This window comes from Mycobacterium sp. (assembly GCF_004298145.1).
Taxonomy (GTDB): domain Bacteria; phylum Actinomycetota; class Actinomycetes; order Mycobacteriales; family Mycobacteriaceae; genus Mycobacterium.
Map to the genome: position 1 here is coordinate 1 of NZ_SCRH01000052.1, position 57,113 is coordinate 57,113.

Consider the following 57,113-nt stretch of genomic DNA (forward strand, 5'->3'; position numbering starts at 1 on the left):
CAGGGCTCGATGGTGGTGACCCGCTGCGCCCCGGCTCTGCCGGAGCTGGCGATCACCACAGGGCTCGATGGTGGTGACCCGCTGCGCCCCGGCTCTGCCGGAGCTGGCGATCACCACAGGCGGTAGCCTTGACTTTTCCAGCTGCGTGTATATCGGGGAAGGACCTGGCCAGTAAGGCCGATGATTGATGAACCGGAAAAACGTTATTCGCACCATCACGGTGATTGCTGTCGTGGTGCTGCTCGGCTGGTCGTTCTTCTACTTCAGCGACGACACTCGCGGCTATAAGCCCGTCGACACGTCCGTGGCGATGTCCCAAATCACCGGCGACAACGTCAAGAGCGCACAAATCGACGATCGCGAACAGCAGCTGCGCCTGACCCTGAAGAAGGGCAATGGTGACACGGACAATTCCGACAAGGTCATCACCAAATATCCCAGCGGGTATGCGGTCGACCTGTTCAACGCCCTGAGCGCCAAGAACGCGAAGGTCAGCACCGTCGTCAACCAGGGCAGCATCTTGGGCGAGCTGCTGGTCTACGTTCTGCCGCTACTGCTGCTGGTGGGGCTGTTCGTGATGTTCTCCCGCATGCAGGGCGGCGCCCGGATGGGCTTCGGATTCGGCAAATCGCGCGCCAAGCAGCTCTCCAAGGACATGCCCAAGACCACGTTCGCCGACGTCGCCGGCGTCGACGAGGCGGTCGAGGAGCTTTACGAGATCAAGGACTTCCTGCAGAACCCCGGTCGCTATCAAGCGCTGGGCGCCAAGATCCCCAAAGGCGTGCTGCTCTACGGGCCGCCCGGGACCGGTAAGACCCTGCTTGCCCGCGCGGTGGCCGGCGAGGCCGGTGTCCCGTTCTTCACCATCTCCGGCTCCGACTTCGTCGAGATGTTCGTCGGCGTCGGCGCGTCCCGGGTACGCGACCTGTTCGAACAGGCCAAACAGAACAACCCGTGCATCATCTTCGTCGACGAGATCGACGCGGTGGGCCGCCAGCGCGGCGCGGGCCTGGGCGGCGGGCACGACGAGCGTGAGCAAACGCTGAACCAGTTGCTGGTCGAAATGGACGGGTTCGACCCGCGGGCCGGTGTCATCCTGATCGCGGCCACCAACCGGCCGGACATTCTGGACCCGGCGCTGCTGCGACCCGGCCGCTTCGACCGGCAGATCCCGGTGTCGAACCCGGACCTGGCAGGCCGACGCGCGGTGCTGGAGGTGCACTCCAAGGGCAAGCCGATCGGCCCGGACGCCGACCTCGCCGGGCTGGCCAAACGCACCGTCGGCATGACCGGCGCCGACCTGGCCAACGTCATCAACGAGGCGGCGCTGCTCACCGCCCGCGAGAACGGCACCGTCATCACCAGCGCCGCGTTGGAAGAGGCGGTGGACCGGGTGATCGGCGGGCCGCGCCGCAAGGGCCGCATCATCAGCGAGCAGGAAAAGAAGATCACCGCCTATCACGAAGGCGGGCACACCCTGGCGGCCTGGGCGATGCCCGATATCGAACCGATTTACAAGGTGACGATCTTGGCGCGCGGCCGCACCGGCGGGCACGCGGTGGCGGTGCCGGAGGAAGACAAGGGACTGCGGACCCGCTCGGAGATGATCGCGCAGTTGGTGTTTGCGATGGGTGGGCGCGCCGCCGAGGAACTGGTCTTCCGGGAGCCGACGACCGGGGCGGTGTCAGACATCGAGCAGGCCACCAAGGTCGCGCGCGCGATGGTCACAGAATTCGGGATGAGCTCCAAACTCGGTGCGGTCAAATACGGTTCGGAACACGGCGACCCCTTCCTGGGCCGCACCATGGGAACGCAGGCGGATTATTCGCACGAGGTCGCCCGCGACATCGACGACGAGATCCGCAAGCTGATCGAGGCCGCGCACACCGAGGCGTGGGAAATCCTCACCGAATACCGCGACATCCTCGACACCCTCGCGGGCGAGCTGCTGGAAAAGGAAACCCTGCACCGAGCCGAATTGGAAGGCATCTTCTCCGGCGTCGAAAAGCGGCCGCGACTGACAATGTTCGACGATTTTGGTGGCCGCATCCCATCGGACAAGCCGCCGATCAAGACGCCCGGCGAGCTGGCCATCGAGCGCGGCGAGCCCTGGCCGCCGCCCACGCCCGAGCCGGCCTTCAAGGCGGCGATCGCACGGGCCAGCGAAGCGGCCGCGGCCGCACGGCTGGGGGCCGACAGAAACGCCAACGGCGGCAACGGTTCTCATGGAAGCCGGGGCACCCCGCGCGGACAGGGCGAGCAGCACGGCCCCACCCAGCCCGACTACGGCGCGCCGGCCGGTTGGCGTGCGCCGGGATGGCCGCCGCAGCAATCGCAGCAACCGCAGCAGCAACCGCAGCAGCAACCGAACTATTGGCATCCGCCGGCGCAGCCTGGACAGCAGCCCTACTGGCAGCAACCGGCGCGCAGCTATCCCGGCCCGCAGGGGCACCCCGGACAGCAGGGCCACGCGGGGCACCAGCAGGGGTATCCGGGCCAGCCGGGCGGACCGGGTGGTTCTGGTCAGCCGGGTCAGGTGCAGCCGCCGTACCCGCCGTATCCGCCTTACCCCCCGCCCGGCCAGCCCGCCCCGGAGGGTGGCTCGCCGGACCGGCAGGATGACGACGTAAGCCGGTCCAATCCGCCGGCCCACGGCTGAGCAAACGGAGAATTCAATGGCACTGCCGGACACCGCGATGCGCCAGATACGGGTATTCGACCAGGAGCGTGCCGAGGCCGCGGTCCGCGAGTTGCTGTACGCGATCGGCGAAGACCCGGACCGGAACGGCCTGCGGGAAACACCGGCCCGCGTCGCCCGCGCCTACCAGGAGATGTTCGCCGGGCTCTACACCGATCCTGACAGCGTGTTGAACACCATGTTCGATGAGGAGCACGACGAGCTGGTGCTGGTCAAGGAAATCCCGCTGTACTCCACGTGTGAACACCACCTGGTGTCGTTCCACGGGGTGGCCCACGTCGGCTACATCCCGGGCGACGACGGCAGGGTCACCGGCCTGTCGAAGATCGCGCGGCTGGTCGACCTGTACGCGAAGCGACCCCAGGTGCAGGAGCGGCTCACCAGCCAGATCGCCGACGCCCTGATGAAAAAGCTGAATCCGCGCGGGGTGATCGTCGTGGTCGAGGCCGAGCACCTGTGTATGGCGATGCGCGGTGTCCGTAAGCCCGGAGCCACCACGACGACCTCGGCGGTGCGTGGTCTGTTCAAAACCAGCGCCGCTTCTCGAGCCGAAGCGCTCGACCTCATCCTGCGTAAGTGAGTCTGGCGTCTGTGCAGGTAATGGGAGTTCTGAACGTCACTGACGATTCGTTCTCCGACGGCGGCCGCTATCTCGACCCCGACAAGGCCGTGGCGCAGGGACTGGCTTTGGTCGCCGACGGTGCCGGCATCGTCGACGTCGGAGGAGAGTCGACCCGGCCCGGCGCCACCCGCATCGACTCCCGCGTCGAGACCTCCCGGGTTGTCCCCGTCGTCAAAGAGCTTTCATCACAAGGTATTACGGTGAGTATCGACACCATGCACGCCGATGTCGCCCGGGCGGCGCTGTGCAGCGGCGCGCGGATCGTCAACGACGTGTCCGGCGGCCGGGCCGACCCCGCCATGGCGCCGCTGCTGGCCGAGGCGAAAGTGCCCTGGGTGCTGATGCATTGGCGATCGGTCTCGGTCGAGCGTCCACACGCGGCCCCGAACTACCGCGACGTGGTCGCCGAAGTGCGCGCCGAACTGCTTGCCAGCGTCGACGCCGCAGTGTCCGCAGGCGTCGACCCCGCCCAGCTGATGATCGATCCCGGGCTAGGATTCGCCAAGACGGGACAACACAATTGGGCCCTGCTGCATGCCTTGCCGCACTTGGTCGCCACCGGGATCCCGGTACTGCTCGGCGCATCGCGCAAACGGTTTCTCGGTACGTTGTTAGCCGGGCCCGACGGTTCTCCGCGACCGCCCGATGGGCGGGAGACGGCGACCGCGGTGATTTCCGCGCTGGCCGCGCTGCACGGGGCCTGGGGGGTGCGGGTGCACGATGTGCGCGCCACGGTCGATGCGCTCAAGGTCGTGGCGGCATGGAACGACGAGACGCACACTGAGCTGGCTGGAGACGATGGCTGATCGAATCGAGTTGCGCGGGTTGAAGGTTCGCGGACAACACGGAGTTTTCGACCACGAACGCGCGAACGGGCAGGACTTCGTGGTCGACATCACGGTGTGGATCGACCTGGCCTCCGCCGGCGCCACCGATGACCTCGCCGACACCTACGACTACGCCGTGCTGGCTCAGCTGGCGGCCGACGTTGTGGCGGGTCCCGCGCGCAACCTGATCGAAACCGTCGGGGCCCAGATCGCCGACCAGGTGATGGACGACGAACGCGTGCACGCCGTCGAGGTGGTGGTGCATAAACCGCAGGCCCCGATCCCGCAGCAGTTCGCGGACGTCGCGGTGGTGGTGCGGCGGTCGCGACGGGGCGGGCGCGGTTCGGTGGTGCCGCTATGACGCGCGTCGACGACGATCACGCCGGGGCGACCGGGATCCAGGAGGGACGCCGATGACCCGCGTGGTGCTGTCCGTCGGCTCCAATCTGGGTGACCGGCTGGCGCGACTGCAGTCGGTCGTCGACGGGCTGGGCGAGGCGGTTCTCGCCGTCTCACCGGTTTACGAGACCGACCCCTGGGGCCGGGTGGATCAGGCCCCGTTTCTGAACGCGGTGCTGATCGCCGACGACCCGGTCTGCGACGGGCAGGGCTGGCTGGCCCGGGCGCAGGAGTTCGAGCGTGCGGCGGGCCGGGTCCGCGGCGAGCGCTGGGGCCCGCGCACCCTCGACGTCGATCTCATCGCCTGTTACGAAGCCTGCTACGGGCACACCGAGGTGACCTCGCGGGAGAACAACCTGACGCTGCCGCATCCGCTCGCCCATCTGCGGGCCTTCGTGCTGATCCCGTGGCTGGCCATCGACCCGGACGCGCAGCTGACCGTGGCCGACGGGCCGCAACCGGTCGCCGGCCTGCTCGCCCAGCTGGAAGAGGCCGACCGCGAGGGCGTCCGGCCGACCAGCCAGACGCTGCGACTGAACGAATCGAACGGAGAACCCCTCACCGACGGAGGGCCCGAGGCCTGATGGGACCCACCCGCAAGCGTGACCTGACGGCCGCGGTGGTCGGCGCAGCCGTCGTGGGTTACCTGCTGGTCAACGGTCTGTACCGGTGGTTTCCACCGATCACGGTGTGGACCGGGCTGTCGCTGCTGGCGGTGGCCATCGCCGAGGCGCTGTGGGCGCGCCACGTGCGCGCCAAGATCAGCGACGGCGAGATCGGGCCCGGTCCCGGCTGGTTGCATCCGCTCGCGGTGGCCCGCAGCCTGGTGGTCGCCAAGGCGTCGGCCTGGGTGGGGGCGTTGATGCTGGGCTGGTGGGTCGGAGTGCTGGTGTACTTCTTGCCGCGGCGGTCCTGGCTGCGGGCCGCCGCCGAGGACACCTCCGGAGCGGTGGTGGCGGCCATCAGCGCGCTGGCGTTGGTGGTTGCTGGGCTGTGGCTGCAACATTGCTGCAAGTCCCCGCACGATCCGACCGAGCATGGCGAGGGCGCGGAAACCTAGCCGGGGATCGAGTCGTGCATCAACCCACGTGAGAATCGCCGGAGTCGGGCGACACGCGGATTGACCTCGCGCAGGTACAGTCAGGCCATGACCGTTCTGTCCCGCGGCGCCCGGGTCCGGCGCGGCGGTCGCAGGCCGGGGTGGGTGCTCTTGACCGCGTTGCTGGTCCTCGCGATAGGTGCCAGTTCCGCATTGGTTTTCACCGATCGGGTGGAACTCCTCAAGCTCGCTGTGATCCTGGCGCTGTGGGCCGCAGTCGCCGGCGCCTTCGTTTCCGTGCTCTATCGCCGCCAAAGCGACGCCGACCAGGCCCGCGTCCGCGACCTCAAGCTGGTGTACGACCTCCAGCTCGACCGGGAGATTTCGGCCCGGCGGGAATACGAACTGACCGTGGAGTCCCAGCTGCGGCGCGAGCTGGCCTCCGAGCTGCGCGCCCAGGCCGCCGACGATCTGGCCGAGCTGCGCGCGGAACTGAGCGCGTTGCGCACCAGCCTGGAAATTCTGTTCGACACCGACCTCGCGCACCGCCCGGCCCTCGGAACGGTCGAGACCGAGCCGCAACCGGAGCGCGCCTACAGCGAGTGGGGTCGCAACGGCGAGAGCCCCCGCGACAACCCCGTCGACTGGGTGTCCAGCGATCGGGTCACATCGGTGCCCCAGGGCAACCCGCACGGCCGCGCCGACGAGACGGCCATCATCGATGTGCCCGAAGAACCCCTGCTGCCGCCCCGGCAGCCGCCGCCGCCCCGGCCGGAACGGCCCCGCTACCAGTACGGACCGGCCCAGGAACCCGCCTACCCGGCCGCGCCGGAGCCCGCGTACACCGCACCGCCGGAGCCGCGGTTCGAGCCTCGTCACCAACCGCCGCCACCGCCACCGCCGCCGGAACCCGAACCGCAGCCCATGCCGCCGCCGGAGCCGGAACCGCGGGCGGAACGGCAACGCCAGGATTGGCAGCCGGTGGCCGCCGACGGGCTGTGGTCACCGCCCGGGGCACCGGGCAGCAACTGGGCCGGCGCCGACTCCCCCGGGGAATCGGCGGGCGGACGGCGGCGCTCGCGGCATTCCGGCCTCGACGAATCCCGGGACGAAGCCTGGGGCGGCTTGCCCGTCGAGCCGCCACCCGCACCGCCGGCGCCACCGCCGCCGCCCGCACCGCCGGCGCCCTACACCGAGTCCGGTCGCCGCGCACGGTCGCGCCACTCGGCGGAGTACCGCGACTACGGTGTGCGCAATTTCGCTCCCGGCAGCGAACCGCCGGCCGCGGCGCCGTCCCCGCCGCCTTCGCCCCCGGTGCACCAGGGTCCGCCCCCCGGTGCGCCCCCGCCACCGCGCCTGGCGCCACCGCCGCCACCGGAGCACGCGCCCCGGCACGGCGGGGAGCCGCTGCCAGAGGACGCCGAAGGCGCGGGCGAAACGACCTCAACGGGCGGCCAGTCGGTCGCCGATCTGCTGGCCCGCCTGCAGGTGCAGCCCGCCGAAGGCGGTCGGCGCCGCCGCCGCGAAGGCTGAGCTGGGAGCTTCCTCACATTGGGAAACACCTGGTGATCGACTAGAGTCTTGGTGACCGAACGGTACCCACCCGGTGGGACCGGAACGAAACAAGAAATCTGTGAGGTCGTCTGCGATGGTGCAGTTCGACGGTCTGCGCCCGGCCAGGCTCAAGGTGGGAATCATCTCGGCCGGCCGGGTGGGCACCGCGCTCGGTGTCGCGCTGGAGCGCACGGACCACGTCGTGGTGGCGTGCAGCGCCATCTCCCATGCGTCGCGGCAGCGGGCGGGGCGCCGGCTGCCCGACACCCCGGTGGCGACGCCCCCGGAAGTGGCCGCCGGTGCCGAACTGTTGCTGCTCGCGGTTCCCGACAGCGAACTCGCCGGCCTGGTGTCCGGGCTGGCCGCGACGTCGGCGGTGCGGCCCGGAACCATCGTGGTCCACACGTCCGGTGCCAACGGCGTGGGTGTGCTCGCGCCGCTGGCCGAGGATGGCTGCATCCCGCTGGCGATTCACCCGGCGATGACGTTCACCGGCTCCGACGAAGACATCAGCAGGCTGCCGGACACCTGCTTCGGCATCACCGCGGCCGACGAGGTCGGATACGCGATCGGTCAATCGCTCGTCTTGGAGATGGGCGGAGAACCGTTCTGCGTCGCCGAGGACGCCCGCGTCCTCTACCACGCGGCCTTGGCCCACGCGGGCAACCACATCGTGACCGTGCTCGCCGACGCGCTGGACGCGCTGCGCGCCGCCCTGCGCGGCAGCGAACTGCTCGGCCAACAGTCCGTCGACGACCAGCCGGGCGGCATCGCCGAACGCATCATCGGGCCGCTGGCCCGAGCGGCACTGGAGAACACCCTGCAACGCGGGCAGGCCGCGCTCACCGGTCCGGTCGCGCGCGGCGACGCCGCCGCGGTCGCCGGGCATCTGGCGGCGCTGGGCCAGGTCGGACCCGAACTGGCGCAGGCGTATCGGGTCAACGCCCTGCGAACCGCCCAGCGTGCACACGCTCCCAAGGACGTCGTCGAGGTGCTGGCGCCATGAGACCCGGCAAGTCGCCGGCCTTCAAGGCGGGCGAACTCAACCTGTACCCCAACCCGCGCGACGTCACCGACGTCAGCCGCGCCCTGCGCCACACCGGCCGACGGGTGATGTTGGTGCCCACCATGGGCGCGCTGCACGACGGTCACCTGGCGCTGGTGCGTGCCGCCAAGCGGGTGCCCGGTTCGGTGGTCGTGGTCTCGATCTTCGTGAACCCGTTGCAATTCGGTGCCGGCGAGGATCTCGACGCCTACCCCCGGACCATGGATGACGACCTTGCGCTGCTGCGCTCCGAAGGTGTCGAAATCGTCTTCGCGCCAACGGCCACGGCGATGTACCCCGACGGTTTACGCACCACGGTCCAGCCCGGACCGCTGGCCGCCGAGCTCGAGGGCCGCCACCGGCCAACCCATTTCACCGGCGTGCTCACCGTCGTGTGCAAGCTGCTGCAGATCGTACGTCCGGACCGGATCTTCTTCGGCGAGAAGGACTATCAGCAGCTGGTAATGATCCGGCAGATGGTCGCCGACCTCAACGTCGACGTGGAGGTCGTCGGAGTTCCGACCGTCCGGGAAGGCGACGGCCTCGCGATGTCGTCGCGCAACCGCTACCTGGACCCCACGCAACGTGAACTGGCCGTGACGCTTTCGGCCGCGCTGACCGCCGCCGCGCATGCCGCGCACCACGGCGGTGCGGCCGCGCTGGACGCGGCGCGCGCGGTGCTCGACGCCGTGCCCGCGCTCACGGTCGACTACCTCGAGCTGCGCGACGGCGGGCTCGGCCCGGCGCCCGCCCACGGCTGCGCCCGGCTGCTGGTTGCGGCCCGGCTGGGCGCCACCAGGCTGCTGGACAACATCGAAATGCAGATCGAAACACCCGCCGGCACCGATGGGCCGGACGGTAACCACGAATACGCCCGATCACCTTGGAGGAATTGATGCTACGGACGATGCTCAGGTCGAAGATCCACCGGGCCACCGTCACGCAGGCCGACCTGCACTACGTGGGCTCGGTGACCATCGACGCCGATCTGATGGACGCCGCGGACCTGCTCGAAGGCGAGCAGGTGACGATCGTCGACATCGACAACGGTGCCCGGCTCGTCACCTACGCGATCACCGGCGAACGCGGCAGCGGAGTGATCGGGATCAACGGTGCTGCAGCGCATCTCGTCCATCCGGGCGATCTGGTGATCCTGATCGCGTACGGGACCATGCAGGAGGCGGAGGCCCGGACCTATGAGCCGCGGATCGTCTTCGTCGACGCCGGCAACAAGCCGGTCGACCTCGGCCACGACCCGGCATTCGTGCCCTCGGACGCGGCCGAGCTGCTGGATCCCCGGATAGTTGCGCGGTAGCCGTGCTGCTGGCGATCGACGTCCGTAACACCCACACCGTCGTCGGGCTGATATCGGGATCCAAAGAGCACGCAAACGTCGTGCAGCAGTGGCGGATTCGCACCGAACCGGAAATCACCGCGGACGAGTTGGCGCTGACCATCGACGGTTTGATCGGCGACGATTCCGAGCGGCTCACCGGCGCCGCCGCGCTGTCGACCGTCCCGTCGGTGCTGCACGAGGTGCGGCTCATGCTCGACCAGTACTGGCCGTCGGTGCCCCACGTGCTGATCGAGCCCGGTGTGCGCACCGGTATCCCGCTGCTTGTGGACAACCCCAAAGAAGTGGGTGCCGACCGAATCGTCAACTGCCTGGCCGCGTTTCACCGTTTCCAAAGCCCCGCCATCGTCATCGACTTCGGGTCCTCGATCTGCGTGGACGTCGTGTCGGCCAAGGGCGAGTTCCTCGGCGGCGCGATCGCGCCCGGACTCCAGGTTTCCTCCGATGCCGCCGCGGCCCGCTCGGCCGCGCTGCGCCGCGTGGAATTGACTCGGCCCCGTTCGGTGATCGGCAAGAACACCGTCGAGTGCATGCAGGCCGGGGCGGTGTTCGGCTTCGCCGGGCTGGTCGACGGCCTGGTGGGTCGCATCCGTGAGGATGTGGACGGCTTTGCCGGCGACGACGTGGCGATCGTGGCCACCGGACACACCGCGCCGCTGCTGCTGCCCGAGCTGCAAACCGTCAGCCACCACGAACAGCACCTGACCCTGCACGGCCTGCGGCTGGTCTTCGAACGCAACCGCGACGGCCAGCGAGGCCGGCTGAAGACGGCCCGCTAGGGCGCCCGCCGGTCGAACCGGCCGCGACAGTTCATTTAAGCTGGCAGGTCGTGAGTGACGCCCCAGACGCCGAAGCAGATATTCCCGAGCAGTACCGGATCCGCCGGGACAAGCGCGCTCGGCTGCTCGCCGAGGGGCGTGACCCCTACCCGGTCGCGGTCGAACGCACCCACACGCTGGCGCAGGTCCGCGCCGCTCACCCCGCCCTGCCGGTCGACACCGCGACCGATGACGTCGTCGGCGTCGCCGGCCGGGTGATCTTCGCGCGCAACTCCGGAAAACTCTGCTTCGCCACCCTGCAGGAGGGCGACGGGACCACCCTGCAGGTGATGATCAGCCTCGACAAGGTCGGCCGCGAATCTCTCGACGCGTGGAAGACCGATGTGGATCTCGGCGACATCGTCTCCGTGCACGGCAACGTGATCAGCTCCCGGCGCGGCGAGCTATCCGTCCTCGCCGACTCGTGGCGGATGGCAGCCAAGTCGTTGCGTCCGCTGCCCGTCGCGCACCGGGAGATGAGCGAAGAGGCGCGGGTGCGGCAGCGCTACGTCGACCTGATCGTCCGCCCGCAAGCCCGCGCGGTGGCACGGCAGCGAATCGCGGTCGTCCGGGCCATACGCAACGCATTGGAACGGCGCGGTTTTCTCGAAGTCGAAACCCCAATGTTGCAGACGCTGGCCGGCGGCGCGGCCGCGCGGCCCTTCATCACACATTCCAATGCGCTGGACATCGATCTCTACCTGAGGATCGCACCGGAACTGTTCCTCAAGCGCTGCGTGGTCGGTGGTCTCGACAGGGTCTTCGAACTAAATCGAGTGTTTCGAAACGAAGGTGCGGATTCCACCCATTCTCCCGAATTTTCCATGCTGGAGACCTACCAGGCCTACGGAACCTATGACGATTCGGCGGTAGTGACACGCGAGCTTATTCAAGAGGTCGCCGATGAGGCGATCGGAACCAGACAACTGCCGCTGCCCGACGGCAGCGTCTACGACATAGACGGAGAATGGGCTTCTATAGAAATGTACCCGTCGTTGTCGTCGGCGCTCGGTGAAGAGATCACGCCGGAGGCGACGGTCGAAAAGCTGCTCGGTATCGCCGAACGGCTCGGTGTCGAGATTCCCGGCGACCGGGGCTACGGGCACGGAAAGATCGTCGAGGAACTGTGGGAGCACACGGTGGGCAACTCGCTCGTCGCTCCCACGTTCGTGCGGGATTTCCCGGTTGAGACAACACCTTTGACGCGCCAGCACCGCAGCATCGCGGGCGTCACGGAGAAGTGGGACCTTTATGTGCGCGGAGTCGAACTGGCCACCGGGTACTCGGAGTTGAACGATCCGGTCGTGCAGCGGGAAAGGTTCGCCGCCCAAGCGTGCGCGGCGGCCGCCGGCGACGACGAGGCCATGGTGCTTGACGAAGATTTTCTCGCCGCACTCGAGTATGCGATGCCGCCATGCACCGGGACGGGAATGGGTATCGACCGGTTGTTGATGACTTTGACCGGACTGTCAATTCGAGAGACAGTTTTGTTCCCGATTGTTCGGCCACACTCGTAGTTGAAAGTTCAAACCCGTCTGTGAAAAAGTTCAAACCCGTCTGTGAAAAGTTCAAACACCTCGTGAAAGTTCAACACTGCAGCCTCCGTACAGATTGAGTATGCTGTGTCGTTATGGCACATTGGTGACCGGGGAGGTCGATCCAATCTGCTCAGCAACTGCTCAGGACGAAATGCGAGGGTAAGCCAATGGCAAAAAAAGTGACCGTCACCCTGGTCGATGATTTCGACGGTGCCGGCGCAGCCGACGAAACGGTCGAATTCGGGCTTGACGGGGTGACCTATGAGATTGATCTTTCGTCCAAGAATGCCGCGAAACTGCGCGGGGATCTGAAGCAATGGGTGGAAGCCGGTCGCCGTGTCGGCGGTCGCCGGCGCGGGCGTTCGGGCTCGGGACGCGGCCGCGGCGCCATCGACCGTGAGCAGAGCGCGGCGATCCGCGAATGGGCTCGCCGGAACGGGCACAACGTGTCGACGCGCGGCCGCATCCCGGCCGACGTCATCGACGCATTCCACGCGGCAACCTGACAGTCTTCAAACCGGCGCCCGGGTTCGATGCCCGGGCGCCGGTTTGTCATTTCGCTGGGCGCGAAATGATCGTCGGGCGCCCCGGGAAACGAATTGGTAGGTTTCGGCGTTTCTTCGGATACGGGCCGCAACGCCGCAGGCAGTCGCAGGTGAGATTGGTTCGCGGCGAGCAAGTTGCGTCTGTAGCGAACGAGGCGCCGCAAGGTTAGGTCCGCTGGCGAGCCGACCATTACAGTGGATGTCAGGTACGCGATTCCGGCCGCAGGGGACCGGCAGGGTTCCCGGAAGGGCCGCTAACAGATATGTACCGATGTTGAGGGAGAGCAGGTAACCCGATGTTTGAACGATTTACCGACCGAGCACGGCGGGTCGTCGTCCTGGCACAAGAAGAGGCCCGGATGCTCAACCACAACTACATCGGCACCGAGCACATCCTGCTGGGTTTGATTCACGAGGGTGAGGGCGTCGCGGCGAAGTCGCTGGAGTCGCTGGGCATCTCGCTCGAGGGCGTCCGCAGCCAGGTCGAGGAGATCATCGGCCAGGGCCAGCAGGCGCCGTCGGGCCACATTCCGTTCACGCCGCGCGCCAAGAAGGTGCTCGAGCTGAGCCTGCGTGAGGCGCTGCAGCTCGGCCACAACTACATCGGCACCGAGCACATCCTGCTGGGCCTGATCCGTGAGGGTGAGGGCGTGGCGGCGCAGGTGCTGGTGAAGCTGGGCGCCGAGCTGACCCGGGTGCGCCAGCAGGTCATCCAGCTGTTGAGCGGCTACCAGGGTAAGGAGGCCGCCGAGGCGGGCACCGGTGGCCGGGGTGGCGAGTCGGGCTCCCCTTCCACATCGCTGGTGCTCGACCAGTTCGGCCGCAACCTGACGGCCGCCGCGATGGAAGGCAAGCTGGACCCGGTCATCGGCCGCGAGAAGGAAATCGAGCGGGTGATGCAGGTGCTGAGCCGGCGCACCAAGAACAACCCGGTGCTGATCGGCGAGCCCGGCGTCGGCAAGACCGCCGTCGTCGAGGGGCTGGCGCAGGCCATCGTGCACGGCGAAGTGCCGGAGACGCTGAAGGACAAGCAGCTCTACACGCTGGACCTGGGATCGCTGGTGGCGGGCTCGCGCTACCGCGGTGATTTCGAGGAACGCCTGAAGAAGGTGCTCAAGGAGATCAACACCCGCGGCGACATCATCCTGTTCATCGACGAGCTGCACACCCTGGTGGGTGCCGGTGCCGCCGAGGGCGCGATCGACGCCGCGTCGATCCTGAAGCCCAAGCTGGCCCGCGGCGAGCTGCAGACCATCGGCGCCACCACGCTCGACGAGTACCGCAAGTACATCGAGAAGGACGCCGCCCTGGAGCGCCGCTTCCAGCCGGTGCAGGTGGGGGAGCCGACGGTGGAGCACACCATCGAAATCCTCAAGGGTCTGCGCGACCGCTACGAGGCGCACCACAGGGTCTCCATCACCGACCCGGCACTGGTCGCGGCGGCCACCCTGGCCGACCGCTACATCAACGACCGGTTCCTGCCGGACAAGGCGATCGACCTGATCGACGAGGCGGGCGCCCGGATGCGGATCCGCCGGATGACCGCGCCACCGGACCTGCGCGAGTTCGACGAGAAGATCGCGGACGCGCGCCGGGAGAAGGAATCGGCGATCGACGCCCAGGACTTCGAGAAGGCCGCCAGTCTCCGCGACCGGGAGAAGACACTTGTCGCCCAGCGCGCCGAACGCGAAAAGCAATGGCGTTCCGGCGACCTCGACGTGGTCGCCGAGGTGGACGACGAGCAGATCGCCGAGGTGCTGGGCAACTGGACCGGCATCCCGGTGTTCAAGCTCACCGAGGCCGAGACCACCCGGTTGTTGCGCATGGAGGACGAGCTGCACAAGCGGATCATCGGCCAGGAGGACGCCGTCAAGGCCGTCTCCAAGGCGATCCGCCGCACCCGCGCCGGGCTGAAAGACCCCAAGCGCCCGTCGGGTTCGTTCATCTTCGCCGGCCCGTCCGGTGTCGGTAAGACCGAGCTGTCCAAGGCGCTGGCCAACTTCCTGTTCGGCGACGACGATGCGCTCATCCAGATCGACATGGGCGAGTTCCACGACCGGTTCACCGCGTCGCGGTTGTTCGGTGCCCCGCCGGGATACGTCGGCTACGAGGAGGGCGGCCAGCTCACCGAGAAGGTGCGCCGCAAGCCGTTCTCCGTGGTGCTGTTCGACGAGATCGAGAAGGCGCATCAGGAGATCTACAACAGCCTGTTGCAGGTCCTCGAGGACGGTCGGCTCACCGACGGTCAGGGCCGCACCGTGGACTTCAAGAACACGGTGCTGATCTTCACCTCGAACCTCGGCACGTCCGACATCTCCAAGCCGGTCGGCCTGGGCTTCACCCAGGGTGGCGGTGAGAACGACTACGAGCGGATGAAGCAGAAGGTCAACGACGAGCTGAAGAAGCACTTCCGCCCGGAGTTCCTCAACCGCATCGACGAGGTCATCGTCTTCCACCAGCTGACCCGCGACGAGATCATCCGGATGGTCGACCTCATGATCGCCCGGGTCGCGGGCCAGCTCAAGAGCAAGGACATGGCCCTCGAGCTGACCGACAAGGCCAAGGCATTGCTAGCCAAGCGGGGCTTCGACCCCGTGCTGGGTGCCCGTCCACTGCGACGCACCATTCAGCGCGAGATCGAGGACCAGCTCTCCGAGAAGATCCTCTTCGACGAGATCGGGCCTGGGCAGGTCGTCACGGTCGACGTGGACAACTGGGACGGCGAAAGCGCCGGCGAGGACGCGGCGTTCACCTTCGTCGGCACCCGCAAGCCGCCGGCCGAGCCGGACCTGGCCAAGGCGGGAGCGCACAGCGCGCCGCCGGGGCCGGACGCGCAGTAGCAACCGGCGGAAACGGGCAGGTCTCGGACTGGACTACCGCCCGTTTTCGCCGCGTCCTACACTGGCTGCTGTCCTGATGTGCCACGGAATCTGGTGAAAGTCCAGAACGGTCGCGCCACTGTCCAAAGTCAGACCCGAGGCTCGTCATCCCCAGCGGGGGCGCGTTATCCCCAGAAGGAGTCGATTGTGTCTCACCCGCAGCTCACTGGCGGCCGCACCCGGTCGGTTGATCTGTCGGCGGCCAGCACCGCGCTTTGGTTGACGGCGACCGTCTTCCTCGCGTTGTTGGCGCTGTACTTCGTCGGCGTCGACCAGGGCGCTGTTTCGCTCCTCGGCAGCGATTCGCATGTGCACGAGTTCGTGCACGACGCACGCCATCTTCTCGGCTTCCCCTGCCACTGACCCGGGAAAGACCCGGCCTCGTGGAGAAACGCCTGATCGCGGGCGGCCTTCTGGCGGGTGCTGTCGGCGCGGTGCTGGCGTTCGTATTCGCCCGCCTGTGCGCCGAGCCCGTCATCGCCCGCGCGATCGCTTTTGAGGACGGCCGCACGGACGCGGAGAACGCGCACGGCGTGCACGAGCACGGCGCCGAGTTGTTCACCCGGGCGGTGCAGGCCAACGCCGGGCTGGGATTCGGTGTGCTGATCTTCGGCCTCGCCATGGGCGCGTTGTTCGCGGTGTTGTTCAGCGTCGTCTACACGCGCACGAATGAGGCGCAGCCGCAGGCGCTTTCGTTGCTTCTGGCGGCCGGTGCGTTCGGAGCGGTGTATGTGGTGCCATTTCTGAAGTATCCGCCGAATCCGCCGGCGGTCGGTCAGTCCGACACGATCGGCGCGCGCACCGGCTGGTATTTGGTGATGGTGGCATCCTCGGTCGTGTTGGCGATCGGCGCGGTATGGCTGGCGCGGCGGCTCGCCGCCCGGTTCGGCGCGTGGAACGCGAGGCTGCTGGCGGCCAGTTCCTATCTGGTGGCGATCGTCGTGGTGGCGGCGCTGCTGCCGAGCGTGGACGAGACGCCGGAACCGCTGCGCGACGCCGCGGGCACCATCGTCTATCCGGGATTCCCCGCCGACGTCCTCTACGAATTCAGGCTGGTGTCGTTGGCTACCCAGCTGGTGCTGTGGGCGGGCATCGGCCTGGTTTTCTCCGTGGTGTCGTCCCGGCTGCTGACTGAGCGCGCCTCGAGCACCGCGGCGTGACGGAGGTCGTCCGGCTGACCCTCATATCGCACGCGATGACCGAGGCGATGGCGGCCGGGCGTTTTCCCGCCGACGAGCCGCTCAACGATGTCGGGCGTCGGCAGGCTGCCGCCGCTGCGGGTCCTGGTGTTCCGACCGCTGGACGCGAATTCGCCGGACCCGAGCGGCGTGCCCGCCAAACCGCGGAACTGCTGGGGCTGAGTGCCGCCGCCGAGCCGCGGTTGGCCGACCTCGACTGCGGACGGTGGCGCGGCGAGGCGCTCGCGGCCCTGCCTCCGGCGGATCTCGAGGCGTGGCTGACCGAGCCCGCCCGGGCGCCCCACGGCGGCGAGTCGATAGTCGACCTCGTCGATCGGGTGGCCGGATGGCTGAAGTCGTTGACCGACAAGGCATTACCCACGGTAGCGGTGACGCACCCTGCGGTGGTCCGGGCGGCGATCCTGGCGGCGCTGGACATCCCGCCGGCCTCGTTCTGGCGCGTCGACGTCGCACCGGCCGGTCGCGTCGTCATGCATTTCCGCGCCGGACACTGGACGCTGCGGCTGTGACCGTCAGCGCGGCGCGATCAGCGCGAAGGCCTGTTTGGCGACCTGCAGCATCCAGCCGGTCACGGTCGGCCCATGATCGCGCGGCCAGTTCAGCTGAAAGCTGACCACCCACGGCTGCCGCGTCTTGTCGACGGCATACCAGCTAAACGTCAAATCGCCCGGCAGGCCACCGGCTTTCGCGCCGATGTAGGGCCACACCTTGTGGTCCAGCTGGATACCGGAGACCGCGGAGAGGATCTCTCGCACCGGCGCGGCCGCGCCGACGGCGTCGTCCTGCAGCGCCGCATGGACTCGGCAGATGTCCTCGGCGTTGCCGTACCACTCCGCGCCGTAAGAGGATGCCGGCGAGTGAGCGCGCGTCGGATCCGGGTCATACGGCGTGGAGTTCGCCTGCTCGAGCAGCTGGGCTCGGACTTGCGGGGATCCGTGCTCCCATTGGCCGCGCAGGTCCGGTCTGCCCCAGCCGACCGAGAACAGCTCGTACATGGTGGGGAAGGGAGTCATGCTGGCCGGGTCGTGATGGCCGGCCGTGGCGAGCGCCTCGGAGATGGCGTTCGTGCCCATTTTTCCGATCAGCAGGTCGGTTGCCATGTTGTCGCTGGTGGCGATCATCTTCTCGGCGGCCGTGCGAACCGAGACGTGGGCACCGGTGGGCAGCGCCAAGCCCGACGACCCGACGGCGCGGCTCTTGTCCGTGACGGTCAGCTGGTCGTCCCAGGACACCGTTCCGTTCTTGATGGCACCGGCCAGAGCGTGCAACACGTACAGCTTGAAAATCGATGCCAGGGGCAGAGATTCGCGAGTGTTGGTGCCCGCCACCGGGTTGCAGTGGCGTTGAACGGACGGGTTGACCTTGGCGACCTGGTAGGAGTAGCGGGCGCCGGTCTTGCTCAACACCGCGTCGATATCGTGCCACGACCTGACCGGCGGCGCCTGGGTGTCCAGGTCGAACCGGTCCACCCACCCGCCGTCGTCGGTGTGGATCCGGATGTCTTGCCGGGCACCGTAGGAAGACGTCAGGTGCAGGGTGGCGACGCTCGCGCCGATGTCGACACCGTCAAGGGTGAACGGGCGATCCCACCACAGCGCCTCCATGGTGGTTTCCACCGACTCGACCTTGTCGGGCACCGCCAGCGTGCGGACTCCGACCGGTCCGATGGGCCAGTCCGAATTGAGCATGTCCAACGTCTGCTGGGCCCGAATGCCGGGCGGGGTGCGGGTGTCGATCTGTCGCCCCGGGTTCGCCGCATTCGCCTGCGGCGACGGGGAGGGGGCGCAACCGGGCGCCAGTGTCACTACCAATGCGGTGGCGGCGCTCAGCGCCAGTGCGCGGCGCCAGGCCGACCGCCCGCTAGCCAGCCTGCTTGTTTGCGGCAACGTCCAGCACAACCTCGAATTCCAGCAGCGACGCCCCGGTCGCCACCGGGTTGGCCCGATGGCCGGCGTGAGCTTCGATGGCGGGACCCTTGGCCCACGCCTGGAACGCCTCGTCGGACTCCCAGTGCGTCACCACGAAGTAGCGGTCCTCGCCCTGGATCGGGCGCAGCAACTGGAAGCCGAGGAAGCCGGGCTGATTCTCCACCGCATGCGCGCGGTGGGCGAACCGCTTCTCCAGTTCGGGGCCGGCGTCGGCGGGAACTTCGATTGCGTTGATCTTCACCACTGGCGGCATGCCGCTAGGCTACCCCGCCCCCCGCACCTTTCAACGAGGGCGGTCCACGCAAGATGGTGACATGCCCAGCGAACTGTTGACCCGTCACGGGGGACGCGGCGAGCCATTGGTGCTGGCGCATGGGCTGATGGGGCGGGGAACCACGTGGACGCGTCAGCTGCCGTGGCTGACCCGCCTGGGCACCGTCTACAGCTACGACGCGCTATGGCACCGGGGTCGCGGCGTCGACGATCCGCACCCGATCAGCACCGAACGGTTCGTGGCAGACCTGGGCGACGCGGTCAGTGCGTTGGGCGCGCGGGTCAGGATCGTCGGGCATTCGATGGGCGCCCTGCACGCGTGGTGCCTGGCCGCCGAGCGCCCCGAGCTGGTTTCCGCCCTGGTGCTCGAGGACATGGCGCCGGATTTCCGCGGCCGCACCACCGGACCGTGGGAGCCCTGGCTGCATGCACTTCCGGTCGAATTCGATTCCGCCGAGCAGGTATTCGCCGAATTCGGGCCCGTCGCCGGGCGGTATTTCCTGGAGGCGTTCGACCGCACCGAAACCGGTTGGCGGCTGCACGGACACACCTCGCGATGGCTCGAGATCGCCGCGGAATGGGGCACCCGGGACTACTGGGCGCAGTGGCGGGCGGTGCGCGTCCCGGCGCTGCTCATCGAGGCCGGTAACTCGGTCACACCCCCGGGACAGATGCAAGAAATGTTCGAAACCGGCACCGCGGCAATGTATTTGCGGGTTTCGCAAGCCGGCCACCTGATCCACGACGAAGCGCCCGGGGAATACCGCGAAGCGGTGGAGGCTTTCCTGGCCGCGCCGGATCGGCGGCGCTGATCACAGCTGGGACGTCGGTGCCCGAGATGAAGACCGCAACAACATCTGATAACTTCTTCAATTGTTCGAATCAAGAAATTATGTAGTTGTCAGGAGATTGGCGCCGTGTCGGAGCCGTTGTACAAGCTCAAGGCCGAGTTCTTCAAGACGTTGGGGCATCCGGCGCGGATCAGGATTCTCGAGCTGTTGGTGGCGGCCGACAAGTCGGTCGGCGAGCTGTTGCCCGAGGTTGGCCTGGAATCGTCGAATCTGTCGCAGCAGCTGGGTGTGCTGCGCCGGGCCGGCGTGGTCGACGCGCTGCGGGACGGCAACACCATGATCTACTCGATCGCCTCGCCGGACATTGCCGAGCTGCTGCTGGTGGCGCGCAAGGTTCTCAGCGGGGTGCTCAGCGATCGCGTCGCGGTGTTGGAGGACCTGCGCGCCGGTGGCGCGGAGTAGGGCGGAGCAGGTCAGTGGGCTGGATCGGCAAGGTCCTGCGGGTGGGCCGGATCACCGAACCCGCCGCACCCGCACCGGACGAGTCGATGAAACCGATTGCCGAAGTGCGGGGTTCGGTTCAGGTCCGGCATGTCGACGCGGGTTCGTGCAATGGATGCGAAGTGGAGATCTCCGGCGCGTTCGGACCGGTGTACGACGTCGAGCGGTTCGGGGCGCGCCTGGTGGCGTCGCCCCGCCACGCGGATGCGCTGCTGGTGACCGGCGTCGTGACACGCAACATGGCCGGACCACTACAGACCACGGTCGCCGCCACGCCGCGCCCCCGTCGGGTGATTGCCTGTGGCGACTGTGCCCTGAACCGGGGCGTCTTCAAAGACGCCTATGGCGTCGTCGGGGCGGTTGCCGATGTGGTGCCCGTCGACGTGGAGATCCCGGGATGTCCACCGACCCCGAGCCAGATCGTCGCCGCGCTGAGGTCGGTGACCGGCAAGTGACCGCAGAACTGCCGACCAGCGAGGCGACCGGGCCGGAGCTGGTGCGCCGCAGCGACTTCGGGCCCGCGCTGGCGGGTACCCTGACATCGCTGCTTGGTGCCGGCGGCGTATGGACGGGCCTGCTGGGAATGTTCGGCACGGTTCGTGCGGTTCACATCGGCTGGTTGCTTCCGCTGTCCGGGGTCCAGCTGGATCTGGATCCGCTGGGCGGGTTCTTCATGTCGATCGCGGGGGCGGTCGCGGTCGCGGTCGGTGTTTACGTGATCGGGTATGCCCGGCACGGGCAGCTGAGCCGGGTCACGCTGACCGCATTGCCGGTGTTCGTCGCGGCGATGCTGCTGGTGCCCGCCGCGGGGGCGGCGACGACGTTTTTGTTCGCGTGGGAATTGATGGCGGTCGCGTCATTGGTGCTGGTGCTGGCTGAGCACACCCGTCCGGAGGTTCGCTCCGCCGCGCTGGTGTACGCCGTGATGACCCAGTTGGGTTTCGTGTCGATCCTGGTTGGGTTGGTGGTGCTGGCAGCCGCCGGCGGCGCGGACCGATTCGCCGATTTGCACCGGATCTCGCCGGGCACCGCCACCGCGGTCTTTGTTTTGACAGTGGCCGGGTTCGGGTCGAAGGCCGGTCTGGTGCCGTTGCACGCGTGGTTGCCGCGCGCTCACCCGGAAGCGCCCAGCCCGGTGTCGGCGCTGATGAGCGCGGCGATGGTCAACCTCGGGGTGTACGGCATCTGCCGGATCGATCTGCAGCTGCTCGGACCGGGGCCACGCTGGTGGGGACTCACCCTGATGGCGGTCGGTGCGGTCTCCGCGCTCTACGGCGTGGTGCAAGCGTCGGTGGCCACGGATCTCAAACGGCTACTGGCGTATTCGACAACCGAGAATCTCGGCTTGATCACACTCGCGTTGGGGGCCGCGACCCTGTTCGCGGCGTCCGGCGCCACCGGGCCCGCCGCGATCGCCGCGGCCGCGGCCATGCTGCACCTGATAGCGCACGCGGCGTTCAAGAGTCTCGGATTTCTGGCGGCCGGGTCGGTACTGGAAGCGACGGGGCTGCGTGACCTCGATCGGTTGGGTGGTCTGGCCCGCCGAATGCCGGCGACCACCATCCTGTTCGGGGTGGCCGCGCTCGGGGCATGTGGGCTGCCGCTCGGGGCGGGGTTCCTCAGCGAGTGGTTGCTGGTGCAGTCGCTGATCCACACGGCTTCCGGCCACGCCACCCTCCTGGCTTTGACCACGCCGCTGGCCGTGGGTGCCGTCGCACTCACCACCGGTCTGGGCGTGGCGGCGATGGTCAAGGCGTTCGGGATCGGGTTTCTGGCACGGCCGCGCAGCGACGGGGCCGCCCGCGCGCGTGAGGCGGCGCCCAGCATGGTGGCCGGTATGGTCTTCGCGGCGGCCGCCTGTGTGGTTCTCGCGCTGGTGCCCTCGGTTGTCGCGCCCGCACTGCGCCGGGCGCTCGCCGCGCTACCCGCGGCGCGGGCGGCGCAGTTCACCGATTTCGGCACCCTGGTGCGGCTGCCCGGTTTGCAGGGGTCGGTAGCGCCCGGGATCATCGCCGCCGCGTTGGGCGTGGCCGCGCTGACCGTGGCCGCGCTCGCGCAATGGCGTAGGCGGATTCGGCCCGAACCCGCTGATTTACCGCTATGGGCGTGTGGCGCAGACGGTCTCACCGCCCGCATGCAATACACCGCAACCTCTTTCGCCGAACCGTTGCAGCGAGTCTTCGACGACGTGTTGCGGCCCGACACCGATATCGAGATCACGCACGCCGCCGAGTCGAGGTATTTCGCCGAGAAGATCGTCTATCGCACCCGCATCGCCGATGCGATAGAGGAACGCTTCTATTCGCCGGTGCTGCAGATGGTGGCGACCGCCGCGGCTATGGTGCGGCGCGCCCACACCGGCAGCGTCCACCTGTATTTGGCTTACGGTGCGCTCGGCGTCCTGACAGTGCTGGTGGTCGCTCGATGAACGGGTTGTCCTACGCCGCGGGTTCGGTGCAGCTCGGCGCGGTGGTCGCCGGTTCCCCGCTCGTGGTGGGCCTGACCCGGCAGGTGCGGGCCCGCTGGGAGGGACGCGTCGGTGCGGGCATCCTGCAGCCGTGGCGTGACATCGTGAAACAGCTTGGCAAGCAACAGATCAAACCGCTCGGCACGACGGTGGTGTTCGCGGCCGCCCCCGTCCTGGTCGCCGCGTCGACGCTGCTGGTCGCCGCGATCGCACCGCTCGTCGCGACCGGATCGCCGCTGGACACCAGCGCCGACTTGGTTGCCGTCGTCGGCCTGCTGTTCTTGGGCACCGTGGCGTTGACCCTGGCCGGAATCGACACCGGCACCTCGTTCGGCGGCATGGGGGCCAGTCGCGAGATCACCATCGCCGCGTTGGTCGAGCCCACCATCTTGCTCGCGGTCTTCGCGCTCTCCATCCCGGCGGGGTCAGCCAATCTCGGTGCGCTGGTTGCACATACCATCGCCCATCCCGGTGAGGCGGTGTCACTGGCCGCAGTGCTGGCCTTCGTCGCCCTGGTGATCGTGATCGTCGCCGAGACCGGGCGCCTTCCGGTGGATAACCCGGCAACTCACCTCGAGCTGACAATGGTCCACGAGGCGATGGTCCTGGAATACGCCGGTCCCCGCCTGGCTTTGGTCGAGTGGGCGGCCGGCATGCGTCTGACCGTGCTGCTGGCGCTGTTGGCCAACCTGTTCGCGCCGTGGGGTATCGCGGGCAGCGGGTCCGGCGCGGTCGACCTTGTCATCGGCTTTGCGGCGGTGGCCGCGAAGGTCGCCGTCCTGGCAGGTGTCCTGGCCACCGTCGAGCTATTCATGGCCAAGCTTCGGCTCTTCCGGGTGCCCGAATTGCTGGCCGGGTCATTCGTGTTGGCGTTGCTCGCGGTGATCGCCGCCAACTTCTTCGGGGCGCCGGCATGACGTCCAACACGTTTGCCGTACTCGTCGACTTCGCGGCCGGAGGGGTGATCTTGGTCGCCGTGTTGGTCGTGTGGCGCCGCGATCTGGGCGCCATCGTGCACCTGCTGGCGTGGCAGGGAGTCGCCCTATCGGCAATCCCCATCCTGCGCGGTGTGTACACCCGCGATGCCGCACTTATCGCCGTCGGCCTGGCGGTCTTCGCGTTACGGGCGGTGATACTGCCGCGGCTGCTGGCTCGCGCGGCCGGCGCCACGCCGGATCGTCACCGCGAGGCCACGCCGTTGGTCAACACCGCGACATCGCTGCTGATCACCGCCGCCTTGACGCTGGTGGCGTTCGCCGCCACGCGTTCCCTGGTGAACCTGCAGCCGGGGGCCACCACCACCGCGGTCCCGGCCGCTTCCGCGGCGGTCCTCATCGCGCTGCTCGTCATGGTCACGCGGCGGCATGCGGTGTCGCAGGCCGCTGGATTCCTCATGCTGGACAACGGGATTGCCGCCACCGCCTTCTTGCTCACTGCGGGCGTGCCCCTCATCGTCGAACTCGGCGCCTCCCTGGACATCCTTTTCGCGCTTCTCGTGATCGGCGTGTTGACCGGGCGCCTGACCGGTGCCTTCGGCGGCGCCGACCTCGACGCACTGCAGGAGTTGCACGACTGATGACCGGTTTACTTCTCGCCGCGATCCTCACCCCGATTGCCGCGTCGATCGCGACCTTGATCGGCGGGTGGCGTCGGGCAACCGCGGCCCTGACCGTGCTCTCGGCGGCAACGGTTTTGGCGTGTGGGGTGGCGCTGGGTTGCGGTGTCGGGTCCGGGACCCGGCTCGTCCTGGGTGGCCTGCTGCGGGTGGACGCGCTGAGCGTCACCATGCTGATCGTCATCGGAACCGTTGCCACACTGGCGACGTGGGCCAGCATCGGTTACATCGACACCGAACTCGCTCACGGCCACACCGACGCGCGCGGCGCGCGAACGTACGGCGTGTTGACCGCGGCATTTCTGGCGGCGATGGTTGTCGCGGTGGGCGCCAACAACATTGGAGTCATCTGGGTCGCAATTGAAGCCACCACGGTGATCACCGCCTTTCTGGTCGGGCATCGCCGCACCCGTACGGCGCTCGAAGCGACCTGGAAATACGTCGTCATCTGCTCGGTCGGTATCGCGATCGCTTTTCTGGGGACCGTGCTGCTGTATTACGCCGCCGAGCACGCCGGCGCCCCTGCCGCCGCGGCACTGAACCTGGACGCGTTGGCTGCGCACGCGGCGAACCTTGATTCCGGTGTCGCGCGACTGGCCAGCGGGTTGCTACTGATCGGATACGGCGCCAAGGCCGGGCTTTTCCCGTTCCACACCTGGCTGGCCGACGCTCACAGCCAGGCCCCGGCGCCCGTTTCGGCGCTGATGAGCGGGGTGCTGCTGTCGGTCGCCATCTCGGTGCTGGTACGCATCAAACCGATCATCGACACGGCGACCGGGGCTGCCTTCATGCGGTCGGGCCTACTGGTGATCGGACTGGCGACGCTGGTCATCGCTGCCCTGATGCTGACCGTGACACCCGACATCAAACGCATGCTCGCCTACTCCTCGATGGAGAACATGGGCCTGATCGCGATCGCCGCGGCCGCCGGTACCACGCTGGCGATCGCCGCACTGCTGCTGCACGTGCTCGCGCACGGGATCGGGAAGACGGTGTTGTTCCTGGCCAGCGGCCAGTTGCAGGCGGCGCACAATTCCACCGCCATCGCCGACATCACCGCCGTGCTGCGGCGCTCCCGCGTAATAGGTTTGTCCATCGCCGTCGGTGTCATCGTGTTGCTCGGGTTGCCGCCGTTCGCGATGTTCGCCAGCGAACTGGCTATCGCCCGATCCCTCGCCGATGCGCGGCTGACCTGGGTTCTGGGTGCGGGCATGCTCGCGATCGCGATCGGCTTTGCCGCGCTGGTGCGCAACTCGGGCCGTATCCTGCTCGGCAGCGTGACCGACGCATCGGGGATGGCACCGAAAATCGTTGTGCCGGAAACGATCGCCGCGGCATTACTTCTCGGTGTCGCGGCATCGATAGCCCTCGGGGTAACCGCCGGTCCGCTCGCCGGCCTGTTCACCTCCGCAGCGAGGATCGTCGGGGCATCGCCGTGAACCATGACTTCACCCGGCACAGGCTGTCGCAGGACGAGCTGGCCAACGTGTCGGAGCAGCTGTTGGACGACGGATTTCGACTGGGCCTGGTGGCCGCACATGACGACGACAGCGTTCTCCGCATCATCTACCTGTTTCTCGCCGGCGCGCCGGACCGTCGTATCGAACTGGAATGCGTTGTGCCAAGTCATGACCCGGCGGTGCGCTCGCTGGCGTACCTGTCGTTTCCGGCCGGCCGGTTCGAGCGCGAGATGGCGGATTTGTACGGGATTCGACCCGTCGGACATCCCAAGTTGCGGCGGCTGGTGCGCCATGCGCACTGGCCGCAGCATTGGCACCCCATGCGCGGGGCCGCCGCACCGCCTCCGGAATTCGCAGGTGCCGGCCACTTTCCGTTCGTCACCGTCGAGGGGCCGGGGGTCTATGAAATCCCGGTGGGGCCGGTGCACGCGGGACTGATCGAGCCGGGCCATTTCCGCTTCTCGGTCGCCGGCGAAACCATCGTGCGCCTCAAGGCCCGGCTTTGGTTCGTCCACCGGGGCCTGGAAAAGCTGTTCGAACACCGCCCGGCCGACGGTGCGGTCGAGCTGGCCGAACGGGTCAGCGGTGACACCTCCGCTGCCCACGCACTCGCCCACAGCCTTGCCGTCGAAGACGCGCTCGGCGTGGAGGTTCCCGACGAGGCGCACCGGCTGCGGGCTCTGCTCGTCGAGCTGGAACGCCTCTACAACCACGTCACCGACCTGGGCGCACTCGCCAACGACGTCGGATTCGGGCTGGCCAACGTGCACGCTCAACGCATTCGCGAACAACTGCTGCGGCTCAACGCGTCGGTCACCGGGCATCGGCTGCTGCGCGGCGCTGTCCGCCCTGGTGGGGTCGCGGTGAAGGCGCTGCCCGACGCCGGCCTGTTGCGCGCTATTGCAGCCGACGTCGCCGAGGTGGCCGAACTGACCCTGCGTAACTCCCTCGTATACGACAGGTTCGCTGGCACCGCCGTGCTGCCCCGCGAGGACGCTGAGGCCCTCGGCTGTCTGGGCTACGTTGCGCGGGCGAGCGGAGTGCATACCGACGCCCGGCTCGAGCACCCCACCACTGCGCTACCCGTCGTTGCGGCGCGATCCGACGCGGGTGACGTGCTGGCGCGCTACACGGTGCGGCATGAGGAATTCGCCGCGTCCACCGATATTGCGTGTCACCTGATCGAATCACATTCCGGCCCAAGCGAATACGCGGTGACCATGCCGACGCCGCGCCAGGGCCGCAGCGGGGTCGGCATCGTCGAGGGCTGGCGTGGCACCATCGTTCACCGGGTGGAAACCGACGCCGCCAACCGCATCACCCGCGCGAAAATCGTCGACCCGTCGTGGTTCAACTGGCCCGCGTTGCCGGTCGCGATGGCCGACACCATCGTTCCCGACTTCCCGTTGGCCAACAAAAGCTTCAACCAGTCCTACGCCGGCAATGACCTTTGAGAGCCGCCGCTACTCCTCGCCGGCCAACGCGAACCGGCCGTCGCGCGTCTGTGTCACCAGGCCGTCGGCGAGCAGCGAATACAGCGCACGGTCCCGCTGCGCGGTATCGGTCAGCCACGCCACATCCAGCTCCGCCCTGGTGGCCGGGGAATCCTTGGCGCGCAACACATCCAGCAAGCGGCCACGAACCTGCCGGTCCGTGCCGGCGTAGGTCTGCACGCGCCGCGGCGGCCCTTGCGGGGCGGGAAAGCCGGCGTGCCGCCACGCGCACCGGCCGAGCGGGCACAGTCCACATCGCGGTGTGCGCGCGGTGCACACCGTCGCCCCCAACTCCATCAGCGCGGCGGAGAATTCCGGTGCCGTTCCGTCATCCGGCAGCAGCGCGGACACGTCGGCGTGGTCGCGGGTCACCGACGGCGCGCCGGCGTCGGGCAGCCCGTGCACCACGCGCGCGACGACCCGGCGCACGTTGGTGTCCACCACCGGCACCGGCCGGCGATAGGCGAAGCAGGCGATGGCGCGCGCGGTGTAGCTGCCGACTCCGGGCAGTGTCAGCAGGGTGTCGACGTCGTCGGGAACGACGTCGTCGTGATCGCGCGCGATGACGGTGGCGCACTCATGCAAGCGCTTGGCCCGGCGCGGATAGCCCAGCTTGCCCCAGGCGCGCAACACATCCGCGGCACTGGCCGCGGCCGTCGCCGACGGGGTCGGCCAGCGCCGCACCCAATCCGGCCAGATCGGCAGCACCCGGGCCACCGGCGTTTGCTGCAGCATGAACTCGCTGACCAGGATCTGCCAGGCGCTGACCCCGGGATCCCGCCAGGGCAGATCGCGGCGCGACCGGGCGTACCAGTCGAGAACATTGGTGACTGATATGAATTCCGGGCCCGCCGCGGCGGGTTGCGGCACAATCTCTGGCATGCCTAACACCAGTCCGATAACCGCTTGGAAGTCACTCAAAGAGGGTAACGAGCGATTCGTCGCCGGTAAGCCGCAACATCCCAGCCAGAGCGTCGAGCACCGGGCCAGCCTGGCCACGGGGCAGAAGCCCACCGCGGTCGTGTTCGGCTGCGCCGACAGCCGGGTGGCCGCCGAGCTCATCTTCGACCAGGGCCTGGGCGACATGTTCGTGGTGCGCACCGCCGGGCAGGCCATCGATTCGGCGGTCCTCGGCTCCATCGAGTTCGGCGTGGCGGTGCTCGACGTGCCGCTCATCGTCGTGCTGGGTCACGACAGCTGCGGCGCCGTCAAGGCGGCCCTGGCCGCGATCGACGAGGGCACCATACCGGGCGGATTCCTGCGCGATGTGGTGGAGCGTGTGACGCCGTCGATCCTGATGGGCCGCAGTGAGGGTCTGAGCCGCGTGGACGAGTTCGAGGCACGACACGTACGCGAAACCGTGACGCAGCTCGTGTCGCGATCGACCACGATCGCCGAGCGGGTGGCCGCGGGCACGGTGGCGGTGGCCGGGGCCACCTACCACCTTGCCGATGGGCGGGCGGCGCTATGCCACCACGTTGGCGACATCGGTGAATAGCGGCGAATAGCGGCGAATAGGGGCCGAGTGCGGCCGCACTCGGCCCGCCACTAACACAGCGATTGACCGGCAAACCTGGCGACACGCCGGGGCGGGTCAACCAAATCGGTGTGACCTGGGCCTACGCTGCAAATGTGCTCGATCTGGAACCGCGGGGCCCGCTCCCTACCGAGATCTATTGGCGGCGCAGAGGCCTGGCCGTGGGCATCGCGGTCGTCGTGGTCGGGATCGTGGCCGCCGTCGTGATCGCGTTCATGGGGCATAGCACGGGAGCCAAGCCCGCCAGCGCCGACAAGCCGAACTCGGCTCAAAGCAAGCCGGGGGCGCCCGCGCCCCAGGCGCCTCCACCGGCGGGACCCGAGCGGCCCGCCCCGGGGGTGCCGCCGGCGCAGGGCCAGAACCCCGAGACGCCCACCCCCACCGCAGCGGTGCAGCCGCCGCCGGTGCTGAAGGAGGGCGATGACTGCCCCGATTCGACGCTGGCGGTCAAGGGCCTGACCAACGCGCCCCAATACTTCATCGGTGACCAGCCGAAGTTCACCATGGTCGTCACCAACATCGGGCTGGTCGCGTGCAAGCGCGACGTCGGGGCCGCGGTGCTGGCGGCCTACGTCTACTCGCTGGACAACAAGCGGTTGTGGTCGAACCTGGACTGCGCGCCGTCCAACGAGACGCTGATCAAGACCTTCACGCCGGGCGAGCAGGTGACCACCGCGGTGACGTGGACGGGCATGGGCTCGGCGCCGCACTGCCCGCTACCGCGACCGGCGATCGGGCCGGGCACCTACAACCTGGTCGTACAGCTGGGCAATCTGCGCTCGATGCCGGTTCCGTTCATCATGAACCAGCCCCCACCGCCGCCGGGTCCGGTGCCCGGGCCGGGTCAGCCCGGGGCCGTGCCGCAGCCGGAGGCGCCGCCGATGCCCCCGCCGGCCGGCTGAGCTTTTCCGGTTCCGCTCAGCTCAGGGAGTCGGTGATCGTCGACTCCGCCAGCTGCGACAACCCTTCCCGCACGTGGCGGGCCCACATCGCGCCGATGCCGTCGACCGATTGCAGGTCGCTGGCGCTGGCCGCCAGCACGTTCTGCAGCGTCCCGAAGGAGCGGACCAGTAGGTCGGCGTGGGCGAACTGCAGCCGGGGAATGCCGGCCAGCGCGCGGTAGCCGCGCGGGCTGACCGCCGAATCCTGTGCCTCCGTCGTCGTCGGATATCCGAAAACCTTTGCCAGAGCGGTGAAATCGAGCAGCTCGGTATCCGACAGCGCATCCAGCTCGTCGAGCGTCGCGGTCATCTGCGCTTCGGACAGCGGCTCCGGACTGGCGTGGTAATCCCGCACCATCAACCCCCGGGCGTTGTCGTTGCCGCCCAGCAGTTCGTCGAGCTGCAGCCGCAGCTGGCGCCCGTCGGTGCCCAGTTCGACCACGTCGTTGTCGATCACCTGGCCGATCCGCCGGACCAACTCGAGTCGCTGCACCACCGTCAGCACATCGCGCAGCGTGACGAAATCCTCGATCTCGCCCCGCGATAGTTGCCTGCTGACCTCGTCGAGCCTGATCTTGTACCGCTCCAGAGTGGCGATCGCCTGATTGGCCCGCGACAGGATGGTCGCCGAATCGGCCACCACGTGGCGCTCCCCGGCCACGTAGACGGTCACGATGTTCATCGAGTGGCTCACCGAGATCACCGGGTATCCGGTCTGGATCGCCGCCCGCTCCGCGGAACGGTGCCTGGTTCCCGACTCGTCGGTGGCGATCGACGGGTCCGGAACCAACTGCACGTTGGCCCGCACGATGCGGCTGCCGTCGGTGGACAGCACGACGGCGCCGTCCATCTTTGCCAGCTCGCGCAGCCGGGTCGGCGCGTAACGCACGTCCAGTGCGAAGCCGCCGTCGCAGATCGCTTCGACATTTTCGTCGTTGCCGAGCACGATCAGCGCGCCGGTACGGCCACGCAGGATGCGTTCCAGGCCGTCACGCAGCCCGGTACCCGGTGCCAGGCGGGCGACGGTCTCGCGCAGGGTCGGACGACTCACAGCGTGCATTCTGCGGCCCATCGCGTCACGCGTCCAGCCGGTGCGGCATTGCGAGCTTGCCGCCGCGGTGGTCGGCGATGTCGACCATGTGTTCCAGCGCCGCGACGATGGTGGGCGCGGTGAGCGCGCGCATGCCGCGCGGCACTCCCCGGCAGCCCGGCGGGATGAGCGCGATGGCGAACCCCTGGCGCGCGGCCTCGCTCAGCCGCCGCTCCATGCCGCTGACCCGCCGTAGGTCCCCGGCGAGTCCCACCTCGCCGATCATCACCGCCGTGGTGGGCAGCGGCAGATCGGCCAGCGCGGAAGCCAACGCGACCGCGACGGCCAGATCCGACGACGGGTCGGTCAGCCGCATGCCGCCGACGGTGGACAGGTAGATGTCGTTGGCCGCGATGGGTATTTTCGCGTGCTTTTCCAGAACCGCGGTGATCATCGCGGCCCGGGAATGGTCGATGCCGCTGACGGCGCGGCGCGGCGAGCCGGCCGACGGCGTGGCCAGCAGCGCCTGCACTTCGCCGATGAGCGGACGTTTCCCGTCGAGCGTCACCGTGATCGCGGTGCCGGGGACCGGCGCCGGGCGCTGATCCAGGAACAGGTTCGACGGGTCGGCGACCCCTTCGATCCCGTTGTCGTGCAACAGGAAACACCCGACCTCGTCGGCGGCGCCGAACCGGTTCTTGATCCCCCGGACCATCCGCAGCGAGCCGTTTCGGTCGCCCTCGAAGTGCAGGACCACGTCGACGAGGTGCTCGAGGGAACGCGGCCCGGCGATGGCCCCGTCCTTGGTGACGTGCCCGACGAGGATCAGCGCAACCCCATTGGCCTTGGCCGCGGCGGTCAGCGCCGAGGTCACCGCGCGTACCTGCGTGACGCCGCCGGCGACGCCGTCGGCCTCGGTGGTGGACATGGTTTGCACCGAGTCCACGATCACCAGCGCGGGCTTGACCGTGGCGATGTGCTCGAGCACCGTGTGCAGGTCGGATTCGGCGGCCAGGTACACCTCGTCACCGCCGCACCCGATGCGGTCGGCGCGCAGCCGGATCTGGCCGGCCGACTCCTCCCCGGAGATGTACAGGGCGCGGCGGCCGGATTCCGCCCACCGGTGCGCGACCTCGAGCAACAGCGTCGACTTGCCCACGCCCGGATCGCCCGCCAGCAGCGTGACCGAACCGGGCACCACGCCCCCGCCGAGCACCCGGTCGAGTTCGTCTACGCCCGTCGAGCGGTGCTGGCTGGTATTGGGCTCGATGGAAGTGATCGGCACGGCCCGCGACGCCGCCCGGCCGGCGCGGCGCCCGGCGACGGCACTGAGCACCGGGACCTCGTCAACGGTGCCCCAGGTGCCGCACTCGAGGCAGCGGCCGACCCACTTCGCGGTGACATGCCGGCATTCCGAGCAGCGGTATTGAGAGCGCGCGGTTGCCACGTGATGACGGTATCGAGCCGCTACGACAAGCCCCCGTCACGACAGGCGGTTACCCCGCGTGATTTTGCTCCGGCGCGATCAGACCGGCCGAAATCGGCACCGCCACGGTGGCCTGCCCGGCCTTCTCGAAATTGAACGTGAAGTGGTAGGTCAGGCCGTTCGAGATGGGCTTGGCCAGGGTCACGGTCGCCTTCGCCGCGGTGCTGGAATCGATCGGGCCCGGCGCCACCTTCTGGCCCTCGGGCGTGCCGATGAACAGCATCCCGCCGGCGGGCAACCGGGTGTCGCCGCTGACCGCCACTGTGCCGATGTCGCTGGTGATGCCGATCAGTCGATCGGAGGCACTCGGCGACTGGTTGACGGCCACCAGCACCAGGTCCACCGTTCGGCCCGGCTGGAGAAAGTCGCCCGTCTGCGTGGCCTGGATGCGGATGTCGCGCAACGCCACGTGGTTGAACGTGACCTTGTTGCCGTTGATCGCGGGTTCCTGCACCGCCATCTGCGAGACCTGACCGGCCCCGCAACCGCTGAGCAGGGCGGCCGCGACGGCCACCACGCCGGCGCCGGCGACCCGGGTCGCGAACGCGGGAAGGCCGAGGCGGATCTTGAAGCGGTTCACTCTCTCAAGCCTCCTGCTGGACCGGTTCCACCTATGCAACTATGCACAGTAGTAGCACCCCCTCGCGCGCGGTAGCGCGGGGCGCGGGACCAGCGCGGGAGCGCGGCGCCAGGGATTTCTGGGTCGCTCCCGACGCCGAACGAGGGCGTTGGTAATGTGCTGCACTGCACGACTTGCTCCCCATGTCAACCCCTAATCTGCGCGTGTTGTGCCCCTGACCTGCATCGTTGCTTCGCGCGTGGTTAGGCGGCCGTGCTAGGATGAAGTAACGAAAGGGGCTCGAATCAGATGATCTTCAAGGTCGGCGACACCGTTGTTTACCCACATCACGGTGCTGCTTTAGTCGAGGCGATCGAAACCCGGACGATCAAAGGGGAACAAAAAGAATATCTCGTCTTGAAGGTGGCGCAGGGCGACCTGACCGTTCGAGTTCCCGCCGATAACGCTGAGTACGTTGGCGTCCGCGACGTCGTCGGACAAGAAGGTCTCGACAAGGTGTTCCAGGTGTTGCGCGCTCCGCACACCGAAGAGCCGACGAACTGGTCGCGCCGCTACAAGGCCAATCTCGAAAAGCTTGCCTCCGGCGATGTCAACAAGGTGGCCGAGGTAGTACGCGATCTGTGGCGTCGCGACCAGGAGCGTGGCCTGTCCGCCGGCGAGAAGCGCATGCTGGCCAAGGCCCGCCAGATTCTGGTCGGTGAATTGGCGTTGGCGGAGAGCACCGACGACGCCAAGGCGGAGACCATCCTCGACGAGGTTCTGGCCGCCGCTTCCTGAAGGTCCTGACGCTTCGGTGGCCCCGGAGACGGGCAGCTCAGGCAACGTAATCGCCGTCGTACCGGCCGCAGGGTCGGGGGAACGGCTCGCCGCCGGAATTCCCAAGGCATTCTGCGAGCTTGCCGGCCGCACCCTGCTGGAGCGCGCCGTCGGTGGTTTGCTCGAATCCGGCGTGGTCGATCACGTTGTGGTGGCCGTCCCCGTCGACCGGATCGACGAGGCCAAGCGGGTCCTCGCCGATCGGGCCACTGTGGTGGCCGGCGGGCCCGACCGCACCCAATCCGTCAGCCTGGCCCTGGCGGCTCTCCCCGCGACCGCCGTGCCCGCCTTCGTGCTGGTGCACGACGCGGCGCGGGCGCTGACCCCTCCGGCGCTGATCACCCGCGTGGTGGAGGCCCTGCGGGCCGGCCACGACGCCGTCGTGCCCGCCCTGCGGCTGCATGACACCATCAAGGCCGTGGACGCCAACGGGGTGGTCCTGGGGACGCCGGAGCGGGCCGGGCTGCGTGCGGTGCAGACGCCGCAGGGGTTCGCCACCGAACTGCTGCTGCGCGCCTATCGGGCCGGCGCCGGTGCGGCCGGCTTCACCGACGACGCGTCGCTGGTCGAACATGTCGGCGGGCAGGTTCAGGTGGTCGACGGTGACCCGCTGGCGTTCAAAATCACCACCCAGCTCGATTTGTTGCTGGCCGACGCGATCGTGCGCCGGTGAACGGGATGCTTCCGCTGCCGCGGGTCGGCCTGGGCGTCGACGTGCACCCGATCGAACCGGGGCGGCCGTGCCGGCTGCTGGGCCTGCTGTTCGCCGACGCCGACGGCTGCGCCGGGCATTCCGACGGCGACGTGGGGGCGCACGCCCTCTGCGACGCGGTGCTGTCGGCGGCCGGGCTCGGCGATGTGGGCGCCGTGTTCGGGGTCGACGACCCGCGCTGGAAGGGCGTCAGCGGCGCGGACATGCTGCGCCACGTCGCCGGCCTCACGACGGGCGCAGGATTCCGGGTTTCCAACGCCGCCGTGCAGATCATCGGGAACCGGCCGAAGGTCGGTCCACGCCGCGCCGAGGCGCAGCGAGTGTTGTCGGAATTGTTGGGGGCGCCGGTATCGGTGTCCGCGACGACGACCGACGGGTTGGGGCTGACCGGACGCGGTGAGGGCCTGGCCGCCATCGCCACGGCACTGGTGGTCCCCACGGGCTAAGCGCGCACAGCGCCGGGCGCCGGGGAACTACCCGGTAAGCTGGCACGTCGTGACCGATCGCGCCCGCTTGCGGCTACACGACACGGCAGCCGGTGCTGTCCGTGATTTCGTTCCGCTGCGCGAGGGCCATGTCTCCATCTACCTGTGTGGTGCCACCGTCCAGGGCCTTCCGCACATCGGCCACGTCCGCAGCGGAGTGGCCTTCGACATCCTGCGCCGATGGCTGATCGCGCGCGGCTGCGATGTCGCCTTCATCCGCAACGTCACCGATATCGACGACAAGATCCTCACCAAGGCGGCCGCGGCGGGCAGGCCATGGTGGGAATGGGCGGCCACCTACGAACGCGCCTTCAGCGCTGCCTACGACGCCCTGGACGTCCTGCCGCCGTCGGCCGAACCGCGGGCCACCGGCCACGTCACCCAGATGGTCGAGTTGATGCAACGCCTGATCGAAACCGATCACGCGTATGCCGCCGGCGGGGACGTCTACTTCGACGTGCTCAGCTACCCGGAGTACGGGCGACTGTCCGGCCACAAGATCGACGACGTCCATCAGGGCGAAGGCGCGGCCACCTGCAAACGCGATCAGCGCGACTTCACCCTGTGGAAGGCGGCCAAGCCCGGCGAACCCTCCTGGCCCACACCGTGGGGCCGCGGGCGCCCCGGCTGGCATCTGGAATGCTCGGCGATGGCCCGCGCCTATCTGGGTACGGAATTCGATATCCATTGCGGCGGAATGGACTTGGTCTTCCCTCACCACGAGAACGAGATCGCCCAGAGCCGTGCCGCCGGCGATGGTTTCGCCCGCTACTGGCTGCACAACGGCTGGGTGACGATGGGCGGCGAGAAGATGAGCAAATCGCTGGGCAATGTGCTGGCCATCCCGGCGATGCTGCAGCGGGTGCGACCAGCCGAGCTGCGCTACTACCTGGGCAGCGCCCACTACCGCTCGATGCTGGAATTCTCCGACACCGCTCTGCAGGACGCGGTGAAAGCCTATGTGGGGGTTGAGGAATTCCTGCACCGGGTGCGGGTGCGGGTCGGCGCCGTCGAGCCCGGCGAATGGACGCCGCGGTTCGCCGAGGCCCTCAACGACGACCTGGCCGTGCCGGCCGCGCTCGCCGAGGTGCACCAGGCCCGCGCCGAAGGCAACCGCGCCCTGGACACCGGCGATCACGACGGCGCGCTGCAGCATGCCCGGGCGATCCGCGCGATGATGGGCATCCTGGGCTGTGACCCCCTCGACGAACGCTGGGAATCCCGCGACGAGACCTCGGCGGCGCTGGCCGCCGTCGACGTGCTGGTGCACGCGGAGCTGGAGAATCGGCAGAAGGCGCGCGAGCAGCGCAACTGGGCGCTCGCCGACGAGATCCGGGATCGGCTCAAGTACGCCGGCATCGAGGTCACCGATACCGCCGACGGGCCGCAGTGGTCGCTGCAGGCCGGTCCAGAACAGTAGGGGCCGAGTAAATGGCCGGCAACTCGCGACGCCGTGGGGCAATCCGCAAGGCGGGCACCAAGAAGGGCCCCACCGTGGGCTCGGGCGGCCAGCGCCGCCGCGGGCTGGAGGGCCGCGGCCCCACGCCGCCCGCGCACCTGCGCCCCAACCACCCCGCCGCCAAGCGCGCCCAGTCGCCGTCACGGCGCCCCACCAAGCGCACCGACGAAACCGAGACGGTGCTGGGCCGCAATCCGGTGCTGGAATGCCTGCGCGCCGGCGTGCCGGCGACCGCGCTCTACGTGGCGCTGGGTAGCGAGGCCGACGAACGGCTCACCGAATCCGTCTCCCGCGCAGCTGATTTGGGTATCTCGATCCTCGAGGTACCACGCACCGACCTGGATCGGATGACCAGCAACCACCTGCACCAGGGCATCGCGCTGCAGGTGCCGCCGTACAACTACGCCCACCCCGACGATCTGCTCGACGCGACAACCGGTTCGCCGCCCGCGCTGCTGGTCGCGCTGGACAATATCTCCGACCCCCGCAACCTGGGCGCCATCGTCCGTTCGGTCGCCGCATTCGGTGGCCACGGTGTGCTGATCCCCCAGCGGCGGTCGGCCTCGGTGACGGCGGTGGCCTGGCGCACCAGCGCCGGCGCCGCGGCCCGCGTGCCCGTGGCCCGGGCCACCAATCTGACCAGGACACTGACGGATTGGGCGGATCGCGGACTGCGGGTGATCGGACTGGACGCCGGTGGGGACACCACGCTCGATGACATGGACGGCACCGACCCGTTGGTGGTCGTCGTGGGGTCGGAAGGCAAAGGGCTGTCGCGGTTGGTGCGGCAGAACTGCGACGAGGTCGTGTCCATTCCGATGGCTCAGAACACCGAATCGCTGAACGCCTCGGTGGCCGCTGGGGTGGTGCTGGCCGAAATCTCCCGCCAACGCAGACGGTGACTTCTCTTCGCGAGCGGTCCCAAAAGGGCTCGACACGCCGAGGAACTTGGGGCTTTCGCGTCTGCCCGCCAATCATGGCCGCGCTGATCGCGCTGATCGCGCTGATCGCGCTGATCGCGCTGATCGCGCTGATCGCGCCGGCTCCGGCAGCGTCCGCGCAGCCGCCCGGCTTCGACCTGCAGGCCCACCGCGGCGGGCGCGGGGAGGCCACCGAACAGTCGTTGCGCGCCTTCGCCGGGTCGCTCGAATTGGGCGTCAGCACACTGGAATTCGACATCGTACTCACCCGGGATCGACAACCGCTGGTGTGGCATGACCCGACGATCGAGGCCGAGAAATGCACCGACACCGCGCCCGCGTTCACCGGCGATCGGCAGTATCCCTACGTCGGTAAACTCGTGCACGAGCTCACCCTGGCGCAGATCCGCACCCTGGACTGCGGGCGCCGACTGGACGAATTCCCACATGCCGAAGTGGTGCGGGGCAACAAGATAGCCATCCTGCCGGAGGTTTTCGCGCTCGTCGACTCCTACCGCGCCGATGCGGTGCGCTACAACATCGAAACCAAGGTCGCGGCCGAAAATACTGGCGCCTCGGCCGATCCGCAAGAGTTTGTCGACGTGATACTGGCCGCGGTCAGGTCCGCGGGCAAGGTCGAGCGGGTGGAAATACAGAGCTTCGACTGGCGCACCCTGCCGCTGGTACACCAGGCCGAGCCGTCAATTCCGTTGGTGGCCTTGTACGACGAGCAGACCGTCGGCGATCCACTGATCGGCGCGCTGACGGTGGGCGCCGACACCGTCTCACCGGAGCACCGGCTGGTCACCGGCAAGCCGTACGTCGACCGCGCGCATGCGTTGGGGCTCAAGGTTATTCCCTGGGTAGTCAACGACACCGATGCCATGCGCGAGCAGATCGGTTATGGGGTCGACGGCATCATCACCGACTATCCGACGTTGCTGCGCGGTGTGCTGGCCCAGCTTTCCATGCCGCTGCCGCCGGCATACCGGCGGGGTTAGAGGCCCAGCAGCCGCGCCGACGCCCACAGCGCGAGCACCGCCACCCCCACTGACGCGGGCACGGTGCACACCCCCAGGCGGGTGTATTCGCCGACGCCGACATCGACGTCGTGGCTGTGCAGCACGCGTCGCCACAACAGGTTCGACAGTGAACCGACGTAGGTCAGGTTGGGGCCGATGTTGACCCCGATCAGCACCGCCAGCACCGCGACCGGGCCGGCCGGCGCGACCAGCGGCAGCAACACCAGCGTGGCCGGCAGATTGTTGACGACGTTGGCCAGCACGGCCGCGATCGCGGCGATCATCAGCAACGCGGCCAGGCCCGAACCCGACGGCAACACCGCCGACATCGCCCGGTCCATCCCGTCGAGCATGGCCGCCCGCACCACGACGCCCAGCGCCAGCACGAACACCAGGAACGACACATTGGCCGAGCGCGCGATGTCGGACATCGAGGTGTGCCGACGGCGCAGGCTGCGCACCGCCAGCACCGAGGCGCCGCACACCGCCACCCAGGCCGGTGCCAGCCCCACGGACTGGGCGACCGCGAAGCCCGCGAGCGTCAGCGCGACCACGACCAACACGAACACCGGCGGGCGCGGGGGCGCGCCGAGTCGCTCGGGATCCGGCTGCACCCGCAGGTCGCTGGCGAAGAACCACCGGAAGATCACGTAGAGGGTGGCCACCGAGCCCACCCACGGCAGCGCCATCACCAGCGTGAACTTGGTGAACGAGATGTTGGCCGTGTGGAAGGCCAGTAGGTTGGTCAGGTTCGACACCGGCAGCAACAGCGAGGCGCCGTTGGCCAGATGGGCGGTGGCGTAGGCGTACGGCCGCACCGGAGTGCGCTGTCGCCGCACCGCCGCGAGCACCACCGGGGTCAGCAACACCACGGCGGCGTCCAGGCTCAGCACGGCGGTGATCACCGCGGCGATCACGAACACCCGCCGCAGCAGGGCGCCCGACCCGACGTGTCCCCGCGCGATCGCCGCGCCCGCGGCCTCGAACAGGCCCTCGTCGTCGCACAGCTTGGCCAGCACCAGCACCGCGCCCAGGAACGCGACCACTCCGGACAACTCGGCGATCTCTTTTTCGGCCTGATGAACCGAGATCGCGCCGATCCCAATCAGGATGAGGGCGGCCGGAACCGCCGCCAGCGCCTCCGGCCAGCCCCGTGGGCGCGCGACGGCGAACCCCAGGACGACGGCAAGCAGCACCAGCGCAACGGTCAGTGCCATGATTCGGACCCGGGTCTGAACCGCTTCACATCCAAGGGTCTTCCCGCCGCCACACCGTGGGCAGGTGCAGCGCGACCCCGTCGCCAGTGGCCAGCTCATCGAGGATCCGGATGGAGAAGTCCAAGTTGTCGCCCGCATAGGGCAAGGCGCGCAACGGCTTTGTCAGCGGGCGGAAGAAGTCGTCCCAGTGAATGAGCATCACCCGGCGGGCCCCCACCGCGCGGACCGTCTCGGCCCAGTAGTCGGCCAGATACGACCGCGGCTGCAGCCCCAGTTGCCCGACGGACAGGTAAACGGCATCGGCGCGGTGCCCGGCCAGCGCACCCTTGGCGAAACCGGCGCTGCCCTGGATCAGCAGCCGCCGGCCAGTCGGCCGGTGGTGCACCAGCGTCGACCACGACTCCCCGCAGCGGTACGCCGCCGCCTTCACCGGGGTGGTCAGCGGTTCACCGATCACCCCGGGATACCGGTCGGGCGGGCAGTGGTGGGACTCCACGAGCGTTATATCATAGGCGCCCAACCGAATTGGCTGTCCGCTGAGCGCGACGACGATCCGATTTTCCGGCAGACCGTAGCCGCGCCCGACGTTGGCCGCGGACTGGCCGCCGACTAGCTGCGCGCCGGTGCGATCGGCGACCAGCGCGGAGTCCAGCACGTGGTCGATGTGCGTGTGCACCGGGATCACGGCCGCCAGCCGCGACACCTTGGCCCGCGCCAGGCATCCGTCGACGCGCGCCGGTGACGGCGCCACCTTGCCGGCCGCCACCCGGGCCAGGCCCGGCCGGGAGAAGTAGCCGTCGGTCATCAACGCCGACGAGCCGTCGTCGATCAGCAGCGTCGCCACGCCCATCCACGTCACCGAGAGCGCGCCGGGTGCCGCGGCGGGGGCGTCGAACCGGTCCGCGTACCGGGCGATGTCGGGCCGGCCGAGCTTCAGGCGCATCAGCAGAAGGACCGGATGTCGACACCGGCCGCCGTGAGGCGATCGCGCACCGCGGTGGCGATCTGCACCGCCCCGGGTGAATCACCGTGCACACAAACGGATTCCGCGCTCACGACGATCGGTCTTCCGTCGACAGCGGTGACGCGCCCCGAGGTGACTATGGCGATCACCCGCTCGGCGATCGCCGCCGGATCATGCAGCACCGCGCCGGGCTCACGGCGCGACACCAGCCGCCCGTCCGGCCGGTAGGCCCGGTCGACGCACGCCTCGGGGACCGTGCGCAGGCCGCGGCGGGCGGCCTCGTCGAAAAACACCGAACCGGCCATGCCCAGCACCGGCAGGCCGGGGTCCACCAGCCGCACCGCCTCGGCGACCGCGGCGGCCTGTTCGCCGTTGGTCACGATCGTGTTGTACAGCGCCCCATGCGGTTTGACGTAGGACACGACAGAACCGGACGCGCGCGCGATCGCCTGCAGCGCGCCGATCTGGTACACGACGTCGGCGATCAGGTCTTCGGCGGCGACGTCGATGAAGCGCCTGCCGAAGCCGGCCAGGTCGCGATAGCTGACCTGCGCTCCGATGCGCACCCCGCGCGTGGCGGCCGATCGGCATACCCGCAACAGGCCGGCGGGGTCGCCGGCGTGGAAACCGCATGCCACATTGGCGCTGGTGACGATGTCGAGCATGGCGTCGTCGTCACCGAGGCGCCAGACGCCGAAGCCCTCGCCCAAGTCGGCGTTGAGGTCGATACCGGCCACCCGCACAGCTTATGGGGCCGGCATCGCAACGTCATCGCAGCTGGTTGTTTTGTGATTGTGCCAGTTCCGACGATCAGGTGTCGCTGCAGCCGGGGATGAGCAATTCCAATGCCCGGACCGGGCAGCCGTCGACCGCGCGGGCCACCAGCTCGCGGTCTTCCTCGCGGATGTTCTCGTTGTGAACGGTGACGATGCCGTCGTCCCCGACTTCGAAGACGGCTGGGTGAATCCCCTCGCAGATTCCGTTTCCGACACACCGCTCGCGGTCGGCGACGACCTTCATGGCATCTCCTTCGCGGTTTCAGGCGTCGGCGACGAACGGAAGGCGGGCCGGCCGCCGAACATACATCCCGTCGGCGTACTCGACGGCGTCAGGATCGACGCTGAAGTTCGGGCAGCGGGCGAGCAGTTCCTCCAGGACCACCCGCGACTGCATCCGCGCGGCAGCGTTGCCGATGCAGTGGTGGTTGCCCTGAGCAAAGGTCAGAATTCCTGGTGGCTTGCGCAGCACGTCCAGTTCCTCGGAGGCCGGCCCGTATTGGCGCGAATCGCGATTGGCCGACCCGTAGAGCAACAACACCTTGCGCCCGGCCGGGATGGTGACGCCCGCGATGTCCACGTCGCGCGTGGCGGTGCGGGCCAGGCCCTGTACCGGCGACGTCAGGCGCAGCAACTCCTCCACCGCCTCGCTGATCCTGCCCGTGTCCTCGATCAACTTCGCGCGCTGATCGGGGTGCAGTGTGAGCAGTTGAGCGCTGCCGCCGAGCATCCCGATTATCGTGTCGTTACCGCCGGTGATCATGGTGAAGGCCCAGCCCAGGAGCCTTGCCAGGCCAGTGGTGTCACCGTCGCCGCCGAAGCCCGCGGCGACCAAGTGAGACACCGTGTCGTCGCCTGGATCGCTTCGGCGGCGTTGGGCCAGCTCGGTGAAGTATCCGAACAGCTCGACGATCGCGGCCCCCGCCTCCGGTTGATGTCCGCTGGCGGTGGCCTCGACGATCGCGTCGGCCCAACCACCGAAGCGGCTCCGATCCTCCTCCGACACCCCCAGATAGTGGGCCACCACCATGCTGGCCAGCGGTTTGAAGAGCTCCGCGACGATATCGCCGCCGCCTTCGGCGCGTAACCGCTCGATGCGCTCCACGACAAATTCGCGAACCGTCGGCTCGATCGAGATCATCTGCTTCGGCGTGAAACCCTTGTGGACCATCCGACGAAACTCGGTGTGCTCTGGGGGGTCGAGCATCACCAGCGGAGGATTGTCGACCAGACCCAGTCGCTCCATCTCCCCGTAGTCGACGGTCAAACCTTGCGCGGACGAGAACGTTTCGTAGTCGCGCGCGGCGGCGCAGACCTCCGCGTACCGGGACAGCACCCAGTAGTCCTTCTCCGGCGCATGCGCCGGAACAACATGGTGAACCGGGTCGTGCTCGCGCAGCGCCGCATACATCGGCCATGGATCGCGCCATGACGCACCGGAGCGGGGCGTGAACACCACGGTCTCGTCGTGCATCGTCGCAGTCATGTCCGCATCCCTCCGGAAGAATGACGAATACTCAACATAATAACGACATATATTCGTTATAGCCTGCAGCGTACGTCCCGTTGAAATTTCCCGCAAGAATCTGCGCTTCGGAGGGCTCGACCGAAACACGTCCGGCGGCGCCGAACTCGACTCGAGACCGATCGGCTGCGGCGGCCGCGATGGGCGAATCCCTCCCGGTGCCCATCCATGGATCGCGGCACCGAACGCGGAGCGCGACGGCGCCGCTGAATTTCCCACCGCGCCAACGACATCCAGCACTGGAGTGGGACGCAACCCCTTCAGCGACCGGGATACCGGGGCCTAGTGCCGACTGAGTTCGGTTGCCGTGGCCCGGAGTTCCCCGACGAAGCGCTTGCGTTCGGCCGCGGTGACGGAAGACCTCAGTGGTCCGAGCTGCAGCTCGTAGACCGCGCGGCCATCGGCGTTGAAGACCGGAGCGATCAGGTAACTCACCGACAGCGGTTTCGTGGTGGTGAGCTGCTGTGCGGTATACGGGTTCGCGCCGAGCCCGATCAGCAGTTCGAAAACTCGTTGCCGCAATGCGCTGCGCTGGGGGTGCTCGGCGAGCAGCTCGGCGATCTCGCCGAGCACGTTGAGCACCTCCGGATCCGAGTCGCCGAGGCCGAATACCGCGACGCCGTTGCGGCGCACCTGGGTCAGCACATCCTGGTATACCGGCCTGCGAGCGGCCGGCGTCGACGCCAACCACGCCGTGCGGGCCTGGGTATCCCGATGTGCGATCACCGCGGCTCCGACGGGTGCGATCAGCGGCAGCCGCACCCCGACGCCGACACCGGGTGGTATCAATCCCTGGCCGCCGACCACGCCGAGGAAGGTCATCTCGGTCGCGCCCACCAATGCCAGCGTCGCACCGCATCCGGCGCGCTGCGCCAGCTGCGCCAGTGCGTCGGTGAACCGCTCGGGCAGTGGCAGCGAATTGCGCACCGCCTCCGCCACGCCGAACAGGCCGGGCCCGAGTGTGTAACGCCGATCCGGTTGCCGCGCAGCCCAACCGGCGCGTTCGAGCGCCAGCAGGATCGATGTCACGGTGGACCGGTTCAGTTCGAGCCGCGACGCGATCGACGCCACCGAACTCGGCTCCGATTGACCCGCCAGCAACTCGACGATGGCCACCACCCGATCGGTCGGTGGCGACCCCGCCCGCTCGCCCTCGTCGTGGGGCTGCGCCATCGCGCTCCTACCGTCGTCGGTACCGCCGAGCCACCGATCCTATGACGAATAGTTGACGGCGTGTGCCAACAGACATCCCGGTGATGCGCGCGCCTGCGGTGGCGTCATTGTCTCGACGCGAGGGAACGCGACGTTCGGGGCCGCGTACGCCACAGCCTAGGCGGAAGCCTCTCGTCGGCGCCCGATCAGCCAGCAGACCAGGTAGATCAGAAACGAGATGCTCGCGACGAACACCGACACCGGCACGCCCGGCGCCAGCGACAGCACGATCCCGCCCACCGCGGCCACCTCGGCGAACAGCACGGAGATCAGCATCGCCGCGCCCGGCGAGGTGACCACCCGGGCCGCCGCGGCCGCCGGCGTGATCAGCAGCGACATCACCAGCAGCGCCCCGACGATCTGCACCGCCTGGGCCGCCACCACGCCGACCAGCGCGGCGAACACGATGCCCAGCGCGTGGACCGGCACGCCGCGGGCCGCGGCGACGTCGGGGTCGACGGTGGCGAACAACAGTGGGCGGTAACAGGTTGCCAGCACGGCGATGACGAGCACGCAGACCAGCGCCAGCATGGTCAGCCCCGTGTAGCCGACGCCGACGATCTGGCCGGTCAGCAGGGCGAAACTGGTCGCCGTCCGGCCCGGGTAGAGGTGGATGAACAACACCGCCAGGCCCAGTCCGAACGCCAGCACCACCCCGATCACGGAGTCGCGTTCCCGGGCGCGCCGGCCGAGCACGCCGAACAGCGCCGCCGCCAGGGCGCTGCCGATCAGCGCGCCCACGCCCACCCCGAATCCGACCAGCAGCGCGAAAGCGGCTCCGGTCAGCGACAATTCGCTGGACCCGTGCACGGCGAACGACATCTGCCGCATCACGATGAACGGCCCGATCAGCCCGGCTACCAACCCGAGCAGGGCGGCCGCCACCAGCGCCTGCTGCACGAAGTCGTGGCCGAGGAGATGCGCGGTGATGTCGAAGGAGAACAGGTGGTTTCCCATGTCGGCAAGCCGATGTTCCATCAGCCGTGCCCGTCGCCACGCTCGCCGGCCACCACGTAGCCGTCCTTGACCTTCACCACCTGGATGTCGGATCGATACAGCGCCGAAAGCGTCTGGCTGGTCATCACCTCTTCGACGGTGCCGATCCTGAATCGGCCGTCGACCAGGTACAGCAGCCGGTCCACATACGGCAGGATCGGGTTGATTTCGTGGGTGACGACGATGACCGTGGTCCCCGCCTCCCGGCGGCGCTGCTCGATCAGCGCCGACACCAGCTTCGCGTTCGCCGGGTCCAGCGTCAGCAGGGGTTCGTCGCAGAGCAGCAGCATCGGGTCGCTGACCAGGGCCTGGGCGATGCGCACCCGCTGCAGCTCGCCGCCCGACATCACGCCGACCCGGACATCCGCCAGGTGCTCGCCGTTGACCCGGCTCAGCGCTTGGGCGACGGCCGCGCGCCGGCGGGCCCGATCGCGGGCCCGCAGCGGGATCGCACCCCAGCGTCCCCCGTCGATACCCAGCCGAACCAGGTCCCGTCCCCGCAGCATCACGTCGTGATCCAGTGGACGGTGTTGCGGCACATAGCCGATGCGCCCGCTGCCCGAGCTGATCGGCTTTCCGTCCACCAGCCCGACGCCGGCGCTGAGCGACAGCTGCCCGAGGAGCACGTTCAGCAGCGACGTCTTGCCGCTTCCATTGGGGCCGAGCACCGCGATGAATTCGCCCCTCGACACCGACAGGTCCAGGTGATCCCACAACACGCGGTCGCCGAACGCCAGGCGGGCGCCGCGCAGCGAAACGGTGTCTGCGTGGCGGTCGACGGCCGGGGCCGTTTCGAGGCTCACGGCTGTACGGGCCGGCTCGACTGCAGCGCGGCCAGCAGTTGGTCGACCGTATTGCGTTGCCAGCTCAGGTAATCCGTGCCGTCGGGCAGGGTCTCGGCCACTTCGGTGACCGGCACGCCCGCGCGCCGCGCGGTATCGCGCAGGCTGGTGATCGCGGTAGTGGAGGTCTGCGGGTTGACCATCAGGGCCGACACTTGACGCCGGTTGATCAGGTCGAGGACCAACGCCAGATCGACCGGCGCCGGGTCGGTCTCGTTCTCGATGGCCGCCGCGAAGGCGGGTGGGGTCCGGTTCAGCAGACCGGACGCCTTGAGCAGGTAGAACGCGACCGGTTCGGTCGCCACGACCGAGGTGTGGGGGTAGCTGGTGGCGACCGTGTGTTCGGTGCCGGCGATGGTGTCGGCGTCGCGGCCGAACGCGGCGGCATTGGCGCGGTATTCCGCGGCGTTGCCCGGGTCGATCGTCGTGAGCCGGTCGGCGATCGTGGTGGCCACCGACTTGGCGACGCTCAGGTCGTAGAAGACGTGCTCGTTGCGTGGTTGCCCGTCGTTCGCGAGAAACGAGTAGGCATTGACCGGGTTGGCGCCGGGCTGGCGGGCCAGCACGTCGTCGACCCATCCGTCGTAGCCGCCGCCGTTGAAGACGACCAGGGCGGCGTCGGCGATCGCGGCGGCGTCCGAGGGGCTGGCCTCATAGGAGTGCGGATCGGTTTCCGCCCCGCTCAGGATGGATTTGACCGCCACATGGTGGCCCGCGACCGCCCGGGCCACGCTGCCCCACACATCGGTGGACGCGACGACGACGGCCGCATGCGGATGCGCCGGGTGCCCGCCGCAGCCGGCGAGCGCCGACGAACCGGCCAGGGCCAGAACGGCCGCCAGCCAACGCGCCCCATGGGCGAGCGTCGTTCGCTCCCGCGTCAGTGCCACGCGCACGTCCGATTTCCTCCCGCCCGCCAGCAAGCCGATTCACAATACTAATGAAAATCGTTTCCATTACAAAGCCGCGGGCGGAAGCGTAGGGGCCGGGCACCGATCCGCTGTAGCGTCACCGACCGTGAGCCCCACACCGCGCCGACGTGCGACCCTGGCGTCGGTGGCGGACGAGCTCAAGGTTTCGCGCACGACGATCTCGAATGCGTTCAACCGCCCCGATCAGCTCTCCGCCGACCTGCGCGAACGCGTGCTCGCGACGGCCAAGCGGCTGGGATACGCCGGCCCCGACCCGGTGGCGCGATCGTTGCGGACCCGCAAGGCCGGCGCGGTCGGTCTGGTGATGGCCGAACCGCTGACCTATTTCTTCAGTGACCCCGCCGCACGGGATTTCGTCACCGGGGTGGCGCAGTCATGCGAGGCGGTGGGGCAGGGGCTGCTGTTGGTCGCCGTCGGGCCCAGCCGCAGCCTCAAAGAGGGCACGGACGCGGTGCTTTCGGCCGGCGTGGACGGCTTCGTGGTGTATTCGGTGTGCGAGGACGATCTCTATCTGCAGGTGGTGTTGCAGCGACGGCTGCCGATCGTGGTGGTCGATCAGCCCAAGGGGCTCGCCGGCGTCTCGCGGGTGGGGATCGACGACCGCTCGGCGATGCGCGAGCTCGCCGACTACGTGCTCGGCCTGGGGCATCGTGAGATCGGGCTGCTGACCATGCGGCTGGGCCGGGACCGGCGCCAGGGCCTGGTCGACGCCGACCGGTTGCGCTCGCCCGCCTTCGACGTGCAACGCGAGCGCATCATCGGCGTGTGGGAGGCGATGACGGCCGCCGGCATCGACCCGGATTCGCTGACCGTGGTGGAAAGCTACGAACACCTGGCCGAGTCGGGTGGCAGGGCCGCCAAGGTCGCGCTGGAAACCAATCCGCGGATCACCGCGCTGATGTGCACCGCGGACATACTGGCCCTGTCCGCCATGGATTACCTGCGGGCACATGGCATTTACGTGCCGGGCCAGCTGACCGTCACCGGATTCGACGGCGTGCCCGACGCCATCAACCGCGGCTTGACCACGGTGTCGCAGTCGAGCCTGCAGAAGGGCCGCCGAGCGGGTGAGCTGTTGTTGAAGCCGCCACGGTCGGGTCTGCCGGTCGTCGAACTTCTGGACACCGCGCTGATTCGGGGCCGCACCGCCGGTCCGCCGGCGTGAGCCCCGCTACTTCGAACCTTGGTCGCCGATCAGCAGCCGCACGGCCAACTCCAGCCGATTGCTGACATCCGTGGCCGACGCCCGGCGGGTGAGCCAGGCGAGCAGGTTGTTCGTCCAGACGTCTGAAATCACCCGCGCGACCTGATATTGGTGCTCGGTCGGTTCGCCGTCGGCCATCGCGCGCGCGAACATGCCGTCGATGAGCTTCTCGACCTGGTCGACCTCGCTGGCCGCCGACGCGTCGGCGAAGACGTAGGCGCGCGTCATGGCCTCGGTCAGCAGCGGATTGCGTTGCATCGCACGGTTGAGCTTGCCCACCATGAAGTTCAGCCGCTGGAAGGGCGTGCCCCCGACCATCGCCGTGCGGTCCGTCTTGGCGTCGATGCGGCCGAATTCGCGGCCCAGCGCCGACACCAGCAGGTGCACCTTCGACGGGAAATACCGGTACAGCGTCCCCACCGCCACGTCGGCGCGATCGGCCACTGCGCGCATCTGAACCGCCTCGTAGCCGCCCTTGGACGCGATCGCCATGGTGGCGTCCAGGATGCGCTTGCGGCGTTCCCGCTGCGCCTCCGAGCCGAGTTCGGACTCGGCCAGTACCGCCACGTTTATGACCTCGCGCGGTTGCGAGTCAGAAACGCGGCTCGAATTGGCCCTGGAAGTGGCCTTAGCGTTGGCGCTAGCTGGCATGTGACGGTTTGCTCCTGTTCCGGGCGGTTCGTTTGCAAACGATACGCATTCTGCGAGTGAATTTCCCACCTCCGTACCGCCGGGGACAAGCGCATGTGCTGCTGCAATGGCGTTCGACTTGACGCTCGATCACTGGCACTATTAGAACACGTTCTAGTCTCCGGTGAGCGGGTTGCGCGCCAACTCCGGTGGAGATGTCCCCGCTTGCGGAAAGATCGGACAATCAGGACACGGGTGCCAGCCGGCCCCCTTGTCACGTCGAGTCAAGGACGCGGAGGTCCTCTCAGGTGGTAGCGACCGTCACCGACGAGCAGTTTGCCGCGCGCGCCCTGGTGCGCGACTGGGCCCGCAATGCGGCGTCGGGCCCGGGCGGGACCGCGGCGATCCGCGGCGTTGAACAGGGTGAGCCCGACGCCTGGCGGCCGGTATTCTCCCGGCTGGCCCAACTGGGGATCTTCGGTGTCGCGATCCCGGAGGAGGCCGGCGGGGCGGGCGGCAGCATCGAAGACCTGTGCGCGATGGTCGAGGAGGCGGCCAGAGCGCTGATCCCCGGGCCGGTCGCGACCACCGCGCTCGCGACGCTCGTCGTCACCGACCCCGAACTGTTGCACGCTCTGGCGGCCGGGGAGCGCTTCGCCGGGCTGGCGCTGGAAGGCGACGTGCGGTTCGACGCCGCAACGTCGAAGGCCTCGGGCACCCTGCCGCTGGCGCTGGGCGCCTCGAACACGGTGCGCGGTGGCGTGCTGTTGCTGCCCGCCGACGGGAAATGGCTGCTGATCGACACCGGCAGCGAGGGCGTGCGGGTCGAACCGCTGCGGGCCACCGACTTCTCCCGGCCGTTGGCTCGGGTGGTGTTGACCTCGGCCCCGGCCACGGTGGTGCCGGAGAACGGGGAACGCGTCGAGGAGCTGGCCGCGACGGTGCTGGCGGCCGAGGCGGCCGGCATCACCCGGTGGGCGCTGGAAACCGCCGTCGACTACGCCAAGGTGCGCGAGCAGTTCGGCAAGCCGATCGGCAGCTTCCAGGCCATCAAGCACCTGTGCGCGGAGATGCTCTGCCGCGCCGAGCAGGCCGAGGTCGCCGCCGCCGACGCCGCGCGCGCCGCGGCCGAGGACGACCGATCCCAGTTCTCCATCGCGGCGGCTCTGGCCGCGAGCACCTGCATCGCCACCGTGAAGGCCAACGTCAAGGACTGCATCCAGGTGCTCGGCGGCATCGGCTGCACCTGGGAGCACGACGCGCACCTGTATCTGCGCCGGGCGCATGCCATCGGCCGGTTCCTCGGCGGCGCCGAGCGCTGGCTGCGGCGGCTCACGGCGCTTACGCAGGACGGCGTGCGCCGGCGCCTGAGCTTGGATCTTTCTGACCTCACCGATGTCGAAGACCAGCGGGCCGAGATCGCCGCGGCCGTCGCCGAGATCGCCGCGCTGCCCGCCGAAAAGCGACAGGTTGGTTTGGCCGAGGCGGGTCTGCAGGCGCCGCACTGGCCGAAGCCGTACGGGCGCGCCGCGTCCCCGGCCGAGCAGCTGCTAATCGATCAGGAGCTGGCCGCCGCCGGTGTCGAACGGCCGGACCTGGTGATCGGCTGGTGGGCGGTGCCGACCATCCTCGAGCACGGCACACCGGAACAGGTGGAGCGCTTCGTGCCGGGCACCACGCGCGGTGAATTCCTTTGGTGCCAGCTGTTTTCCGAGCCCGGCGCGGGCTCGGACCTGGCGTCACTGCGCACAAAGGCGGTACGTGGTGACGGCGGGTGGTTGCTCACCGGGCAGAAGGTCTGGACGTCGGCGGCGCACAAGGCGAAATGGGGTGTGTGTTTGGCCCGCACCGATCCGGACGCGCCGAAACACAAAGGCATCACCTATTTTTTGGTGGAAATGAGCTCACCGGGCATCGAAATCCGGCCGCTGCGTGAGATCACCGGTGACTCGCTGTTCAACGAGGTGTTCCTTGACAACGTGTTCGTGCCCGACGAAATGGTGGTCGGCGAGGTCAACGACGGGTGGCGGCTGGCCCGCACCACGCTGGCCAACGAGCGGGTCGCGATGGCCAACGGCACGGCGCTGGGCAATCCGATGGAGGAGCTGCTGGGGATGCTGGCCGAGCTCGATCTCGACAGCGCACAGCAAGACCGGCTGGGCCGGTTGATCGTCACCGCGCAGACCGGCGCGCTGCTGGACCAGCGGATCGCCCAGCTCGCCGTGGGCGGCCAGGACCCCGGGGCGCAGTCCAGCGTGCGCAAGCTGATCGGGGTCCGCTACCGGCAGGCGCTGGCCGAATACACGATGGACGTCGCGCCGGGCGGCGGTCTGGTTGACCGGCGGGCCGACGACGACCGGGCGGTCTTCGACTTCCTCAACACCCGCTGCCTCACGATTGCCGGCGGCACCGAGCAGATCCTGCTGACGGTGGCGGCCGAGCGCCTGCTCGGCCTGCCCCGTTAGGGAAAGGCCGGCACGGCAGACGCTTTCGCGTCATGGCCGCTGATGGCTCGTGAGGAGTGCTCAGGAGAACGTGGTCTGCGCGCAGGTGCTGGGGGACGTGATGTTGACCCCGGGATAGACCACCTGGATGTGGGTGCAGACGATGACGTTGTTGTCGGTCTTGGGTTGGCCCGTCTGCCAATCGGTGGAGTCGATGCGCCCCGTCGTCTGGTACTTGTCCGGGGGGCCCTCCCCGAAGTAGACGGTGGTGATCTCGTCGGAACCCATCGACTTCATCACCCGCTCGTTCTGCCCGTTGGCGTGTGCGTCGAGGTAGGCCAGCCGGTTCGACGACCGGATCTCGGTGGTCTGGCGGGCCCACAGGCCGGGCGGGAAGCCGGCCGCTCCGTCGGGCGTGAGCATGTCCGCTCCGGCGGTGAAGTCGCAGTGGCCGTCGGCTTTGAAGCAGTTGAGGATCACGCGCGTCTCGAGCTGGTTGGGCCCGTCCAGCGGGAACAGCGTGGTGGCGGTGTTGCTCGCCGCCGCGCACACCCCGGCGGGCAGAAACACCGGCAGTGCTGCGGCGACTGCGAATCCCCATACCAGCCGCATCATCGATGCTCCCCTTCCCGCTTTGCTGACCCCAACGGGTGAACTTAACCCGCGACTACTCGTCGTAGGTGACTTCTACCGAATCAGATTCCGGGTGAGATTGACAGGCCAAAATCAGTCCCTCGTCGAGATCCTGCTGCTCGAGCACGTCGTTGACCTCCATGTTCACCTTGCCCTTGCGCAGGGTGCAGGCACACGCGCCGCAGTGACCCTCGCGGCAGGAGAACGGTGCGTCGAGGCCCTTGGCCAGCAGCACGTCGAGCAATTTGGCGTTGCGCGGCCACGACACGGTGTGGGTTTCACCGTCGAGTTCGACCACCGCGGTGGCCGGCGGCTGGTCGCCCTGGGGGGTGTCCTCGATCTTCACCGCCGCGAACGGGTCCGATTCCAGCGACTTGAAGACCTCGATATGTATTTGCGGCGCAGGAACTTTCAGCGTTTCCAGGGCTTCTTTGGCCGAGTTCATGAATGCGCCCGGGCCGCAGATGTAGACGGGACGATCGGTGTAGGGGGCCGCCAGCTTGGCCAGCGCGGTGACGCTCGGCAATCCCTGCAGCGATTCCAGCCAGTGCAGGACCGTGAGCCGGTCGGGATATTTGGCGGACAGTTCGCGCAGCGCGTCGGCGAAGATCACCGAATCCTCGTCGCGGTTGGCGTAGATCAGCGTCACCTGTCCGCTGCCGTCGGCCAGCGCCGATTTGCAGATCGACATGATCGGGGTGATGCCGCTGCCCGCGGCCATCAGCAGGAAGTCATCGCCCAGCGTTTTCGGCACGAAGTTGCCGGACGGGGCCAGCACGTGGATCCGCATGCCCGCGCGAGCGTTGTCGCACAGCCAGTTGGAGGCGTATCCGTCCGCGGTTCGTTTGACCGTGACGGCCAGGGCGTCGTCGGTGAACGGCGAGCTGCACAACGAGTAGCAGCGCGCCACCGACCCGGTGCGCTCGCTGGGAACGCGCAGCGTCAGGAACTGGCCCGGCGCGTACCGCAGCCGCGCGGGCGGGATGTCGGGGTCCCCTTCGTCGGCGGGCACCGCGAACACCAGCGACCGCGCATCCTCGGTCTCGGCGATGACCTCGGCGATCTGCAGTTCAAGGACGTGGTCACCGAGTGGCTCGTCGGGTGTTTGGTCCGGATCAGCCTCGGTCAAGGCCCGTCCCTTCCTTTCGTGGTAACTAGAACATGTTACAGAAAAGTGGATTCGTATCGCTACCAGCCGCAGGAATACCCTGCTCGACACAAATCGGAACGTGTTCTAGTCTCTGGTGTAAGTCCGCTGTGTAAGTCTGGCCCAGGAGGCAAACTTAAGTGACGTCCATTCAACAGCGTGATGCGCAGTCGATTTTGACTGGCATCGATGATCTGCTTCCGCGGATCCGGGAACGCGCGCAGGCGACGGAGGATCTGCGGCGGCTGCCCGACGAGACCGTTCAGGATCTGCAGGACGTGGGCTTCTTCACCCTGTTGCAGCCCGAGCAGTGGGGTGGATTGCAGTGCGATCCGACGCTGTTCTACGAGGCGGTCCGGCGGCTGGCCAGCGCGTGTGGGTCCACCGGCTGGGTCAGCTCCATCATCGGCGTGCACAACTGGCATCTGGCCCTGTTCGACCAGCGGGCCCAGGAGGAGGTCTGGGGCGAGGACCCCAAGACCCGGGTTTCCTCGTCGTACGCCCCGATGGGCGCGGGCGTGGTGACCGATGGCGGTTACCTGGTCAACGGCGCGTGGAACTGGTCCTCGGGCTGTGACCACGCGACATGGGCTTTCCTCGGTGGCCCGGTGATCAAGGACGGCCGCCCGGTCGACTTCGGCAGTTTCTTGATCCCGCGCAGCGAGTACCGCATCGACGACGTCTGGCACGTCGTCGGCCTGCGCGGCACCGGCAGCAACACAATCGTCGTCAAGGATGTCTTCGTGCCGCGGCATCGGTTCCTGTCCTACAAGGCGATGAACGACGGCACCGCCGGTGGGTACCAGACCAACACCGCCCCGGTCTATAAAATGCCTTGGGGCACAATGCATCCCACGACCATCTCGGCGCCGATCGTCGGCATGGCCTACGGTGCGTACGACGCGCACGTCGAGCATCAGGGTAAGCGGGTGCGTGCGGCGTTCGCCGGCGAGAAGGCCAAGGACGACCCGTTCGCCAAGGTCCGCATCGCCGAAGCGGCCAGCGACATCGACGCCGCGTGGCGCCAGTTGAGCGGCAACGTCGCCGACGAGTACGCGCTGCTGTCGGCCGGCAAGGAGATCCCGTTCGACCTGCGCGCCCGCGCCCGCCGCGACCAGGTGCGCGCCACCGGTCGGGCTATCGCTTCCATCGACCGCCTGTTCGAGGCTTCCGGCGCCACCGCCCTGGCCAATGACCAACCGGTGCAACGGTTCTGGCGCGACGCGCATGCCGGCCGGGTGCACGCGGCCAACGATCCCGAGCGGGCCTACCAGATCTTCGGGAACAACGAGTTCGGGTTGCCGCCCGGCGACACGATGGTCTAACCCGTGCCCGCCGACGACGATGATTGGGGTAGCGATGAGGTGGGGGCACCGCCCGCTTGCGGGGGAGAGCGGCGCTAAGTGACCGCCACAACGGGGGAGCTGACGTTCGAGTCGACCTCGCGCTTCGTCGAGGTCGACGTCGACGGACCGCTGAAGTTGCACTACCACGAGGCGGGGATCGGCAACGATCAGACGATCGTGCTGCTGCACGGCGGCGGTCCGGGAGCGGCGAGCTGGACGAACTGGTCGCGAAACATTCCCGTGCTCGCCGAGCGGTTTCACGTGCTGGCCGTGGACCAGCCCGGATACGGCCACTCCGACAAACGCGCCGAACACGGGCAGTTCAACCACTACGCGGCCAGGGCGCTCAAGGGGCTCTTCGACCAGCTGGGGCTGGGGCGAGTCCCGTTGGTGGGCAATTCATTAGGTGGGGGCACTGCGGTGCGGTTCGCCCTGGACCACCCCGACCGGGCCGGGCGCCTGGTGTTGATGGGGCCCGGCGGGCTGAGCATCAACCTGTTCGCGCCGGATCCCACCGAGGGCGTCAAGCGGCTGGGGAAGTTCTCCGCCGAGCCCACCCGGGAAAACCTCGAGGCGTTTCTGCGGGTGATGGTCTACAACCAGAAACTGATCACCGACGACTTGATCGATGAGCGGTTCGCGTTGGCCAGCACGCCGGAATCGCTGACGGCGACCCGGGCGATGGGAATGTCGTTCGCGGGCGCCGATTTCGAACTCGGCATGATGTGGCGCGAGGTGCACCGGCTGCGCCAGCCCGTGCTGCTGATCTGGGGCCGCGAGGACCGGGTCAATCCACTGGACGGGGCGCTGGTCGCGCTCAAGACCATTGCGCGTGCGCAGCTGCATGTTTTCGGGCAATGTGGGCACTGGGCGCAGGTGGAGAAGTTCGACGAGTTCAACAAGCTCACCATCGATTTCCTGGGAGGTGCGTGATGAGCATCCGTTCGTTGGGGTATCTGCGCATCGAGGCCACCGACATGGCGGCCTGGCGTGAGTACGGCCTGAAGGTTCTCGGCATGGTCGAGGGCTCACCTGGCTCACAAGGCAATACCGAGGGCGCGCTGTATCTGCGGATGGACGATTTCCCGGCCCGGCTGGTGATCGTGCCCGGTGAGCGCGACCATCTCATGGAGGCCGGCTGGGAGTGCGCGAACGCCGCAGGCCTGCAAGAGATCCGGGACAGGCTCGACGTGGAGGGCGTCCCCTACAAGGAAGCCACCGCCGCGCAACTGGCGGATCGCCGGGTCGTCGAGATGATCCGGTTCTCCGACCCGTCGGGCAACTGCCTGGAGGTCTTCCACGGCGTCGCCCTGGAACACCGCCGGGTGGTCAGCCCCTACGGGCACAAGTTCGTCACCGCTGAGCAGGGCCTGGGGCACGTGGTGTTGTCCACCCGCGACGACGACGAGGCGCTGCACTTCTACCGCGACGTGCTCGGCTTCAAGCTGCGCGACTCGATGCGGATGCCGCCGCAGGTGGTGGGCCGGCCCGCCGACGGGGCCCCCGCCTGGTTGCGCTTCTTCGGCTGCAACCCGCGCCACCACAGCCTGGCCTTCCTGCCGCTGCCGACGCCCAGCGGCATCGTGCACCTGATGATGGAGGTCGAGAACGCCGACGACGTGGGGCTGTGCCTGGACCGGGCGCTGCGACGCAAGGTGCCCATGTCGGCCACCCTGGGCCGCCACGTCAACGACCTGATGCTGTCGTTCTACATGAAGACACCCGGCGGGTTCGATATCGAATTCGGTTGCGAGGGAAGGCAAGTCGAAGACAACGGCTGGGTGGCCCGGGAAAGCACCGCCGTCAGCCTGTGGGGCCACGACTTCACGGTCGGCATGCGCGGCTGACCATGTCGGCGCCCCTCGATCCGCTGACCTTCCGGCAGGTGCTGGGCCAGTTCTGCACCGGCATCACCATCATCACCACCGTGCACGACGAGGCCCCCGTCGGCTTCGCCTGCCAGTCCTTTGCGGCGCTGTCGCTGGACCCGCCGCTGGTGCTGTTCTGCCCCACCAAGGTGTCGCGGTCCTGGAAGGCGATCGAGGCCACCGGCCGGTTCTGCGTCAACATGCTGACCGAGAACCAGAAGCACGTCTCGGCCCGCTTCGGCTCCAAGGAGCCCGATAAGTTCGCCGGCATCGACTGGCACCCTTCCGATCTCGGTTCACCGATCATCGACGGGTCGCTCGCCTACATCGACTGCACGGTGGCCTCCACGCACGACGGGGGCGATCACTTCGTGGTGTTCGGTGCGGTGCAATCGCTTTCGGAGGCGCCCAAGATCAAGCCGCGGCCGCTGCTGTTCTATCGCGGTGAGTACACCGGCATCGAGCCGGACAAGACGACGCCGGCGCAGTGGCGCGACGACCTGGAAGCATTCCTCACCACCACCACCCAAGACACCTGGCTGTAGCGGCGTCCCGCCGCTTCTCGGTTCGCGAGCGTAACGCCACTGCGACTCCGCGAATGTTTTTTCGCACTGGCGTTACACCCGCGGGGATACCCGGCCGCCGGACGTTGCGCGCAGGGCCCAGAATGGTTTTATGACGCTGGATCTCACTGGGTACTTCGACCGCATCGACTACCGCGGTGCCGCGGAGCCGAACCTCGAGGTGCTGCAGGATCTGATGACCGCACACACCGGGTCGATCCCGTTCGAGAACCTCGATCCGCTGATGGGAGTGCCGGTCGACGACCTGAGCCCGGAAGCCCTCACCGACAAGCTGGTGTACCGGCGCCGTGGTGGCTACTGCTATGAGCAGAACGGCCTGATGGGGTACGTGCTGGCCGAGATCGGGTTTCGGGTGCGGCGTTTGGCCGGCCGGGTGGTCTGGATGCTTCCGCCCGACGCGTCGTTGGGTGCCCAGACACACACGGTGTTGGCGGTGACGTTCCCGGGATCGCAGGGTTCGTATCTGGTCGACGTCGGTTTCGGTGGCCAGACACTGACCTCCCCCCTCCGCTTCGAGACCGGAAACGCCCAGCAGACAACGCACGAGCCGTACCGGCTCAACGACCGTGGCGACGGACTGGTGTTGCAAGCCCTGGTCCGCGGCGAGTGGCGGCCGCTGTACGTCTTCGGCACCGAGACCGTGCCGCAGGTCGACCTGAAAGTGGGGAGCTGGTATGTCTCAACGCATCCCGCGTCGATCTTCGTGACCGGCCTGATGGCCGCCCTGACGACCGACGACGCGCGCTATAACCTGGCCGGC

At 68.4% G+C, this 57,113-nt stretch carries 58 protein-coding genes (1 of these 58 running past the window's edge); 40 read left to right on the forward strand and 18 right to left on the reverse strand.

Features of this window, described 5'->3' with window-relative positions; translation table 11 throughout:
- The first annotated feature begins 187 nt into the window (after positions 1–187).
- The 17 genes from ftsH (at position 188) to EPN51_RS21610 (ending at position 17,026) form a co-directional block, all read left to right on the forward strand.
- Positions 188–2,659 (forward strand): ATP-dependent zinc metalloprotease FtsH, encoded by a 2,472-nt coding sequence (gene ftsH / locus EPN51_RS21530; RefSeq protein ID WP_293046688.1) that lies wholly within the window; start codon positions 188–190, stop codon positions 2,657–2,659.
- 16 nt (positions 2,660–2,675) lie between these two features.
- Entirely contained in the window at positions 2,676–3,278 is a 603-nt protein-coding gene (gene folE, locus EPN51_RS21535) for a GTP cyclohydrolase I FolE (protein WP_293046690.1), read from the forward strand.
- On the forward strand, positions 3,275–4,126 hold the full coding sequence (gene folP, locus EPN51_RS21540; protein WP_293046692.1) for a dihydropteroate synthase: 852 nt from the start codon (positions 3,275–3,277) through the stop codon (positions 4,124–4,126). The genes folE and folP overlap by 4 nt, the downstream gene beginning before the upstream one ends.
- Positions 4,119–4,508 carry a dihydroneopterin aldolase gene (folB, locus tag EPN51_RS21545; protein ID WP_293046694.1) on the forward strand — a complete coding sequence of 130 codons (390 nt, stop codon included), beginning with the start codon at positions 4,119–4,121 and terminating at the stop codon, positions 4,506–4,508. Before folP ends, folB begins: the two co-directional genes overlap by 8 nt.
- A 52-nt stretch (positions 4,509–4,560) precedes the next feature.
- Positions 4,561–5,130, forward strand: a complete 570-nt coding sequence (gene folK / locus EPN51_RS21550; RefSeq protein WP_293046696.1) for a 2-amino-4-hydroxy-6-hydroxymethyldihydropteridine diphosphokinase — start codon at positions 4,561–4,563, stop codon at positions 5,128–5,130.
- Positions 5,130–5,606, forward strand: coding sequence for a DUF3180 domain-containing protein (locus EPN51_RS21555; RefSeq protein ID WP_293046698.1), 477 nt, complete (start codon positions 5,130–5,132; stop codon positions 5,604–5,606). Before folK ends, EPN51_RS21555 begins: the two co-directional genes overlap by 1 nt.
- 87 nt (positions 5,607–5,693) lie before the next feature.
- Entirely contained in the window at positions 5,694–7,118 is a 1,425-nt protein-coding gene (locus tag EPN51_RS21560; protein ID WP_293046700.1) for a DUF6779 domain-containing protein, read from the forward strand.
- Positions 7,119–7,233: 115 nt separating this feature from the next.
- A complete protein-coding gene (locus tag EPN51_RS21565) occupies positions 7,234–8,145 on the forward strand; it encodes a DUF2520 domain-containing protein (protein ID WP_293046702.1) in 912 nt (303 codons plus the stop codon).
- The gene (gene panC / locus EPN51_RS21570) at positions 8,142–9,080 is read left to right on the forward strand and encodes a pantoate--beta-alanine ligase (RefSeq protein ID WP_293046704.1); all 939 of its coding nucleotides are present in this window, start codon (positions 8,142–8,144) and stop codon (positions 9,078–9,080) included. Before EPN51_RS21565 ends, panC begins: the two co-directional genes overlap by 4 nt.
- On the forward strand, positions 9,080–9,499 hold the full coding sequence (gene panD / locus EPN51_RS21575; RefSeq protein ID WP_293046705.1) for an aspartate 1-decarboxylase: 420 nt from the start codon (positions 9,080–9,082) through the stop codon (positions 9,497–9,499). Before panC ends, panD begins: the two co-directional genes overlap by 1 nt.
- Before the next feature lie 2 nt (positions 9,500–9,501).
- Positions 9,502–10,317 (forward strand): type III pantothenate kinase, encoded by an 816-nt coding sequence (locus tag EPN51_RS21580; RefSeq protein ID WP_293046707.1) that lies wholly within the window; start codon positions 9,502–9,504, stop codon positions 10,315–10,317.
- 50 nt (positions 10,318–10,367) lie between these two features.
- Positions 10,368–11,873, forward strand: coding sequence for a lysine--tRNA ligase (gene lysS, locus EPN51_RS21585; RefSeq protein ID WP_293046709.1), 1,506 nt, complete (start codon positions 10,368–10,370; stop codon positions 11,871–11,873).
- Positions 11,874–12,061: 188 nt separating this feature from the next.
- Positions 12,062–12,400 (forward strand): histone-like nucleoid-structuring protein Lsr2, encoded by a 339-nt coding sequence (gene lsr2, locus EPN51_RS21590; RefSeq protein WP_008263502.1) that lies wholly within the window; start codon positions 12,062–12,064, stop codon positions 12,398–12,400.
- A 335-nt stretch (positions 12,401–12,735) separates the two neighbouring features.
- Positions 12,736–15,279, forward strand: coding sequence for an ATP-dependent protease ATP-binding subunit ClpC (gene clpC1, locus EPN51_RS21595; protein WP_293046719.1), 2,544 nt, complete (start codon positions 12,736–12,738; stop codon positions 15,277–15,279).
- 186 nt (positions 15,280–15,465) lie between these two features.
- Complete coding sequence (locus EPN51_RS21600) at positions 15,466–15,681, forward strand: CbtB domain-containing protein (RefSeq protein WP_293046721.1); 216 nt, start codon at positions 15,466–15,468, stop codon at positions 15,679–15,681.
- A 20-nt stretch (positions 15,682–15,701) separates the two neighbouring features.
- Positions 15,702–16,478, forward strand: coding sequence for a CbtA family protein (locus EPN51_RS21605; RefSeq protein WP_293046723.1), 777 nt, complete (start codon positions 15,702–15,704; stop codon positions 16,476–16,478).
- Complete coding sequence (locus EPN51_RS21610) at positions 16,475–17,026, forward strand: histidine phosphatase family protein (RefSeq protein ID WP_293046724.1); 552 nt, start codon at positions 16,475–16,477, stop codon at positions 17,024–17,026. Before EPN51_RS21605 ends, EPN51_RS21610 begins: the two co-directional genes overlap by 4 nt.
- Positions 17,027–17,029: 3 nt before the next feature.
- Here EPN51_RS21610 and EPN51_RS21615 read toward each other — a convergent pair whose 3' ends face one another.
- On the reverse strand, positions 17,030–18,403 hold the full coding sequence (locus tag EPN51_RS21615) for a class A beta-lactamase-related serine hydrolase (RefSeq protein WP_293046725.1): 1,374 nt from the start codon (positions 18,401–18,403) through the stop codon (positions 17,030–17,032).
- On the reverse strand, positions 18,378–18,698 hold the full coding sequence (gene mhuD, locus EPN51_RS21620) for a mycobilin-forming heme oxygenase MhuD (RefSeq protein ID WP_293046727.1): 321 nt from the start codon (positions 18,696–18,698) through the stop codon (positions 18,378–18,380). The genes EPN51_RS21615 and mhuD overlap by 26 nt, the downstream gene beginning before the upstream one ends.
- Positions 18,699–18,759: 61 nt before the next feature.
- Here mhuD and EPN51_RS21625 point away from each other — a divergent pair, with 61 nt between their 5' ends.
- The 8 genes from EPN51_RS21625 (at position 18,760) to EPN51_RS21660 (ending at position 27,006) form a co-directional block, all read left to right on the forward strand.
- Entirely contained in the window at positions 18,760–19,530 is a 771-nt protein-coding gene (locus EPN51_RS21625) for an alpha/beta hydrolase (protein ID WP_293046728.1), read from the forward strand.
- 105 nt (positions 19,531–19,635) lie between these two features.
- On the forward strand, positions 19,636–19,971 hold the full coding sequence (locus EPN51_RS21630; protein WP_293046729.1) for a lsr2/espR transcriptional regulator: 336 nt from the start codon (positions 19,636–19,638) through the stop codon (positions 19,969–19,971).
- A 14-nt stretch (positions 19,972–19,985) separates the two neighbouring features.
- Positions 19,986–20,465: an oxidoreductase gene (locus EPN51_RS21635; RefSeq protein ID WP_293046731.1), complete on the forward strand. Its 480-nt coding sequence runs from the start codon at positions 19,986–19,988 to the stop codon at positions 20,463–20,465.
- Between the two features lie 68 nt (positions 20,466–20,533).
- Complete coding sequence (locus EPN51_RS21640) at positions 20,534–22,438, forward strand: proton-conducting transporter membrane subunit (RefSeq protein WP_293046991.1); 1,905 nt, start codon at positions 20,534–20,536, stop codon at positions 22,436–22,438.
- A 5-nt stretch (positions 22,439–22,443) separates the two neighbouring features.
- Positions 22,444–23,394 carry a respiratory chain complex I subunit 1 family protein gene (locus tag EPN51_RS21645; protein ID WP_293046993.1) on the forward strand — a complete coding sequence of 317 codons (951 nt, stop codon included), beginning with the start codon at positions 22,444–22,446 and terminating at the stop codon, positions 23,392–23,394.
- A complete protein-coding gene (locus EPN51_RS21650; protein WP_293046733.1) occupies positions 23,391–24,053 on the forward strand; it encodes a hypothetical protein in 663 nt (220 codons plus the stop codon). Before EPN51_RS21645 ends, EPN51_RS21650 begins: the two co-directional genes overlap by 4 nt.
- The gene (locus tag EPN51_RS21655) at positions 24,053–25,531 is read left to right on the forward strand and encodes a proton-conducting transporter membrane subunit (protein ID WP_293046734.1); all 1,479 of its coding nucleotides are present in this window, start codon (positions 24,053–24,055) and stop codon (positions 25,529–25,531) included. Before EPN51_RS21650 ends, EPN51_RS21655 begins: the two co-directional genes overlap by 1 nt.
- Positions 25,528–27,006: an NADH-quinone oxidoreductase subunit C gene (locus tag EPN51_RS21660; RefSeq protein WP_293046736.1), complete on the forward strand. Its 1,479-nt coding sequence runs from the start codon at positions 25,528–25,530 to the stop codon at positions 27,004–27,006. Before EPN51_RS21655 ends, EPN51_RS21660 begins: the two co-directional genes overlap by 4 nt.
- 9 nt (positions 27,007–27,015) lie before the next feature.
- Here EPN51_RS21660 and EPN51_RS21665 read toward each other — a convergent pair whose 3' ends face one another.
- Positions 27,016–27,927, reverse strand: a complete 912-nt coding sequence (locus EPN51_RS21665; protein ID WP_293046737.1) for an A/G-specific adenine glycosylase — start codon at positions 27,925–27,927, stop codon at positions 27,016–27,018.
- Between EPN51_RS21665 and EPN51_RS21670 the strand changes: the two genes are divergently transcribed.
- Positions 27,926–28,543, forward strand: a complete 618-nt coding sequence (locus EPN51_RS21670) for a carbonic anhydrase (RefSeq protein ID WP_293046739.1) — start codon at positions 27,926–27,928, stop codon at positions 28,541–28,543. The genes EPN51_RS21665 and EPN51_RS21670 overlap by 2 nt on opposite strands.
- A 134-nt stretch (positions 28,544–28,677) precedes the next feature.
- Positions 28,678–29,484: a hypothetical protein gene (locus EPN51_RS21675; protein ID WP_293046740.1), complete on the forward strand. Its 807-nt coding sequence runs from the start codon at positions 28,678–28,680 to the stop codon at positions 29,482–29,484.
- A 16-nt stretch (positions 29,485–29,500) separates the two neighbouring features.
- Here the strand turns inward: EPN51_RS21675 and disA are convergent, their stop codons facing one another.
- From disA to EPN51_RS21690, 3 genes are read right to left on the reverse strand one after another with little or no spacing between them, the layout of a single operon-like run.
- Positions 29,501–30,583: a DNA integrity scanning diadenylate cyclase DisA gene (gene disA, locus EPN51_RS21680; protein WP_293046742.1), complete on the reverse strand. Its 1,083-nt coding sequence runs from the start codon at positions 30,581–30,583 to the stop codon at positions 29,501–29,503.
- A gap of 16 nt (positions 30,584–30,599) precedes the next feature.
- Positions 30,600–32,000, reverse strand: a complete 1,401-nt coding sequence (gene radA, locus EPN51_RS21685) for a DNA repair protein RadA (protein ID WP_293046743.1) — start codon at positions 31,998–32,000, stop codon at positions 30,600–30,602.
- Between the two features lie 49 nt (positions 32,001–32,049).
- Complete coding sequence (locus EPN51_RS21690; RefSeq protein ID WP_293046745.1) at positions 32,050–32,619, reverse strand: hypothetical protein; 570 nt, start codon at positions 32,617–32,619, stop codon at positions 32,050–32,052.
- A 288-nt stretch (positions 32,620–32,907) separates the two neighbouring features.
- On the opposite strand from EPN51_RS21690, the gene carD reads away from it, so the two are divergent.
- The 6 genes from carD to EPN51_RS21720 all read left to right on the forward strand — a co-directional run bounded on the left by carD (position 32,908) and on the right by EPN51_RS21720 (position 38,012).
- On the forward strand, positions 32,908–33,396 hold the full coding sequence (gene carD, locus EPN51_RS21695) for an RNA polymerase-binding transcription factor CarD (protein ID WP_007166539.1): 489 nt from the start codon (positions 32,908–32,910) through the stop codon (positions 33,394–33,396).
- A 16-nt stretch (positions 33,397–33,412) separates the two neighbouring features.
- Positions 33,413–34,108: a 2-C-methyl-D-erythritol 4-phosphate cytidylyltransferase gene (ispD, locus tag EPN51_RS21700; protein ID WP_293046806.1), complete on the forward strand. Its 696-nt coding sequence runs from the start codon at positions 33,413–33,415 to the stop codon at positions 34,106–34,108.
- A gap of 5 nt (positions 34,109–34,113) precedes the next feature.
- The gene (gene ispF, locus EPN51_RS21705) at positions 34,114–34,593 is read left to right on the forward strand and encodes a 2-C-methyl-D-erythritol 2,4-cyclodiphosphate synthase (RefSeq protein ID WP_293046995.1); all 480 of its coding nucleotides are present in this window, start codon (positions 34,114–34,116) and stop codon (positions 34,591–34,593) included.
- 49 nt (positions 34,594–34,642) lie between these two features.
- Positions 34,643–36,052 (forward strand): cysteine--tRNA ligase, encoded by a 1,410-nt coding sequence (cysS, locus tag EPN51_RS21710; protein WP_293046808.1) that lies wholly within the window; start codon positions 34,643–34,645, stop codon positions 36,050–36,052.
- Between the two features lie 11 nt (positions 36,053–36,063).
- The gene (gene rlmB, locus EPN51_RS21715; RefSeq protein ID WP_293046810.1) at positions 36,064–36,993 is read left to right on the forward strand and encodes a 23S rRNA (guanosine(2251)-2'-O)-methyltransferase RlmB; all 930 of its coding nucleotides are present in this window, start codon (positions 36,064–36,066) and stop codon (positions 36,991–36,993) included.
- Positions 36,994–37,067: 74 nt separating this feature from the next.
- Complete coding sequence (locus tag EPN51_RS21720) at positions 37,068–38,012, forward strand: glycerophosphodiester phosphodiesterase (protein ID WP_293046812.1); 945 nt, start codon at positions 37,068–37,070, stop codon at positions 38,010–38,012.
- Here EPN51_RS21720 and EPN51_RS21725 read toward each other — a convergent pair.
- The 9 genes from EPN51_RS21725 to EPN51_RS21765 all read right to left on the reverse strand — a co-directional run bounded on the left by EPN51_RS21725 (position 38,009) and on the right by EPN51_RS21765 (position 46,461).
- Entirely contained in the window at positions 38,009–39,250 is a 1,242-nt protein-coding gene (locus tag EPN51_RS21725; RefSeq protein WP_293046814.1) for an SLC13 family permease, read from the reverse strand. The two genes, EPN51_RS21720 and EPN51_RS21725, sit on opposite strands and share 4 nt — an antisense overlap.
- A 25-nt stretch (positions 39,251–39,275) precedes the next feature.
- Positions 39,276–40,193, reverse strand: a complete 918-nt coding sequence (locus EPN51_RS21730) for an MBL fold metallo-hydrolase (protein WP_293046816.1) — start codon at positions 40,191–40,193, stop codon at positions 39,276–39,278.
- Complete coding sequence (locus tag EPN51_RS21735; protein WP_293046818.1) at positions 40,193–40,951, reverse strand: 5-oxoprolinase subunit PxpA; 759 nt, start codon at positions 40,949–40,951, stop codon at positions 40,193–40,195. Before EPN51_RS21735 ends, EPN51_RS21730 begins: the two co-directional genes overlap by 1 nt.
- Positions 40,952–41,024: 73 nt before the next feature.
- Positions 41,025–41,234 carry a ferredoxin gene (locus EPN51_RS21740; protein ID WP_293046820.1) on the reverse strand — a complete coding sequence of 70 codons (210 nt, stop codon included), beginning with the start codon at positions 41,232–41,234 and terminating at the stop codon, positions 41,025–41,027.
- An 18-nt stretch (positions 41,235–41,252) separates the two neighbouring features.
- Positions 41,253–42,476 (reverse strand): cytochrome P450, encoded by a 1,224-nt coding sequence (locus EPN51_RS21745; protein WP_293046822.1) that lies wholly within the window; start codon positions 42,474–42,476, stop codon positions 41,253–41,255.
- A gap of 321 nt (positions 42,477–42,797) precedes the next feature.
- Positions 42,798–43,688 carry a helix-turn-helix domain-containing protein gene (locus tag EPN51_RS21750; protein ID WP_293046824.1) on the reverse strand — a complete coding sequence of 297 codons (891 nt, stop codon included), beginning with the start codon at positions 43,686–43,688 and terminating at the stop codon, positions 42,798–42,800.
- A gap of 156 nt (positions 43,689–43,844) precedes the next feature.
- Positions 43,845–44,705, reverse strand: coding sequence for a metal ABC transporter permease (locus EPN51_RS21755; RefSeq protein WP_293046826.1), 861 nt, complete (start codon positions 44,703–44,705; stop codon positions 43,845–43,847).
- On the reverse strand, positions 44,705–45,526 hold the full coding sequence (locus EPN51_RS21760) for a metal ABC transporter ATP-binding protein (protein ID WP_293046828.1): 822 nt from the start codon (positions 45,524–45,526) through the stop codon (positions 44,705–44,707). The genes EPN51_RS21755 and EPN51_RS21760 overlap by 1 nt, the downstream gene beginning before the upstream one ends.
- A complete protein-coding gene (locus tag EPN51_RS21765) occupies positions 45,523–46,461 on the reverse strand; it encodes a zinc ABC transporter substrate-binding protein (RefSeq protein WP_293046830.1) in 939 nt (312 codons plus the stop codon). The genes EPN51_RS21760 and EPN51_RS21765 overlap by 4 nt, the downstream gene beginning before the upstream one ends.
- Before the next feature lie 121 nt (positions 46,462–46,582).
- On the opposite strand from EPN51_RS21765, the gene EPN51_RS21770 reads away from it, so the two are divergent.
- Positions 46,583–47,662, forward strand: a complete 1,080-nt coding sequence (locus EPN51_RS21770; RefSeq protein ID WP_293046832.1) for a LacI family DNA-binding transcriptional regulator — start codon at positions 46,583–46,585, stop codon at positions 47,660–47,662.
- 6 nt (positions 47,663–47,668) lie between these two features.
- On the opposite strand, the gene kstR is transcribed toward EPN51_RS21770, so the two are convergent.
- Positions 47,669–48,268 (reverse strand): cholesterol catabolism transcriptional regulator KstR, encoded by a 600-nt coding sequence (gene kstR / locus EPN51_RS21775; RefSeq protein ID WP_293046834.1) that lies wholly within the window; start codon positions 48,266–48,268, stop codon positions 47,669–47,671.
- Between the two features lie 371 nt (positions 48,269–48,639).
- Between kstR and EPN51_RS21780 the strand changes: the two genes are divergently transcribed.
- On the forward strand, positions 48,640–50,796 hold the full coding sequence (locus EPN51_RS21780; protein WP_293046836.1) for an acyl-CoA dehydrogenase: 2,157 nt from the start codon (positions 48,640–48,642) through the stop codon (positions 50,794–50,796).
- Positions 50,797–50,856: 60 nt separating this feature from the next.
- Here the strand turns inward: EPN51_RS21780 and EPN51_RS21785 are convergent, their stop codons facing one another.
- The gene (locus tag EPN51_RS21785) at positions 50,857–51,390 is read right to left on the reverse strand and encodes a hypothetical protein (RefSeq protein WP_293046838.1); all 534 of its coding nucleotides are present in this window, start codon (positions 51,388–51,390) and stop codon (positions 50,857–50,859) included.
- Between the two features lie 52 nt (positions 51,391–51,442).
- Positions 51,443–52,537: a ferredoxin--NADP reductase gene (locus EPN51_RS21790; RefSeq protein ID WP_293046840.1), complete on the reverse strand. Its 1,095-nt coding sequence runs from the start codon at positions 52,535–52,537 to the stop codon at positions 51,443–51,445.
- Positions 52,538–52,695: 158 nt separating this feature from the next.
- Here EPN51_RS21790 and hsaA point away from each other — a divergent pair, with 158 nt between their 5' ends.
- From hsaA to EPN51_RS21815, 5 genes are all read left to right on the forward strand, one after another.
- The gene (hsaA, locus tag EPN51_RS21795; RefSeq protein WP_293046842.1) at positions 52,696–53,880 is read left to right on the forward strand and encodes a 3-hydroxy-9,10-secoandrosta-1,3,5(10)-triene-9,17-dione monooxygenase oxygenase subunit; all 1,185 of its coding nucleotides are present in this window, start codon (positions 52,696–52,698) and stop codon (positions 53,878–53,880) included.
- 78 nt (positions 53,881–53,958) lie between these two features.
- Entirely contained in the window at positions 53,959–54,834 is an 876-nt protein-coding gene (gene hsaD / locus EPN51_RS21800; protein WP_293046843.1) for a 4,5:9,10-diseco-3-hydroxy-5,9,17-trioxoandrosta-1(10),2-diene-4-oate hydrolase, read from the forward strand.
- On the forward strand, positions 54,834–55,748 hold the full coding sequence (gene hsaC / locus EPN51_RS21805; RefSeq protein ID WP_293046845.1) for an iron-dependent extradiol dioxygenase HsaC: 915 nt from the start codon (positions 54,834–54,836) through the stop codon (positions 55,746–55,748). Before hsaD ends, hsaC begins: the two co-directional genes overlap by 1 nt.
- Before the next feature lie 2 nt (positions 55,749–55,750).
- A complete protein-coding gene (gene hsaB, locus EPN51_RS21810) occupies positions 55,751–56,314 on the forward strand; it encodes a 3-hydroxy-9,10-secoandrosta-1,3,5(10)-triene-9,17-dione monooxygenase reductase subunit (protein ID WP_293046847.1) in 564 nt (187 codons plus the stop codon).
- 130 nt (positions 56,315–56,444) lie between these two features.
- On the forward strand, positions 56,445–57,113 hold the 5' portion of the coding sequence (locus EPN51_RS21815; RefSeq protein WP_293046849.1) for an arylamine N-acetyltransferase. Its footprint extends 162 nt past the window's final position; only the first 669 of its 831 coding nucleotides appear in the window; its start codon is at positions 56,445–56,447; its stop codon lies beyond the right edge, outside the window.

Bases quoted from the DNA above. Each gene is read 5' to 3' on its own strand.
- ftsH (WP_293046688.1), top strand. From the start codon at position 188: ATGAACCGGAAAAACGTTATTCGCACCATCACGGTGATTGCTGTCGTG.
- folE (WP_293046690.1), top strand. From the start codon at position 2,676: ATGGCACTGCCGGACACCGCGATGCGCCAGATACGGGTATTCGACCAG.
- folB (WP_293046694.1), top strand. From the start codon at position 4,119: ATGGCTGATCGAATCGAGTTGCGCGGGTTGAAGGTTCGCGGACAACAC.
- folK (WP_293046696.1), top strand. From the start codon at position 4,561: ATGACCCGCGTGGTGCTGTCCGTCGGCTCCAATCTGGGTGACCGGCTG.
- EPN51_RS21555 (WP_293046698.1), top strand. From the start codon at position 5,130: ATGGGACCCACCCGCAAGCGTGACCTGACGGCCGCGGTGGTCGGCGCA.
- EPN51_RS21560 (WP_293046700.1), top strand. From the start codon at position 5,694: ATGACCGTTCTGTCCCGCGGCGCCCGGGTCCGGCGCGGCGGTCGCAGG.
- EPN51_RS21565 (WP_293046702.1), top strand. From the start codon at position 7,234: ATGGTGCAGTTCGACGGTCTGCGCCCGGCCAGGCTCAAGGTGGGAATC.
- panC (WP_293046704.1), top strand. From the start codon at position 8,142: ATGAGACCCGGCAAGTCGCCGGCCTTCAAGGCGGGCGAACTCAACCTG.
- panD (WP_293046705.1), top strand. From the start codon at position 9,080: ATGCTACGGACGATGCTCAGGTCGAAGATCCACCGGGCCACCGTCACG.
- lsr2 (WP_008263502.1), top strand. From the start codon at position 12,062: ATGGCAAAAAAAGTGACCGTCACCCTGGTCGATGATTTCGACGGTGCC.
- clpC1 (WP_293046719.1), top strand. From the start codon at position 12,736: ATGTTTGAACGATTTACCGACCGAGCACGGCGGGTCGTCGTCCTGGCA.
- mhuD (WP_293046727.1), bottom strand. From the start codon at position 18,698: ATGCCGCCAGTGGTGAAGATCAACGCAATCGAAGTTCCCGCCGACGCC.
- EPN51_RS21625 (WP_293046728.1), top strand. From the start codon at position 18,760: ATGCCCAGCGAACTGTTGACCCGTCACGGGGGACGCGGCGAGCCATTG.
- EPN51_RS21650 (WP_293046733.1), top strand. From the start codon at position 23,391: ATGACGTCCAACACGTTTGCCGTACTCGTCGACTTCGCGGCCGGAGGG.
- EPN51_RS21655 (WP_293046734.1), top strand. From the start codon at position 24,053: ATGACCGGTTTACTTCTCGCCGCGATCCTCACCCCGATTGCCGCGTCG.
- EPN51_RS21670 (WP_293046739.1), top strand. From the start codon at position 27,926: ATGCCTAACACCAGTCCGATAACCGCTTGGAAGTCACTCAAAGAGGGT.
- EPN51_RS21665 (WP_293046737.1), bottom strand. From the start codon at position 27,927: ATGCCAGAGATTGTGCCGCAACCCGCCGCGGCGGGCCCGGAATTCATA.
- disA (WP_293046742.1), bottom strand. From the start codon at position 30,583: ATGCACGCTGTGAGTCGTCCGACCCTGCGCGAGACCGTCGCCCGCCTG.
- carD (WP_007166539.1), top strand. From the start codon at position 32,908: ATGATCTTCAAGGTCGGCGACACCGTTGTTTACCCACATCACGGTGCT.
- ispF (WP_293046995.1), top strand. From the start codon at position 34,114: ATGCTTCCGCTGCCGCGGGTCGGCCTGGGCGTCGACGTGCACCCGATC.
- rlmB (WP_293046810.1), top strand. From the start codon at position 36,064: ATGGCCGGCAACTCGCGACGCCGTGGGGCAATCCGCAAGGCGGGCACC.
- EPN51_RS21720 (WP_293046812.1), top strand. From the start codon at position 37,068: ATGGCCGCGCTGATCGCGCTGATCGCGCTGATCGCGCTGATCGCGCTG.
- EPN51_RS21725 (WP_293046814.1), bottom strand. From the start codon at position 39,250: ATGGCACTGACCGTTGCGCTGGTGCTGCTTGCCGTCGTCCTGGGGTTC.
- EPN51_RS21730 (WP_293046816.1), bottom strand. From the start codon at position 40,193: ATGCGCCTGAAGCTCGGCCGGCCCGACATCGCCCGGTACGCGGACCGG.
- EPN51_RS21740 (WP_293046820.1), bottom strand. From the start codon at position 41,234: ATGAAGGTCGTCGCCGACCGCGAGCGGTGTGTCGGAAACGGAATCTGC.
- EPN51_RS21745 (WP_293046822.1), bottom strand. From the start codon at position 42,476: ATGACTGCGACGATGCACGACGAGACCGTGGTGTTCACGCCCCGCTCC.
- EPN51_RS21750 (WP_293046824.1), bottom strand. From the start codon at position 43,688: ATGGCGCAGCCCCACGACGAGGGCGAGCGGGCGGGGTCGCCACCGACC.
- EPN51_RS21755 (WP_293046826.1), bottom strand. From the start codon at position 44,705: ATGGAACATCGGCTTGCCGACATGGGAAACCACCTGTTCTCCTTCGAC.
- EPN51_RS21785 (WP_293046838.1), bottom strand. From the start codon at position 51,390: ATGATGCGGCTGGTATGGGGATTCGCAGTCGCCGCAGCACTGCCGGTG.
- hsaC (WP_293046845.1), top strand. From the start codon at position 54,834: ATGAGCATCCGTTCGTTGGGGTATCTGCGCATCGAGGCCACCGACATG.
- hsaB (WP_293046847.1), top strand. From the start codon at position 55,751: ATGTCGGCGCCCCTCGATCCGCTGACCTTCCGGCAGGTGCTGGGCCAG.